Source organism: Deinococcus aquiradiocola, assembly GCF_014646915.1.
GTDB lineage: Bacteria > Deinococcota > Deinococci > Deinococcales > Deinococcaceae > Deinococcus > Deinococcus aquiradiocola.
Genome location: NZ_BMOE01000010.1, coordinates 1 through 55,745, shown reverse-complemented (window position 1 = coordinate 55,745; position 55,745 = coordinate 1). Strand labels below are relative to the sequence as shown.

Here is a 55,745-nt window from a genome sequence, read left to right as displayed (position 1 = left end):
GACACCACCCCCGCCCTGCGCCCCCGCCCCAACCTCGGCCTGACCGTGCTGCGCGTCTCGACCGGCGCGATCTTCCTGATGCACGGCATCCAGAAGTTCTTCACGTACACCCTGCCCGGCACGACCGGCGCCTTCACCCAGATGGGCGTCCCGCTCCCCAGCGTGAGCGCGCCCCTCGTCGCGGCCGTCGAACTGATCGGCGGACTGGCCCTCATCCTGGGCCTCGGCACCCGTATCGCCGCCGCCCTGCTGGCCGTGAACATCCTCGTCGCCATCCTGATCGTGCACCTCAAGGCCGGGTTCTTCTCCCCGAACGGCTTCGAGTTCCCGCTCGCCCTGCTCGCCGCCAGCGTCGCCCTGGCCCTCAGCGGCGGCGGCGCGGCCAGCGTGGACCGCATCCTCAGGCGCCGCTGAGCGGCCGCACACCCCAGGAGTCCCGACATGACCACGACCGGCACTGTCTCCCCCGCCTCCCCCGCCCCGCACCTGCCGGGCGGCCTGAGCGTCGGCCCCGTCACGCTCGGCGTGACCGACCTCGCGCGCAGCACCGCCTTCTACACGCAGGGCCTCGGCCTGCGCGTCCTGCACAGCACGCCTGACCGCGTGACGCTCGGCGTGCCCGCACGACCCCTCCTCACGCTGAACGCCCGCCCCGGACGGCCCGCCCCGCCCAGCAGTCCGGGCCTGTACCACCTCGCGCTGCTGCTCCCCACCCGCGCCGACCTGGGGCGCTTCGTGCGGCACATGGCGGGCCTCGGCGCGCGCCTCGGGCAGGGCGATCACCTCGTCAGCGAGGCGCTGTACCTGAACGACCCGGACGGGCACGGCATCGAGGTGTACCGCGACCGCCCCCGCAGCGAGTGGACGTGGCACGGCACGCAGGTCGAGATGGACTCCAGGCCCGTCGACATCCAGGGCCTGCTGCGCGAGGCCGGACCGGACGCCCCATACGCGGGACTGCCGGACGGGACCGTGATGGGCCACGTGCACCTGCGCGTGACGGACCTCGCCGCCACCGAGGCCTTCTACGCGGGCGTGCTGGGCTTCGACATCGTGAGCCGCTTCTCCGGGCAGGCGCTGTTCGTCTCGGCGGGCGGGTACCACCACCACCTGGGCCTGAACACCTGGCAGAGCCTCGGCGGGACGCGCGCCCCGGCAGGCAGCGCGCAGCTGGAACGCGCCACGCTCGTGCTGCCGGACGCGGCAGACCTGGACGCGCTGGCCGCGCGGCTCGCGGCGGCAGGTGTTTCGCATGAACGGGACGACGCGGGCCTGCACGTGCAGGATCCGGCCGGGAACCCCCTGCTGTTCACACTCGCCTGACCCGCAACGTCCAGGATGAACGCAACGGCCCACCTGCACGGTTAGGCCGTTTCGTTCGTTCTGTTCGCCGTTCACCGGGCCGGTGACAGCCGGACAGGCCTATCCTCCGGGCATGGCGGCCTCCCCTGTCGGCCCCGCGCCTTCCCGGACCACGCCCGGCCGGGCACGGATTCCTCTTTCCGCCCTCTTCCGGGGCTTCCTGCTCGCTAGCCTGAACGCCTTCGGCGGCGGCCTGAACGCGCACCTGCTCAACCTCGTGCGCCGCGAGGGCTGGCTCGCCGATCAGGAATTCGCGGAGTTCAGCACCTTCGCGCAGACGCTGCCCGGCTCGAACAACGGCAACCTCTCCGCGCTGCTCGGGTACCAGCTGCGGGGCGTGCCGGGCGCCGCGGTGGCCCTCACGGCCCTGCTGCTGCCCGGCAGCCTGCTGATGGCGGCCCTGGCGGGCGCGTACTTCGGCGGGAGCCTCGCCACGGACCCGCACGTCAGCGGGGCGCTGCAGGGCGCGGCCGCCGCGGCCCTCGGCATCGGCGCCTCGGCGGGCCTGAATGTCCTGCGCTTCACGCTCACGCACCTGCAGGCGACCGTGGTGGCCGTCCTGACGTGCCTGCTCGCGCTGTTCGTGCCGGGCGGCACCGTGATCGCCCTGGCCGTCCTGCTGCCGCTCGGCGTGCTGTTCGGACGAAGCACGTGAGCAGCGCCGTCACCGTGTTCGTGGAGTTCGTGCGGCTCGGCTTCCTGTCGGTCGGGGCCGTGAACCTCGCCGCGATGGGTCAGGTGGTCGTGGAGAACCACCACTGGCTCACGCACGAGCAGTTCGTGCAGGGCTACGCGCTCGGACAGCTGCTGCCCGGCCCGAACATCCTCAGCATCATCCTGTACGGCCACGCGGCCGCCGGCATGACGGGCGGCATTGCGGCCCTGCTGGGCTTCTTCGTGCCGCCCGCAGGCGCGGTCGTGGCAGCCTACGTGGTCACGCAGCGCGGCTCGCCCGTCCTCGCGCGGCTGTACCGTGCACTGCTGCCCATCGGGGCGGGCCTGCTGCTGGCGGGACTGGCGGTCCTGGCGCGCGGCAGCGTGACGGGACCCGTCACCGCCCTGATCGCCGTGGCGGCCTTCGTGGTCACGCGCGCCACACGCGTGCCGCCCGTCCTGGCGGTCCTGACGGGACTGGCCCTCGGCGCGCTGCTGCTGCACTGATACGTTATCTGATACGGTTTTGAGCTGAACTTTTGGAGTTCAGCCGAGCGGAGCGAGCACCAACAAGTCCGGTGTGGAGGAGGTGGAAGGGATGCCTTTGCTGTTCCCGGCATCCCTGGAATCGGATCAACACCGTGTGAGCCGAACTCCTGGAGTTCAGCCGGGCGGAAGGAGGGAGAGGAAGCGGCGGACGAATCCGGCTCCCTCTCCCTCCTGTGGCGTCCGGCCGGGGTTCGTGGTTACAGCTGGTACTGCTGGGCGAGCGTGGTGTACTCGCTGACCTGCTTGGCCTGCCACGCGGCGTCCTGCCCGAGTTCCTCGGCGAGGATCTCTGCGACGCGTGGGGCGGACTCGCTGCTGGCGCGGGCGTTCAGCAGCAGGGCGCGCAGGCGGCGCGACAGGATGTCCTCCACGGTGCGGGCCTGTTCGAAACGGGCGGCCCAGCGGACTTCGGCCTCGGTGTACGGCAGGTCGGGGTGCAGGGGCGTGCCGGCGCCTTCCAGTTCGCGGATGCGGGCGGCGTCGGTGCCGTACACGCGCCAGTGCTGGTCGAGGGTGTCGGTGGTCCAGCCGTGCAGGTGCAGGGCGGGCGTGACGGTGAGGCGTTCGGGCAGGCCCGCCTGGCGTGCGGCGCGGTTGACGGTGTCTTCGCCCATGCGGCGGTACGTGGTCCACTTGCCGCCCGTGAGGGTGATGAGGCCGCTGTCGGAGATGCGGATGACGTGGTCGCGCGAGAGGGCCTTGGTGTCGGTGCCTTCGGCGGCCTTCACGAGGGGGCGCAGGCCGACGTACACGCTGCGCACGTCGGCGCGGGTGGGGGCGGGGTCCATGTACTGCGCGGCGGTCTTGAGGATGAATTCCACCTCTTCCGGCAGGGGGCGCGGTTCGAGGCTCGCTTCGGGGACGGGCGTGTCGGTGGTGCCGATCACGACGTGGTCGTGCCATGGGACGGCGAACAGGACGCGGCCGTCGTCGGTGCGGGGCACCATGATGGCGCTGTCGCCGGGCAGGAACTTGCGGTCGACCACGACGTGCACGCCCTGGCTGGGCGAGAGCATGTCCTTGGCGGAGGCGTCGTCCATGCGGCGCACGGCGTCCACGAAGACGCCGGTGGCGTTCACGACGACGCGCGCGGAGACGCGGTGCTCCTGGCCGGTTTCGCTGTCGCGGAAGGTGGCGCCGTCGACCTTGCCGGCCGCGTTCTTGTGGAGGGCCGTGACGGGCGCGTGGTTGAGGGTGACGCCGCCGTGGTCCTGCAGGGTGCGCATGAGGGTGATGGCGAGGCGCGAGTCGTCGAACTGCCCGTCGAAGTACAGGATGCCGCCCTTGAGGCCCTGTTTGCGGAGGGTGGGGGTGCGTTTCAGGGCTTCCTGCTTGTTGATGTAGCGGCTGTTCTGGAGGTTGAGTTTCCCGGCGAGCAGGTCGTACATCTTGAGGCCGATGCCGTAGAAGGGGGCGCTCCACCAGGTGTACGCGGCGATCAGGAAGCCGAGGTCGCGGACGAGGTGCGGGGCGTTCTGTTTGAGCAGGCCGCGTTCGTGGAGGGCCTCACGGACGAGGGAGACGTTGCCCTGCGCGAGGTAGCGGACGCCGCCGTGCACGAGTTTGGTGCTGCGGCTGCTGGTGCCTTTGGCGTAGTCGTGCGCTTCGAGGAGCAGGGTGCGGTAGCCGCGGCTGGCCGCTTCGACGGCGGTGCCGAGGCCGCTGGCGCCGCCGCCGATCACGAGGACGTCCCAGGTCTGGGTGTCCTGAATCTGGCGGAGGGTGTCCTGGCGGGTGGGGGTGGTGGGTTGGGTCATGGGGGGCTCCTGTGGGGCGGGTGCCGGGGGTGGGGGGCGGGCGCTGGGGGGTGCTGCAGTCCAGCAACTTGAACACTTGATCATCGCACAAGAACGTTTGTTCATGGGTGACGCGGCACCCCATCCGGCACGCGGTCAGGGCGGCCTTCCGGACGCGTGCATGCCTGCCCACCGGTCGGGGAGCAGGCATGCACAGTCGGCGAGATCGGCGACGGTCAGACCGGACGGCCGGACTCAGGCGTCCTGTTCCCACTCCATGCTGCGCTTCACGGCGCGCTTCCAGGTGTCCATGCGCTTCTTGCGTTCTTCACCACTCATGTTCGGCTCGAAGCGGCGGTCCACCTGCCACTGGCCCTGCAGTTCCGCCTCGTCCTTCCAGAAGCCCACCGCGAGGCCCGCGAGGTACGCCGCGCCGAGCGCCGTGGTTTCCGTGACCTTGGGCCGCACGACCGGCACGCCCAGGATGTCCGCCTGGAACTGCATCAGGGCGTTGTTGTTGCTGCCGCCGCCGTCCACGCGCAGTTCCTGAAGTTTCGCGCCGCTGTCCTGCTGCATGGCTTCCAGCAGTTCCGCACTCTGGAAGGCGATGCTCTCCAGGGCCGCGCGGGCGATGTGGGCGGCGGTCGTGCCGCGCGTCATGCCGACGATGGTGCCGCGCGCGTAGCTGTCCCAGTACGGGGCGCCCAGGCCCACGAAGGCGGGCACGAGGTACACGCCGTCACTGCCGTCCACCGTCGCGGCGAGCGTCTCCACCTCGGCGCTCGTGCGGATGATGCCGAGCCCGTCGCGCAGCCACTGCACCACGGCGCCCGCCACGAACACGCTGCCTTCCAGCGCGTAGGTGCGCTTGCCGTCCAGCTGCCACGCGACGGTCGTCAGGAGCTTGTTCTGGCTGGGGACGGCGTCGTCGCCGGTGTTCAGCAGCATGAAGCACCCGGTGCCGTAGGTGTTCTTGGCCATGCCGGGCGTCAGGCACACCTGACCGAAGGTCGCGGCGTGCTGGTCGCCCGCGATGCCGGCGATCCTGACCTGCGCGCCCAGCAGGCCCGCGGAGGTCTGACCGTACACCTCGGAGCTGTTGCGGACTTCGGGCAGCATGGCGCGCGGCACGCCGAGGATCTCCAGCAGCTCGTCGTCCCACTGGCCGGTGTGGATGTCGTACATCAGGGTGCGGGCGGCGTTGGTGGCGTCCGTGATGTGCAGTTCGCCGCCCGTCAGCTTGTACACCAGCCAGGAGTCCACCGTGCCGAAGGCGAGTTCACCGGCCTCGGCGCGCGCGCGGGCACCCTCGACGTTGTCGAGCAGCCAGCGGACCTTGGTGCCGGAGAAGTACGCGTCGAGCACCAGTCCGGTCTTGCGCTGGAAGATCTCGGCCTTGCCGCTGGCGCGCAGTTCGTCGCAGTACCCGGCGGTGCGGCGGTCCTGCCACACGATGGCGTTGTGGATGGGCTGGCCGGTCTTGCGGTCCCACACGACGGTCGTCTCGCGCTGGTTGGTGATGCCGATGGCGGCGATGTCGCTCGCGCGGATGCCCGCGCCGCTCAGGGCTTCCTGCATCACGCCGCTCTGGGTGCTCCAGATCTCGTTCGCGTCGTGCTCGACCCAGCCGGGGCGCGGGAAGATCTGCCGGAACTCCTTCTGCGCCATGCTGCGGATGCTGCCCGCGTGGTCGAACACGATGGCGCGGCTGCTGGTGGTGCCCTGGTCGAGCGCGAGGATGAACTGGTCGGCGTTGGTCATGGTGACTCCTGTGGGTGGACGCGTCGGTCCGGTGAGGGGCGTGAGGGTGGGGACGTTCGGCACGCCCCGGCCCGTGAGGGCGGGGCGCGAGGGGGTTCAGCGCTGCTGTTCGAGGTTGAAGGCCGGGTCGACGCCCTGCTCGCCCACGGCGGACAGGTGGGCCTTCTGGAGGGTGCGGCCGATCACGAAGTCGTAGATGAAGGCCCCCACGAGGGCGCCCACGATGGGACCGATGACCGGGACGAGCCACACGCCGCTGCCGTCGGTGAGGCCGTTGTTCTTGAAGCCGGCGATGACCGCGAAGAGGCGCGGGCCGAGGTCACGGGCGGGGTTGATGGCGTAGCCGTGCATGCCGCCGAAGCTGATGCCGATGGCCATGACGACGAAGGCCACGGCGAGCGCGCCCCACGCGGCCCCGGCGGGGTTGGCGAGCTTGTCGCCGATGGCGAGGATCAGGCCCATCAGGAGGGCGGTGCCCACCACCTGGTCGATGAAGCCGGGCCAGAAGCCGGGCACGGCCGGGAAGGTGCTGAAGATGCCGGTGGTGTGGTCGAGGGCCGGGTCGAAGCCGAGCCATTTGGCGTGGTACACCGCGAACACGATGGCGGCCCCGAGGAACGCGCCGATGAACTGCGCAGCGATGTAGTGCGGGACCTTGGCCCAGGGGTGGCGGCCGGTCGCGGCAAGGGCGATGGTGACGGCCGGGTTGAGGTGCGCGCCGCTGATGGCGCCGGACATGAAGATGCCCATCAGCACGGCGAAGCCCCAGCCGAGCGTGATGTTGGTGTACCCGCCGTTCACGATCTGTCCCGGAATGACGGGGTCCTTGCTGGCGAAGAGAACCACCATCGCCACGACGCCGCATCCGAAGAGGATGAGGACCATCGTGCCGAGCAGTTCGGCGGCGAATTCCTGCATGGCGCTGAATTTCATGAAGCCTCCTGGATGCCTGTCTCCCGGTGTGGGGCAGGGCGCTGTGGATTGTTGATGAAGCTACTGTTCCACCTGCATGAACAATTGTCAAGCAGCTTTGAACAGGCGTTCATGTTTGTGGTGTGAACGCTCGCCCAACTTTCGGTGAAAGCCGCGTCACACGCGAATCCCCCGCGCCCAGCAACATGAGAGAATGCTGCGAAGGCACTCATCCTGACGCCGGGCTGTATCCTGAACGCCGATGACCGAAGACCAGGGCCTCCAGGCCGTAAAAGTGGCCCGCCTGTACTACGAGCAGGGCCTCACCACCGACGCCATCGCCACCGAACTCGGCCTGTCGCGCCCCAAGGTGTCCAGGCTGCTGTCGTACGCGCGGCGCAGCGGCCTCGTCGAGATCCGCATCCACGACCCCGAAGGGCAGGCACAGGGCCTCGAAGCGCGCCTGCAGGCCATCTACCCCTTCCTGCGCGCCCAAGTGGTCAGCGTGCCGCTCGGCAGCGGCGAGGACGTCTGGCTGGAACGCACCGCCACCGCCGCCGCCAGCCTCCTGAGCAACCTGCTGCAGCCGGGCATGCTGGTGGGCCTCGCGTGGGGCAACACCCTGAACGCCGTCAGTCACGCGCTCGTGCCGCGCACCGTGCCGGACCTGACCTTCGTGCAGCTGAACGGCTCCGCCAACGCCGCCGACTTCGTGAGCGGCTTCGTGACCGACAGCATCCTGCGCTTCGCCCGCAACTACTCCGCCCACGCGCAGCTCTTTCCCGTCCCGACCTTCTTCGACGACCCCGCCACCAAGCAGGCCATGTGGCGCGAGCGCAGCGTCCGGCACGTCCTCGACCTGCAGGCGCGCGCCGACATCCTCGTGTACTCCGTCGGCAGCCACACCGCGCAGACGCCCAGCCACGTGTACAGCGCCGGGTACCTCGCACCCGCCGACCTGAACGCCCTGGCCGCCGAGGGCGCCGTGGGCGACATCGCGACCGTCTTCTACCGCGAGGACGGCAGCCACGAGGGCCTGTCCCTGAACGCCCGCGCGAGCGGCCCGGACCTGCGCCTCGTGCAGCGCGCCCCGGAATCGCTGTGCGTGGTGAGCGGCCTCGGCAAGGTCGCGGCCCTGCGCGCGGCCCTGCGCGGCGGTCTGATGCGCCGCCTGATCGTGGACGAGATCACCGCGCAGGCCGTGCTGAACCTCGAAGCCCAGACCCCCCTCTGAGCAGACACCCCTCTCCGCACGCGCCGCTCTGAGCCGGATTCCTCTCCGGGCGGGAAAGGTCAGGGGAGCAGGCGGGCAAGTGCAGTCAGGGCGTCCGGCGCGAAGCGCTGTCCGGTCGCGTGCGACAGGCGGCGCGCGAGGCGCAGGTCCGGCAGGCGGGCGAGCGGCACGAGGGACGCTCCGGCGCGCGTGGCGGCACCCCCGGCGCGGCCCGTCAGGTCGAGCAGCGCGTGGAAGGGCTGCAGCACGCCGGGCGGGAGCGTCCCGGCCGTCAGGACGATCAGGTCGGCGCGTTCGGCGAGCGTGACGAGGGCCGGGTCGTTGCGGGCCGTGAACTGCGCGCGGAAACCGGCGGGCAGGTCGCGGGCGAGCGCTTCGGCTTCGGGCCTTGACGCGGCGGCCAGCGTGAGGCTGCCCAGGCCCAGGCGCGTGAGGGCCATCCCGGCCCCCAGGTCGCCCGCCTGCCCGACGATCAGGGCGTTCGCGCCGCGCACCGGGTAGCCGCTGTCTTCCAGCGCGTCGAGGAGCGCGTCGGGCAGGGTGTGCGTGGCGTTCGCGCGGCTCGGCTGGCCGTGCTGCCCTCCGGCGAAGGAGAGCGCGTCGGCACTTCCGGCGCGGGTGGCGGCCGTGTCGGGGTGCGCGGCACTCAGGACGCTGCCCTGCTGCGCGGCCGCGACGAGGGCGCCCGGAGCGCCGAGCGCGGCGCAGGCGGCGAGCACGTCCGCGAGCGGTTCGGTCGGGACGGACAGCGCGGTGAGGCCCAGTTCGCGCAGCGCGCGGGCCGTTTCGGGCGGGTAGCCGATCAGGGCAAGCGGCGTGTCGTGCGCGGCGCTCACGCGCTCACGCTCCGCCGGGGCCGCGCGTCACAGGACATCGTCGGCGCTGCCGCGCTTGCGGAGGTTGTTCTGCGTCTTGCGCCAGCGCAGCGCGCGGGCCACGGCGGGCGCGAGCGGGCTGAGCGGCAGTTCGTACGCCGGGTACCAGACCTTGTCGCCGCCGAAGCTCTCCTTCATGCGGACGAGGCCGATGCTGTGCTTGTCCTCGCTGATGGTGCGCGGAATGCCCCAGAAGTCGAAGAGGGTGTACCCGTGCGCTTTGGCGTCCAGCATCGCGCCCCAGTAGAAGGCGGTGGGGGCCTTCACGTCCTTGCGGGCCTCGCCCGTCTCGGTGGGCCGGTCGTCCCTGACGCTGCCTCCGAACAGGTAGTACGTGCCCTGCCCCATCGTCACGAAGAACCCGCCCGCGAGCGCCCTGCCCTCGTGCCGGGCGAGCACCACGTACGCTTCGCCGCCGTGCGCGTTGCCTTCCTTCAGCATGGTCTCGTAGTATGCGCGAGGGAACGCGCCGAGCTTCGCGCGTTCGTTGGTGGCGCTGAAGATCTCCCAGAAGTCGTCGAAGTTCGGGTCGCGCGCGACCGTCACGCCGAACTTCTGCGCGGCGCGCACGTTGCGGCGCGCCATGCTGTGCAGGCCCGAGAACAGCAGATCTTCCGGCTGCGACAGGTCGCTCACGATGGTGTGCTCCGGCTGTTCGGACTCGGTGCGGCGCCACGGGCCGTAGCGGTCCGGGATGTGTTCGGCGCTCATGGGGACGGGCGGTTCGATCTTCAGGAAGGCGTCGCTGGGCCGCGCGGCGCTCCGGACGGCCTGCGCGAAGGCGGGCAACAGGTCCAGGGACGCGAGGGCCGGGCCGCGCGGCGCGTACAGCGTGGTGAAGCCCGGCAGGAGCCGCTTGCGGATGAGCTGCACCGCGCCCACCACGTCGTCGCCCTGCAGGATCAGGTACCGCAGCGGCGTCTGCCCCAGCACCCGGCGGGCCTCGCCGTACCCCCAGCCCTGCAGGGCGCTGGTGACCGGCATGGAGCGCACCACGTCGTCGTAACGGCGGGCGTCCTGGGTGGCGAGGAGGCGCAGGGGCGCGGAACTGGGCGGGCGGGCAGCGGACACGGGCCGGATGATAGCGCACGCACCGGGGCGGCGGGCGCGCCGCAGCGCGTCAGTTGTACTCATTCTCCGCACGCCGGGTACGGTACATTGAGCGGCGTGAGAACATTTTTCCTGACCCTGGCCCTGGTTGCGGGCAGCGCAGCCTTCGCTCAGACCGCCCCGGCCACCCCCACCACCCCGGCGGTCCCGGCGCAGAGCGCGCCCGCCACGGCCACGCCCGCAGCGGCCACCCCGGCACCGGCCGATCCGGCCACGCCGGTCGCCACGGTCGGGGGGAACACCATCACGCTCGGGCAGTTCGACGCGTACTTCCGTCAGCTGGCGGGCCGCAGCGTGAACGCGCAGGGCGTGCCGCTCACGGACGACCTGCTCGTGAACTTCAACCAGTACCGCCCGCAGCTGCTGCAGCAGTTCGCGCGGCAGCAGGCGATCCTGCAGCTGGCGCGCACGGCGGGCTTCAAGGCCGACGCCGCCGAGATCGACAAGAACTTCGCGGACGCCAAGTCGGACTTCGCGACGGACGCGGAATTCAAGGACGCCCTGAACGCCAGCGGGTACGCGGACGCCGACACCTTCCGCGCGACGCTGGAAGACGGCGCGGTGTACAACGCGTACCTGAACAGCATCAAGGCGAAGTTCAAGTTCGGTGACGCGCTCGTCGCGAGCTACTACCAGCTGAACAAGTCGAGCTTCGCGCAGGACGCGCAGGCGTGCGCGAAGCACATCCTGGTCGCCACGCAGCCGGAAGCGCAGGACATCGTGAAGAAGCTCGCGGGCGGCGCGGCCTTCGCGGATCTCGCCAAGGCGAGCAGCAAGGACCCCGGCAGCGCCGGGCAGGGCGGCGACCTCGGCTGCCTCGGGATGGGCGAAACGGTCCCCGCCTTCGACAAGGCGGCTTTCACCGGCCCGCTGAACACCCCGCAGGTCGTGCAGACCGAGTTCGGCTGGCACGTGCTGGTGGTCAGCAGCCGCACCCCGGCGGGCGTGCAGCCGCTCGCGGACGTGTCCGCGAAGATCCGTGACCAGCTGGCGGGCGAGGCGGCACAGAAGTACGTGGACGCGCAGGTCGCCAAGCTGAAGATCGTGACGATGCCGGAAGTGGTGACGGTCGCGCCCGCACCCACGAACGCGGCCCCCGCCGACGCCGCGCCTGCAGGCAAGTAACGACCGAGCAGGTCCGCCCGGCAGCGCGCGGGGCGGTTCAGGGGAGGGGGTCCGGGGAGTCCGGGTCCCCTCCCCTGTTGCGTGCCCTCCTGCCCGGCGGCATCGTCCGGCCGGATCAGGCAGGCGCGGGGGGCGGGGGCGGGCCATGCTCTACACTGCGCGGCGTGGCGCGGCGCGTGAATCCCATTCAGGAACGGCAGCGGCGGACGGCGCTGGAACGCGCGGCGTACCTCGCGATCTTCGAGCAGGGGTACGCGGGCGTGACGCTGGACCGCATCGCGGCGCATGCGGGCGTCAGCAAGGGCACGCTGGTGTACCACTTCGGCACGAAGGAAGGCCTGCTGGCGGCCGTGATGCGCCGCTTCGTGCGGACCATCACGGCCGCCACGCGCCGCGCCCTGCGGCTCGCGCCGACCCCGCACGACCGGCTGCGCGCGTACGCCGAGAACCAGTTCTACACGGTGGAGAGCACGCGGCGCTTCTACACCGTGTACCTGGACTTCCTGGCGGCCAGCACGCGCGACCCCTCGCTGATGACGCTGCAGCGCGCGTACGCCGAGGAGACGCACCGCATGGACGTGGAACTCGTGCGGCTCACGTCGGGCGGCCCGGTGGGGCGCGCGTGGCAGCTGCGGGCGCTGGTGGACGGCCTGAGCGTCCGGTTCCTGAGCGACCCGGACCCGGACCTCGCGCAGTACCGCCAGTGGTGCCTGGAGGGCCTGTACCGCCTGCTGGACCTCGACGCGCCCGCCGCACCTGCAGCCCGGCCGGACTGAGGGAACGGTCCGGCGGGGAGAGTGGCGTCCATCCCCTGCGGGTGGGCCGGGCGAGCATGAACGTCACGTGCAGGGGCGGCTGCCTGCACGACAAACGCCCCTGGGCGGCTGTGTTAGGCTGAATCCCATGAAGAACACGTTTGCCGTGTCCATGACGCTGCTGCTCGCCCTGACGCTGGGCGGCAGCATTCTGGGCTACCGACTGGCCACCCACGAGGAAGAGAAACCCGCCGCGACGGCCAGCACCACGGCCGGCACCACCAGCGAGGGCGGCAGCGCCAGCACCTCCAGCATGAACACCGCCGCCGCGCCCGCCGACGGCACGTCCACCGCGCCCGGCAGCACGACCGCGCAGGGCAGCAGCGCGGACCAGAGCAGCATGAGCGGCGGGGCCGCCAACACCGGGACCGGCAACCAGGCGGGCACGCCCGGCAACACGGACCTGTCCGGCACGAAGTCCAGCAACGCCGCGGACGGTTCGCTGACCGCGTCCGGCCCGAACGCCGCGCAGAAGGGCACGCAGGCGGCAGCCGCCCAGGGCGGCACGCAGGCGGCGGGCGCCACGGCGGGCGGCGACGCCACCAAGGGCAAGGCCGTGTTCGCGTCCGCGAGCTGCGGCGGCTGCCACGGCGCGAACGGCGAGGGTGGCATCGGGCCGAACCTGCACGCGGCGGACGGCCCCAAGAGCTGGACCTCGGAGCAGTTCCTGACGGCGCTGCGCAGCGGTCAGTCCCCGGCGGGCGCCCTCAAGGCCCCCATGCCGCAGTTCAGTGCCGCGCAGGTCAGCGACGCCGACGTGGCGAACGTGTACGCGTACATCAAGACCCTGAACTGACACCACAGCAGAAAGGGCGGGCCGATTCCCCACGGAACGGCCCGCCCTTTCTGCGGCCGCTGCACGGCGCGCTGTCCGGCCCGGCGGGGATGCTGCATGAAGGTTGCGTGGGCGGCAGGCGTGACGGCGCGCCTCATGCCGGACCTGTACATTGAGCGGCATGAACCTGCCCTTCCTGAAGAAGTCCGGGGACGCGCTGCCGCAGGGCGTGAGCCGTCCGACGTGGGTGGTGCTGGACCTCGCCGGGGATTACCCGGCCCTGAATCCCGGCAATCCGCTCGCGGCGCTGCTGAACCGCCAGGAGACGCTGGAGGGCCTCACGGCCCGGCTGGAGCGGCTGGAGCGGGCCGAGTGGCTGCACGGGGTGCTGGTGCGCTTCGGGGCGTACAGCGCGGGGCTCGCCACGTCACGCGCCATCCGGGACGCACTGGCGCGCCTGTCGGAGCACAAGCGCACCGTCGCGTTCGTGAGCAGTCTCGGGATGCCGAACCTGCTCGCCGCGAGCGGCGCGGGCGAGATCGTCTCGCCCGAGTCGGCAGAGGTGAACGTGCTGGGGCTGGGCATGGAGGTCACGTACCTGGGCGCCTTCCTGAAACGGCACGGGGTGACGTTCGAGAACCTGCGCATCCGGGAGTACAAGTCGGCCCTGACGCGCTTCAGTGACGACCAGATGGACCCGCACAACCGCGAGCAGCTCACGCGGCTGCTGGACAGCATGGAGGGCAGCTGGGCGGAGGACCTCGCGGCCGCGCGCGGCCTGAGCGTGGACGCGGTGCGCGGGTGGCTGGATCACCCGGTCAGCTCGGCCACCGCGGCGCTGCAGGCGGGCCTGATCGACCGCGTGGCGTACGAGGACGAACTGGTCGGCCCGGCCACGCGGCCCATGGGTGCCGTGCTGGACCTGCTGAAGCCCGCCGGACGCGCGGGCCGCAGGGCGGGGCGGGTGGCGGTCGTGCCGGTGGTGGGGACCATCATGACGGGCCGCTCGCAGCGCAACCCCCTCCCGATCTTCGGCGGAGTGACGGCCGGGTCCGACACGGTGGTCGCGGCCCTGAAACGCGCCGGGCAGGACGAGCAGACGAAAGCGGTCGTGCTGTACGTGGATTCGGGCGGCGGTTCGGCACTCGCGTCGGACCTGATCTGGCGGGAGGTGAGCGTGCTGGAGGGGCTCGGCAAGCCGGTCGTGGCCGTCATGGGCGGCGTGGCCGCGTCCGGCGGGTACTACGTGCTGGCGGGCGCGCGGCACGTCGTGGCGAGCCCGTACACCATCACGGGCAGCATCGGCGTGGTGAGCGGCAAGCCGGTGCTGGAGGAATTCAACCGCCGTCAGGGCCTCAACCCGGAGGCCGTGACGCGGCACGACGCGGGCCTGATCTACAGCCCGTCGCGGCCCTTCAGTGCCTCGCAGCGGGAACTGATGGAGCGCAGCATCGAGGAAGTGTACGACCGCTTCACGGCGCGGGTCGCGCAGGGGCGCGGACTGACGCAGGAGCGCGTGAACGAACTGGGGCGCGGCCGCATCTGGAGTGGGCAGGACGCCCTGCAGCACGGCCTGGTGGACGAGCTGGGCGACCTGCACACCGGCATCCGGCGCGCCTGCGAGCTGAGCGGCCTGCCGTACGGCGCGCCCACGTGGACGGCCACCCCGAAGGCGCGCGGGCCGCTGCCGGAGTTCGTGCAGGAGGCCGGGCGGGAAGCGGCGGGCCTGACCCTCACGGCGGGCCTGTGGCCGGAGAGCGGCGTGCTGATGCTGCTGGACAGTGACCTGCGCGTGCGCTGACAGACGACAGCGGCACAGGAAGGAGGGCGCCCCCGAACCGGTGGGCGCCCTCCTTCCTGTCCGGCATACCGCGCGCGGCGTCCGTGTGTGATGCTTGTCCGGTGTTGATCCGATTCCAGGGATGCCGGAAACGGCGCCGACATCCCTTCTTGGGCAGAACGGACGCCATACAGGACGCCTGCCCGCTTTCATCTCCTCAACACCGGACTTGTTGGTGCTCGCTTCGCTCGGCTGAACTCCAGGAGTTCAGCTCAAAACCGTATTACATCTCCATGGCGGCGAGGCCGGGGCGTTCGCCCTCGGTGCCGGTGCCTTCGCCCTTGCGGGGGAGGCGGAGGTTCGGCATGGGGAGCGAGGCGAGCAGCGCCAGGAACGCCACGAGGATGCTCACGAGGTAGATGCGGCTGACGGTGGTGGCGAACGCGACCTTGATGGCGCGGCCGACCTTGTCGAGGGTGGTGTTGGTCTGCGTGACCGCCTGGTCCTGCGCGGCGCTCAGGCCCTTCTGCAGTCCGGCGATGACGGCCGTCCGGCCCTGGGGCGTGGCGATGGCCTGTGCGGGGATGGCGTTCAGCTGCGCGGCGAGCTGGGCGGGCACCTGCGGGTTCGTGGCGACGGCTTTCACGGCGGCGACGTTGCCTGTGTTGATGGCGCCCGTCACGCCCGCGAGGAGGCCGTCGAAGCCCTGCTTGATCTGCACGTCGGCCTTGGTCTTGGCGGCGGCCACGTCGAAGGTCGCCTGGCTGCTGCCGCCGCTGCTCTTGCCGGCGCTGCCCATCTTGTCGAGCTGCGCGCGGATGGCGGGGGGCGCGTCGGCCTTGACGGGCGCGAGCTGCTTGCTGATCTGGGTGGGGAGCATCGAGGTGAGGATCGCGCCGAACACGGCCGTCCCGATGACGCTGCCGAACTGCTGGAAGAACTGGCCGCTGCTGGTGGCGACGCCGATCTCCCAGGGTTTCACGGCGTTCTGGATGGCGAGGTTGTAGAGCGGCAGGGCGGGGCCGAGGCCCAGGCCGAGCAGCACCATGTACAGCACCACCTGGAAGTACGGGGTGTCGGCGTTGAGGGTGCTGAGCAGCCCGAAGCCGCCCATCATCAGGCACAGGCCGATCAGGATCATGTTCTTGTAGTAGCCGAGGCGGGAGGCGAGCTGGCCGCTGCCGATGGCGCCCGCGATCAGGCCGAGCGTGAGGGGGATGGTGGCGGTGCCGGCCTTGGTGGCGGACACGCCCTGCACGTTCACGAGGTACAGGCTGAGGAACAGGATCGCGCCGAGGAAGGCCGCGCCGATGAAGAAGCGCGCGAGGACGCCCCAGGCGAAGGTGGGGTTCTTGAAGAGGGTGAGCGGCAGGATGGGGCTCTCGTGGCGGGATTCCTCGAACAGGAAGAGGCCCAGCGCGACGGCGCTCAGCGCGAAGAGGCCCAGCACGACGGTGCTCGTCCAGGCGTACGTGCCGTCCGCGCCGAAGGTGAGCGCGAGGAGCAGCGGGACGCTGAACACGACGATGAGGAGCGCGCCGAGGTAGTCGATCTTGGGTTTCAGGCCGCTGGCGAGGCGCGGCATCTTGCTGAAGATGAACGCCAGCGCGACGAGGCCGATGGGGAGGTTCACGTAGAACACCCAGCGCCAGGAGACGTTGTCGGTCAGGAAGCCGCCCAGGAGCGGTCCGATGACGCTGCTCAGGCCGAACACGGCACCGAAGAGGCCCTGGTACTTGCCGCGCTCGGCGGGCGCGAAGATGTCCGCGATGATCGCGAAGGCGACGCTGGTGAGGGCGGCCGCGCCGAAGCCCTGAATGCCGCGGAACACGACGAGCTGCATCATGCCGCTGCCGAAGAGGTTGTGCAGGAACGCTTCGCCGGACATGCCGCACAGGGCGCTGCCGAGCAGGAACACCACGATGCCGAACAGCAGGACGGGCTTGCGGCCGTAGATGTCGGAGAGCTTGCCGTAGATGGGCACCATGGCAGTGCTGGCGAGCAGGTACGCGGTCGTGACCCAGGAGTACAGGGACAGGCCGTTGAGTTCCTGCGTGATGCGCGGCAGGGCGGTGGACACGATGGTCTGGTCGAGGGCGCTGAGGAACAGGCCGAGCAGCGTCCCGATCAGGATCAGGCGTTTGGTCGGGAAGTCCAGCACGTCGGCGTAGTTGATGCGGCCCTCGGGGGCCTGCTGGGTCTGGGTCATGCGGTGTCCTCCGGGAGGGGGGTGGTGCGTGGGGCGGCGGGGTCGGCGGCGCAGCCGGGCATGGTGACGCCTGCCTGCAGGTCCTGCGCGTACAGTTCCTGCAGGACGGCCTCGATGTTATCGGCGGCGGCCTCGATGATTTCGGCGCTGACGCGGCCGAAGACCATCTGGTACGTCTCGTTGAAGCGGCGGTCCATGCCGTTCAGGACCGCTTCGCCGTCGGCGGTGAGGGCGAGGAGTTTGGCGCGGCGGTCTTCGGGGTTCTCGCGGCGTTCGGCGTACCCGCGCTGCACGATCCGGTCCGTGAGATGGCTGGCGGCGGGGAGGCTCAGGCCGGTGAGTTCGGCGAGACGGCCGACGCTGACGGGCGAGTGGGCGCGCAGCTGGTGCAGGGCCGTCATCTGGCTGAACGTCAGGTCGTCTCCCTGCAGCTGTTCCTGCATGGCTTTCATGACCTGTCCGGAGACGTAGCGGTGCAGGCGTTTCATCTGCTGGCCGAGGCGCTGGCCGGGCGGCTGGGGCGGGTCTGTCGCTGGGGCGGGTGGGTGCGTGGTGGCCTCCTTCACGGTTGCAAGCATGAAACTATTTCACGTACCAAACAGTAAAGTACCTCACAACTGTTGCATGCACGAAGCGAACAGCCCACCTGACAGGCCCCGGAACCAAAAAAAGCGCCCCGAAGGGCGCTCATGTCGGGGAAGAACCTCAGTCCTTCTTGGCTTCGTTGGCGTGGTGGTCCGCCTCGGCGTTGTGCGCCTCGGCCTTCGCGCGGTCTTCCAGGGCCTTGGCCTTGTCGGCGGCGTTCTCGGCGGGGTTGTTCCCGACGTGACTGGCGACCTCGTGCCCGGCGGCACGCAGGCGGTCGGCACCCTCGTTGATCTTGGCCTTGGCGGCGTCCAGCAGGTTTCCGGCTTTGTCTTCGCTCATGTGTTGCCTCCAGTGATGAATTCCCAACGGGTAGCCCCAGCATGCCAAGCCCCGCCGGAAGACGCATGTGGACAATCTCAGCCCACCTTCACGTGCCAGGGGCACATGAAGAAGCGGTCAAGACGCAACGGGGCGTGCCGCACCCGGTAACACCCCGGCGCTGCACGCGGTGCACCGAAATTGCGTGCCCTGTACGCTAAAGTGACCCTGCTATGGACAACCACATCAAAGTACCCCAGGGCGAGAAGATCACCATGCAGGGCGACGTGCTGAACGTTCCCAACAACCCCATCGTTCCCTTCGTGGAAGGCGACGGGACCGGCCCCGACATCTGGAAGGCGTCGGTGCGGGTGCTGGACGCCGCCGTCGAGAAGGCCTACGGCGGGCAGCGCAAGATCTCCTGGATGGAGGTCTACGCGGGCGAGAAGGCCACCCAGGTGTACGGCGAGAACGAGTGGCTGCCGCAAGGCACCCTCGACGCCTTCGACGAGTACCTCGTCGGCATCAAGGGCCCGCTGACCACCCCGGTCGGCGGCGGCATCCGCAGCATCAACGTCGCGCTCCGCCAGGAACTCGACCTGTACGCCTGCGTGCGCCCCGTGCAGTACTTCCCCGGCGTGCCCAGCCCCGTCAAGAACCCCGAGCAGGTCGACATGACCATCTTCCGCGAGAACACCGAGGACATCTACGCCGGCATCGAGTACATGGCCGGCACCGAGGGCGCGCAGAAGATGCGTGACTTCCTGGTGAACGAGATGGGCGTCACCAAGATCCGCTTCCCGGACAGCAGCAGCTTCGGCGTGAAGCCCGTGTCGCGTGAGGGCACCGAACGCCTCGTGCGCGCCGCCATCCAGTACGCCCTCGACAACGGCCGCAAGAGCGTCACGCTGGTCCACAAGGGCAACATCATGAAGTTCACGGAAGGCGGCTTCCGCGACTGGGGCTACGACCTCGCCAAACGCGAGTTCGGCGGCGTCGAGATCGACGGCGGGCCCTGGCTGCAGCTGCCCGGCGGCATCGTCATCAAGGACGTGATCGCCGACGCGTTCCTGCAGCAGATCATCCTGCGTCCCGCCGAGTACGACGTGATCGCCACCCTGAACCTCAACGGCGACTACATCAGCGACGCGCTGGCCGCGCAGGTGGGCGGCATCGGCATCGCGCCCGGCGCGAACATCAACTACGTGACGGGCCACGCCATCTTCGAGGCGACGCACGGCACCGCGCCCAAGTACGCGGGCAAGGACGTCATCAACCCCAGCAGCGTGATCCTGTCCGGCGAGATGCTGCTGCGTCACCTCGGCTGGACCGAGGCCGCCGACCTGATCATCGCCAGCATCGGCAAGACCATCGGCCAGAAGGTCGTCACGTACGACTTCGCGCGCCTGATGGACAACCCCACCCAGGTCGGCACGACCGCCTTCGGCGACGCGCTCATCGCGAACATGTGATCTGCCCGTCCGGCCCGCCCGTCCCCTGAGACGGCCGGGTCGGGCGCGGTCATCGGGCGGTCCGGACAGTGGTCCGGGCCGCCCCTGTCGTTGCCGTGGCGGGCCGGGCGGAGCTTCCCGGGCCGGGTGGGCGGGCATGCTACGCTGGCGTTCATGACGCGGTTACTCGTGGCCCTGCTGGGTGTGGTGCTCCTGGCGATCCTGGCGCTGGCGGCCGTGTGGCTGCTGGGGCAGGTGCTGGGCGGCCTGGGCGCGTTCGTGGTGGCTGCGGCGTCGGTCCTGGCGGGCCTGCTGAAGTTCCTGCTGCTGGCGGGCGTGCTGTGCGGCGCGGTGTACTTCGTGACGAGCAGCTGGCGCAGACCCTGAGGGCCTGGAGACCCGGACTCCGGCTCAGCGGCCGGGGAGTCGCGTGACGCGCACCTGCGCCCCGCCGCCCTGCAGGTCGTCCTCGCACCATGCCACGTACACGGACCCGTCGCCCGCCACGGTCACGGACGCGCCCTGGGCGTCCCCGCCCGCGCTGAGCGCTCCGGCGTGCACGGCGGGCGTGCCGAGCAGCACCCAGCGGCCCGTCTGCCCGTCTCCCGCAGGGCGGGCCGCGTCCGGCTGCCAGCGGCGCGCGTACACGGCGTGCCGGTGATCTGCCGTCTCCTCGGACCACGCGACGACCGGCTGACCGTCCGCGTCCAGCGCGAGCGACGCGCGTTCCGCCAGGCGGCGCGGGTCGTGGTTGAGCGGCCCGCCGAGCGCCTGCCAGCCACGCCCCGTCCAGCGTTTCACGAACAGGGTGTCCACGCCGGAACGGTCCTCCTGCCACGCCACGACCGGCTGCCCGTCCGGCGCGAGCCTCAGCTGCGGCGCGAACGTGTACGTGTGCGGGCGCACGTTGAGCGGCCCACCCAGCGGGAGCCACGCGCCGCCCCGCCGCACCGACACGTACACGTCCGACTCGGCGACCGTGCCTTCCAGCCACGCGACGAGCACGTCGCCGTCCGCGCGGCGCGCCACGCTCGGAAAGAACGCGGTGCGGCGCAGGCTGCGGTTGGCAGGCTCGCTGCTCGTGAAGCCCTCGCCGTTCCACGTCAGGAGCTGCACCACGCTCCCCTCCGCGCCCGGGTAGTAGATGTTCGTCCACGCGATGATGGGCGTACCGTCCGGGCCGGGCGTGAAGGCCCGCGAGCGACCCGCGTCCGACAGGTTGCGCCGCACCGCGAACAGTCCGGGGGCGCGCCAGCCCGCGTCCGTCAGGCGGCTCACGAGGTACGAGTCTACGTGCGCCGTGCCGGAATCCTCGGCCCAGCCGACGCTGGGCGTGCCGTCCGGCCCGACCGTCAGGCTCAGCTGCGTGGCGTTGTGCCGTACGTCCTCGTTCAGCGGACCGCCGACACTCGCCCACGCGCCGCCCTCCAGCCTGCGCACGAACACCGTCTGGCCCTGCCCGGCGACACTTTCGGTCCAGGCGAGCACGGGTCTCCCCTGCCCGTCCGTGCCGAGCGCCGTGAGGCGAGCGCTGCCGCCCGCGCGGTTCAGGCCGGGCGCGGCGGCAGACAGCAGTGCAGGCAGCAGGCCCCCGGCAAGCAGGAGCGGCACGAGCAGCGGATGGGCGCGCATCCCCCGATTATGAACCGCCGGGCCACCGCCCGCGCTGACCGTGTGACGTGAGGCGCGGCGCGCGGGCGGCCCGGTGCGGTAAGGTGCGTGGGTGGAACGCACCGCCGAATATGTCGTGTTTGACCTGGAAACCACGGGCCTCAGCCCGGACCGTGACGCCATCGTGGAGATCGGCGCGATGCGCGTGCGGAACGGTGCGGTGCAGGCACAGGAGGTCTTCCAGACGCTGGTGAAACCGCAGGACGCGGCCGGGCAGACCATGTCCATCCCGTGGTACACGCAGAAGGTGCACGGCATCAGCGACCGCATGGTGATGGACGCCCCGACCCTGCCGGAGGTGCTGCCCGCCTTCCTGGAGTTCGTGGGGAGCGCGCCGGTCGTGGCGCACAACGTCGCCTTCGACAGCGGGTTCGTGCGGGCGGGCGCCGCGCGGCACGGGCTGCTGTGGCGGCCCGTGCGGGAGCTGTGCACGGTGCAGCTGTCGCGCCGCGCCTTCCCGCGCGAGAAGGGTCACAAGCTGGACGCGGTCGCGGCCCGGCTGGGCCTGACCTTCGAGGAAGGCGGACGGCACCGCAGTCTGGGCGACGTGCGCGTGACGGCCGAGGCGTTCCTGCGCCTCATGGAACGCCTGGAACTCGCCGCGCGCAGCTGAAGACCCCCGCAGGTCTCAGGGCACCGAGCAGAGGAATGAAGAGTGGCCGTCCCGGTGCATCCTGGGGCGGCCTTCTCTGGTGGCGTGTGCGTCCGTCTTACTTTTTGGCGGGTTTGCTGCCGGTCTTGCCGCCTGCTTTGGTGCGGGCGCGGGACGTGCCGAGCGACTGGCCTTTCTTGAAGCTGGCCTGCATCTTCTCGCGGGTCTGGGCGGCCATGGTCTTGAAGTCCACCAGTCCGGCTTCGATGGCCTCGACGCTGGGCTTGATGCGTCCGCCCTTCCGGCTGGCGGCGAGTTCGCGGTTGATGGTGTCGAACCACGCTTCGAAGGCGGGCGTCAGTTCGAAGAGCATTTCCTTGACTTCGCGGCTGTAGCTTTCGCCGCCGCCGCGCCGGTTGAACGTTTTGGGCAGCTGGAAGCGTTCGGGCATGTACGCGCCTTCGAAGTGGCCCTCGCGGACGGCGTTGCGGAAGAGTTTGACGAAGGTATCGCTGCGTTGGGGATTGGTCAGGTACGTGACCTGTTCACTGAGTTTGCGGTAAGCCATAATGTTCCCTCCTGAAAGGTATGACTTGTATTGTTCGCGCGATATGTGCGTTTGTCAATAACGAGGCTCCCTTTAAGGACTGGCGGTTCTTGGATGAAATCTGTAAGAAGTGGTCCACAGTCACCACAGCTGCAAGTGAATTCACGACCTGGAAAAGATGTGAACATGAGGCGCAGAGTCGCACCGACACACTGAATTCCAGCCTCAACTCCTTTCGTTTCCCCTCAGTGCAAAGCATCCGGACACGGAAAGAACCGAAGGATACGAAGGCCCACAATTCCATGACATCCACAGAGAGAACAGACAGTATACACGCAGGAACACCAGAGAACACCAGCATGCTCTCCGGCAGTCAGGAATGACCGGGAGGAGCATGCTGTCCGGACTGCAGCCAAAAGAAATGCCACACGGTGCCCTGACCGGAACCTCGGCAGGCGCGCCGCGTCAGGAGACGCCGCGTGTCGGGGAGGTGCAGGGCGTCAGGCGCCGGGTCTGCGGCAGGTGCGGCGCGTGAGTGAGGGTCCGGCGACGGCGGTGCACATGCCCGTCACCACATCCGGTCAGGTGAGACCCTGGCCCGCCAGGAACGGCGCGAGCGTCTCCGCGTTCACGTGCCAGTCGTCCTGATCCTCGCCGGGTTCGCGGGTCGCCTCACCGGCCTGCGCCATGCGGTTCAGTTCGGCCTCAACGCGCTGCGACACGCGCCGCAGCGGCATGGCCTGCACGTCCGGCACGCCGCGCCACGTCAGGAACGCGCGGTGGAAGGCGGGGAGGGCGTCGAGCCCGGTCCGGGATTCCAGGTCCCGCCAGGACAGGGCAGCGTCGTTCGGGGTGCTCATCTCCCCCATTGTGCGCGGTGGGCGCGCGGCCCGCCAGTCCCGCCAGGACCGGGGGAGCGGATGGCGGGTGGCGCGGCGCTGGGACACGCGGCCCGGCCCGCACCTCCTACACTGGAGGCATGAAAGCCCTGACGGCCCTGCTGCTGGCGCTCGCTGCCGTGATGGGCGGCGTGCTGGCGTACCGCTCCTACGCTCCGGCGGCGCTGCACGGCACGGCGCTCGATACCCCGCATCCTGTCGGTTCGGTGCCGCTCCTGCGGGATGACGGGCGCGTGGCGGACCTGCGCGATTCGGGCGGGCGGCTGCGGCTGGTGTTCTTCGGGTACACGAAGTGCCCGGACGTGTGCCCCATCACGCTGGGCGTCCTGGCGCGCGCGTGGGACGCGCTGACGCCCGCGCAGCAGGCGAAGCTGCAGGTGCAGATGGTGAGCGTGGACCCGGCGTTCGACCGGCCCGCCGTGCTGAGGCGGTACCTGAACGCGTTCAGTCCGGCGTTCCAGGGGTTCACGGGCCGCGAGGGGCGCGGGATGGACGACGTGCGCGTGGCGGAGCAGGCGCTGTACGTGTACGCCGCGCCGGGCGAGAAGCCCGGCACCCTGATTCACGGGGACGGCGTGGCGCTCGTGGACCGCGACGGGCGGTTCGTGCGGGTGTACGACAACGCGGCCGTGACGGGCGGAGACCTCGCGGCGGACCTGCCGAGGCTGCTGCGCGACTGAAGCCGGGGCGCGGCAGGCCGGGAGTGCTCCTGGCATCAGAGCGCTTCCCATTTTTTCGCAAATAGCATAAAATAGGGTCATGTCAGCGCCCGAGTCCGCCCACCCCGACACCGCACTGCGCCCCAAGACCCTGGCCGAATACGTCGGTCAGGTGCGGCTCAAGGAGAAGCTCGGCGTGTACCTGCAGGCCGCGCGCGGCCGCAAGGAGGCGCTCGACCACACCCTGCTCTTCGGACCTCCCGGCCTCGGCAAGACCACGCTGGCACACATCATCGCGCACGAACTCGGCGTGAACGTCCGCGTGACGAGCGGCCCCGCCATCGAGAAGCCCGGCGACCTCGCCGCCATCCTCACCAACAGCCTGGAGGAGGGCGACGTGCTGTTCATCGACGAGATCCACCGCCTGGGCCGCGTGGCCGAGGAGCACCTGTACCCCGCCATGGAGGACTTCAAGCTCGACATCGTGCTGGGTCAGGGACCGGCGGCCCGCACCATCGAACTGCCGCTGCCGCGCTTCACGCTGGTGGGCGCCACCACCCGCCCCGGCCTGATCACGGCCCCCATGCGCAGCCGCTTCGGGATCATCGAGCACCTGGAGTACTACACGCCCGAGGAGATCGCGCAGAACCTCCTGCGCGACGCGCGCCTGCTGGGTTTCGGGCTCGACCCGGACGCGGCGCTGGAGATCGGCGGGCGCTCGCGCGGCACCATGCGCATCGCCAAGCGCCTGCTGCGCCGCGTGCGTGACTACGCGGACGTGGCGGGCGAGACGCTGATCGGGATGGAGCGCGCACACACCGCACTCGACAAGCTCGGGCTGGACACGGCGGGCCTCGACGACCGCGACAAGAAGTACCTCGAGACGCTCATTCACCGCTTCGCGGGCGGCCCGGTCGGCGTGGACACCCTGGCGACCGCCATCAGCGAGGACGCCTTGACGCTGGAGGACGTGTACGAGCCGTACCTGATCCAGCTGGGCTTCATCAAGCGCACGCCGCGCGGCCGGGTCGCCACCGCGCACGCCTACGACCACCTGGGGCTGCCCGTATCGGACGACGGCCGCCTCGGCTTCTTCAACTGATCCCGGACCGGGCGGAATGCGGAGCCGCCACCCGGCCGCGCGCCCACACGTCCAGTCTGGAGGAGACGAAAGCGGGCAGGTGTCCCCTCCTGCGGAGCTGTGCCAGTCTCCTGCGGAGCTGGACCAGTCACGGGCGCCGATGTGTCCAGGAAGGGACGCCGGTACATGCCCCGGCGTCCCTGTCATCGGAGCGACACCGGAAGACGCCCGGCCTTCACCAGCACTGAACACAATGCACAAAAATGTGCGCCCGCTCCCATGCTCTACACTTGACCGGCTATGGCCAGGGTCTCCCGTTACTACGATGTGAAGCGCGACGAACACGACCGGCGGTACCTCGAGGTCAACGTCACGGGCTTCTCGCTGCTGCACATCCCGCTGCTGAACAAATCCACCGGCTTCAGTGCCGAGGAACGCAAGCTGCTGGGCCTCCAGGGCCTCGTGCCGCCCCACCAGAGCACCCTGGAGGAGCAGAAGGAACGCACGTACCGCCGCTACCTGCAGCAGTCGAGCGACCTGGAGCGGCACGTGTACCTGCGTTCGCTGCAGGACCGCAACGAGGTGCTGTTCTACGCGATGCTGGAAGATCACCTGGAGGAGATGCTTCCCATCCTGTACACGCCGACGGTGGGTGAGGCCGTCAAGGCGTTCAGTGACCTGTACCGTTACCCGCGCGGCCTGGTGGTCAGCACGGGCGACCTCGAAACGCTGGACGAGTCGCTCGACAACCTGCCGCTGGACGACGTGCGCATGATCGTGGCGACGGATTCCAGCGCAATCCTGGGCATCGGGGATCAGGGGTTCGGCGGCATGGCGATCAGCATCGGCAAGCTCAGCCTGTACACGGCGGCGGGCGGGGTCGGGCCGGACAAGACCCTGCCGGTGGAGCTGGACGTCGGCACGAACCGGCAGGACCTGCTGGACGACCCGCTGTACCTGGGCGTGCACCACACGCGCCTGACGGGCGAGGCGTACGACGAGTTCCTCGACCGGTTCGTGGAGGGCGTGCAGGCGCGGTACCCGAAGGCGATCATCCAGTGGGAGGACTTCGCGAAGGGCGCGGCGTTCCGGGTGCTGGAACGCTACCGGCGCGTCGTGCCGAGCTTCAACGACGACATTCAGGGCACGGGCGCCATGGCGCTCGCGGGCCTGCTGAGTGCCGCGCGCATGAAGGGCGAACGCTTCGAGGATCAGGTGTTCGTGGTGGTCGGTGCGGGCGCGGGCGGGATCGGCGTGGCGGGCGCGATCCGGCAGGGCCTGATCGGCGCGGGCCTCAGCCTGCAGGACGCGGCGCGGCGCGTGTACGTCGTGGACCGTCAGGGGCTGCTGGTACAGGGGCAGCCGGAACTGGAGGATCACCAGCGGAGCTTCGCGCGGCCCGCGTCGGAACTCGCGGACTGGACCTTCGAGGGCAGCGTCCCGAACCTGCAGGACACCGTCCGGAACGCCCGCGCGACCGCGCTGCTGGGCCTGTCCGGCGTGAGCGGGCTGTTCTCGCAGGCGGTGATCGAGGCGGTCGCGGCGAACACGGCGCGTCCCGTGATCTTCCCGCTCAGCAACCCGACCAGCAACGTGGAAGCGCTGCCGGAAGAGATCGTGCGCTGGACGGGCGGGCAGGCCATCGTGGCGTCCGGCAGTCCTTTCGCGGACGTGCCGCACCGCACGCACGACGGGATCGACGCGGTCGTGCCGGTCGGGCAGGGCAACAACGTCTTCATCTTCCCGGGCCTGGGGTTCGGGGCGATCATCAGCCGGGCGCGCGAGATCACGGACGGCATGGTGATGGAGGCCGCGCGCACGCTGGCGGACCACACCGACGTGTCGGGCGGCCGCGTGTACCCGCACATCCAGGACCTGCGCGAGGTGAGCATCCAGATCGCGGTACGGGTGGCGCGGCAGGCGATCACGGAAGGCGTGGCCGCCGAGCGGCGCGTGCGCGTCATGACGGACGAGCAGCTGATGGCCTTCGTGCGCCGCCGGTACTGGGTGCCGAAGTACCTGCCGTACCGCAGGGCGGCGGCGCTGCTGCCCGAGAACCGCCGCTGACCAACCGCCGCTGACCCGGCGTCAGACGGGCGGGCGCGGGATGGGGGCAACGTGCGGGTGATGATGGCCTGACGCGCGCTTCCTACACTGCCCGCATGACTGCCTCCCGCCTGACCGCCGAGGGAACGCGTTTCGCCGTGTACGTCTGCCCGCCCGCCGACAGCGCCCTGTACCGGCTGGGCAGCGAGGTGCTCGGCTACGACGTGCGCGCCCGGCAGGTGCGGCCACTCCCGGCGGACGTGCGGCCCGAATGGCAGGCGCTGGCCGGACCGTACGGCTTTCACCTGACGCTGGTGGAGGGCTTCTGGTGCGCGGCGGCGTCCCTGCCCGCCATCGAGGCGGAAGTGCGGGCCGCCGCCGCGTGCCTGTCCCCGGCGGCGGACGTGAGCCTGCACGCGGGCCGCATGGAGTACCGGTCCGGGACGGGCATCGGCCTGATGTTCGGGCCGTCCCCGCACCTGCTGGTGCTGCACACGCTGCTGCTCGCCCGGCTCGCGCCGTTCGTGACGGACTCGCCGTTCGAGGTGCGCCTGCGCCGAGACCCCGCCCTGTACCCGGCCGGGTGGCAGCGGCAACGGCTGGCGCTGCTGCGCACGCCGCGCGGCCTGGACACCTTCGAACCGCACTACACCCTGGTGGACCCCTGCCTGGGCAGCGCGCAGGAACGCGAGGCGCTCGGGCAGCGGCTGTCGCGGGACTTCGCGGCGTTCCTGACGACCCCCATGCCGGTGGAGTCGGTCAGCCTGTTCGTGAAACCGGACGGGGAGGAACGCTGGCAGGTCCGGGCGGACATCCCACTGCCCGCCGTGCGGCGGGAACTGCAGCGCACCTGATCCGGTTCTGAGCGCGACTTCAGGATGTCATCCGGTTTTTATCCGATTCCAGGGATGCCGGAAGCAGCACCGACATCCCTTCTTGGGCAGAACGGACGCCCTGCAGGACGCCTGCCCGCTTCCATCTCCTCAAAACCGTACTTGTTGGCACTCGCTTCGCTCGGCTGAACTCTACAAGTTCAGCTCAAAACCGTATCAGCCGGGCGGAACGCGAAGCCGCTGCCCGGCCGCGAGGACCAGAACGTACGGTGTTGTTCCGATTCCAGAGCCGCCGGGAACACCGCCCACATCCCTTCCGTCTCCTCAGCACCGGATGACCCGGCTGGCGTCCGGGGGCCGCGCCGCCCGTGCGGCCGGACCTGCCCGCCTGTCACCCGGACCGGACCCGCAGGAGGCCGGGATGAAGGGGTCGTGTGCGTCCACGTGGGCGCGTCCTGCACTACACTGTTCGGCAATGACCCACCTGTCTCGTACCCTGCCCATCAAGCGGGCGGCCCACGTGTACCTCGTTCAAGACGGCATGCTGCTGCTGGTGGCCGAACGGATGGATGACGGCAGCATCTTCTACGGCCTGCCGGGCGGCAAGGCGGGCGCGGGCGAGAGCCTCGCGGACGCGGCGGTCCGGCAGGTGCGGCTGGAGACGGGCCTGATCGTGACGGACCTGAACTTCGTGTCGCTGCTGGAAGGCGAGATGCTGACCGGCACCAAGAACGAGTGCTACGCGAACTTCGGGCGCTTCACCGCGAACTTCCGGGGTGAACTGAACCCCACCGACCCGGAAGTGGTCGGCACGAAGTGGGTGCCGTTCGCGGACGTGCTGAGCCTCGTGCGGTACGGCCCGCCGCCGGAGGTGGAGGAACGCAACCCGCTCATCTGGGTGCCGACCCGTGACTTCCTGCGCGGTGAAGCGCGCACGTACTACCCGATCTGAGGTCCGGGTGCGTCCGGCGGCCTGGAGGGGACGGGGGTGGCGCGCGCCGCTCGCGGCGGTGCTGCTGTGCCTGCCGGGCATGGTGCGGGCGCAGGGGCAGGCCGCGCCTGTCACGGTCCCGGCCGGGTTCACCCTGCCGGAGGGCGCGGGGGACCGCATCTACCCGCAGCTGGGCGACGCGGGCCTGGATGTCCTGCACTACGACCTGAGCCTCACGTCCGACCCGCGCGTGGACGAGCTGAGCGGGCGCGCCGTGCTGACCGTGACGGCCCTGCGGGAGCTCGCGCAGGTGAACCTGGATTTCGAGGGGCTGACCGTGACGGGCGCGAAGATAGACGGCACGCCCGCCCGGCACGCGCAGGTGGGCACGAAACTGCTGCTGCGTCCCGCGCGTCCCGTCCCGGCGGGCGCGACCTTCACGGTGACGGTCGCGTACCGTGGCACGCCGCCCCTGCACCTCGACCCGGCGGACGGGCTGCGGCTCGGGTGGATCACGCAGGCGGGCGGGAGTTACGTGCTGTCCGAGCCGGACGGGTCGCACACGTTCTTCCCGTGCAACGACGTGCCTGCCGACGGCGCGACGTACAGCGTGCATCTGGACGTGCCGGAAGGGTTCGTGGGCGTGGCGGGGGGCGTGCCGGGCGACCCCGTGACGGCGGGCGGCCGCACGCGCGCGTCGTTCGAGCTGCCGTTCGAGATTCCCACGTACGCGATGACGGTGCACGTGGGGCGGCTGCAGGTCGTGCCCCGGCCGGGCTTCGCGGGCGTGACGGTGCGCGACGTGTTCCCGCGGGACGTGGACGACGCGGTGCGGTCGTCGTTCGGAAGTCCGGCGCGGATGCTGGAGGTCCTGAGCGGCTGGTTCGGGCCGTTCCCGTACCCGCTGTACGGCGTGGCGGTCGTGAACGACCCGCAGATCCCGGCGCTGGAGACGGCGACGCTCAGCACCTTCCCTGCGCGCGCGCAGGGGGAGCGGGTCGCGGCGCACGAGATGGCGCACCAGTGGTTCGGGGACAGCGTGCGGCTGGCGGACTGGTCGGACGTGTGGCTGAACGAGGGCTTCGCGACGTACGCTGAGCAACTCTATCTCGAGGCGCAGGGCGAAGATCCGGGCGCGCTGCCTGCCCGCTGGTACAGTTCGCTCCGCAACGCGCCCGCGCGGGGCCTCGTGGCGCGGAGCGCGCCGCAGCTCTTCGACACGAGCAGTTACCTGCGCGGCGCGCTGGCCCTGCACGCCCTGCGGGGAGCGGTGGGGGACGGGGTGTTCCGGGAGGTGCTGCGGACGTACGTGACGCGCTTCACGGGGCGGGCCGTCCGGACGGCGGACCTGCTGGACGTCGTGCGGGACGTGGCCGGGCAGGCGGGGACGGACGCCGTGACGCCGTGGGTGGTGGGGCCGGACCTCCCCCCCCTGCCCCCCGCTTCCTAAAGGGCCTCTCATACGGACCGTGAGCGGCGTCACGCTCCTTCTGTCAGCATGAACCCATGTGGCCTTTTGGAAAGTCGACGGTTGACCGCATCAAGGATGCGTTCAAAGCTCAAGCCCTGCTGGCCCCCCTCAACCTGGATGTCCGGGTGGAGAACGGCACGGCCTTCGTGACCGGTCAGGTCCCCAACGACAAGTACGGCGGGCTGGTACGGGTCGTGGCAGGCGGCATCGACGGCGTGAAGAACGTCGACGTGAGCGGCCTCGTGCCGCAGCAGACCGCCCCGGCGGCTGCCCCTGCGCCTGCCGCCCCGACCGCGAGCGTCGAGACGGGCACGCCCGTGCAGGCGAGCGCCCCCACCTCCGGGTCGTACGACGACGCGCAGGGCGACGACATCGTGCAGAAGGCGATGGAGGAGCACAGCCGCATCGCCAAGGGCGTCTGGAACGCCATCAAGGCGAACGGCGAACTGAAGGACGACCCCATCGACGTGCTGCAGAGCGGCAGCAGCATCATCCTGCAGGGCGCGGTGGACAGCGAGCACGAACTGCACCTCGCCGCGCAGCTCGCGCGCAGCGTGGACGGCGTGCAGGCCGTGGACGCCAGCGGACTGAAGGTCACGGGCGGCGCGAAGGAACTCACCAAGGAGAAGGACGCGGGCGGCGACACCGTGTACACCGTCAAGGCGGGCGACAACCTGAGCACCATCGCGCAGAAGTACTTCGGTGACGCCAGCAAGTACCGCGACATCGCGCACTACAACAACATCTCCAACCCCGACCTGATTCAGGTGGGCCAGAAGATCCGCATCCCCGGCTGAACGCCGCAGGCGCGCAGAGCGGCCGCTCCCGGGTGGGGCGGCCGCTCGCCTGTCGTCCAGCCGGACGTGGGCTACCCTGAACGCATGACCGCGACCCGCCGTCCCCTGGGCGACTACCCGTACACGCACGCCCTGCAGACCCGCTGGAGCGACAACGACGTGTACGGGCACGTCAACAACGTCACGTACTACGCGTACTTCGACACGGCCGTGAACGCGTTCCTGATCCGCGAGGGCCCGCTGGACCCGGAGCGCGGCGACGTGATCGGGCTGGTGGTCGAGACGGGCTGTCAGTACTTCTCGTCCCTGAGTTTCCCCGACGCGCTGACGGTCGGCGTGGCGGTGGAGCGCCTGGGGAACAGCAGCGTCCGCTACCGGCTCGGGGTGTTCCGGGCGGGGCAGGACGAGCCGTGCGCGCAGGGGCACTTCGTGCACGTGTATGTGGACCGCGGCACGCGCCGCCCCGTGCCGCTCCCGGGCCCGCTGCGCGCGGCGCTCGCGTCCCTGCAGGTGGAGCCTTCCACCTGATCCGGGTTCCGTCCGCCCGCACACGGTCCTCCCGGTATGCTGTGACATGCCCCAGACCGTGACGGATGACCGGCTCGTCTCCCTGCTCGCGCAGGAAGAGGCGCGTTTCGTGGACCTGCACCCCCGCTCCGCCGCACTCGCCCGCGAGGCGCGCACGCACCTGCTGTCGGGCGTGCCGATGGCATGGATGACGCGCTGGCCGGGACCGTTCCCGCTGTTCCTGCAGGAGGCGAGCGGCGCGCACTTCCGGGACGTGGACGGCCTCTCGTACCTGGACCTGTGCCTGGGCGACACGGGCGCCATGACCGGGCACGCGCTCCCGCAGGTGGCGGAGGCGCTGCACGCGCAGGCGCTGCGCGGCATCACGACCATGCTCCCCAGCCCGGACGCGGCGTGGGTGGCGGGCGAACTCGCGCGGCGCTTCGGGCTGCCGAAATGGCAGCTGGCCATGACGGCCACCGACGCGAACCGGTTCGTGATCCGTCTCGCGCGGCAGCTGAGCGGGAAACGCAGGATTCTGGTGTTCGACTACTGTTACCACGGGACGGTGGAGGAAGCACTCGTGATGCAGGGCGAGCACGGCGAGGTCCTCCCCCGTCCCGGCAATCTCGGGTGGGGCGCGCACCCGTCCGAGCTGAGCCGCGTCGCACAGTTCAACGACCTGAGGGGCGTGGAGGACGCCCTGCGGCACGGGGACGTGGCGGCCGTCCTGACGGAACCGGCCCTGACGAACATCGGGATCGTGCTGCCGGACGAGGGCTTCCTGGCAGGACTGCGGGACCTGTGCGACCGCTACGGCGCGTTCCTGATCCTGGACGAGACGCACACCATCTGCGCCGGGCCGGGCGGCGCGACGCGCGAGTGGGGCCTGCAGCCGGACTTCTTCGTGATCGGCAAACCGCTCGGGGGCGGCATGCCGACCGCCGCGTACGGCATGACGGACGACATCGCCGGGCGGCTCGCGCCGTTCCTGACGGGAGTGGACGTGGACGTGAGCGGCATCGGCGGGACGCTCACCGGAAGTGCGCTGGCGCTCGCCGCCATGCGCGCCACACTGTCCAGCGCCCTGCGCGACGAGGACTTCGCACGGGCCGTCCCGCTGGCGCGCGCGTGGGCGGACGGCGTGCAGGGCGTGATCGACCGGCATGGCCTGCCGTGGACGGTGCAGGTGCTCGGCTGCCGCGCCGAGTACTGGTTCTGCCCCGCCCCCCGCAACGGGCGCGAGGCGGCCGCCGCGGGTCAGCCGCTGCTGGACGCGTACCTGCACCTGTTCCTGCTGAACCGGGGCGTCCTGATGACGCCGTTCCACAACATGGCACTCCTCAGTCCGCACCACACGCAGGCGGACGTGGACCGGCACACGGAAGTGTTCGCACAGGCGGTCGCGTCCCTGCTGGCCTGAGGCGGTACAGGTTCAGGCAGGCCACGTTCAGGCGGGCAGCCAGGGCGGGTACTGCGTCAGCAGCCAGCCGAACGCGCAGGCATGCAGCAGCGCGGGCCACGCGCGCCGCCACACGGGCACACCCCGCCGGGAGGGTGAGGCCCGCAGGGCCGTCACGGTCAGCAGCGCGTACGAGGCCAGCACCAGCAGGGCCGCCAGCAGCACCAGCGCCGCCGCGAGCGCCGGGGTACGCTCCGCCAGGCCCGTCACGCTGACGTGCATGGTGACGGCCCACGCCGCCCACCAGTCCAGCAGCGTCAACGCCAGCGTCAGCAGGTGCCGGTCCGCGCGGCCCAGCAGCGACTGCCCGCTGCCGGGCAGCAGCACGTTCAGCAGCACCACCGCCCACACCGGCACGCGACGAATGCGCGGCGACGGGGGCGACCCTGCTGGCGCGCCCTCACGCGCCTCGTCCTGCCCGGTCGTCTTCGCGCCGCTCACGCGGCCAGTGTACCCGCCGCGCCGCACGGGATTGACCCGGCTGCGGGAAGGCCGGAGCTGACACCGGCATTCATTTCGTCTCCCCCGAACGGTTTTCCCGGTCCTCGCGGCCGGGCGGCAGCTTCAGGTTCCGCCCGGCTGAACTCCAGGCGTTCAGCCCGGTCTGGTCCCATAAGGCAGGAGGCCCACCGTGACAGGTGGGCCTCCTGAAGGACAGGGTCGCGGGTTACACCGAGATCTCGGCGTAGCGGGCGTTCTCCTGGATGAACAGTTTGCGCGGGCCGACCTCGACGCCCATCAGGGCATCGAAGACATTGTTGGCGTCGATGAGATCCTCGATGCCGACGTGCTTCAGCACGCGCTTCTCGGGGTCCATGGTCGTCTCCCACAGCTGCTCGGCGTTCATCTCGCCGAGTCCCTTGAAGCGCTGGATCTCGTACTTCTTGCCTTCGCGGTTGGCGCGCGCGACGTGAATCTTGAGCTGTTCCTCGTCGTACAGGTACACGCCTTTCTTCTCGCGGCCCACCATGATGCGGTACAGGGGCGGCTGCGCGATGTACAGGTGGCCCTGCTCGACCACGGGACGCATGTAGCGGTAGAAGAACGTGAGGAGGAGCGTGGTGATGTGGCCGCCGTCCATGTCGGCGTCCGTCATGATCACGATCTTGTGGTAGCGGAGGTTGGAGAGGTCGAAGTGCATGTTGTCGCCGGTGCCTTCGACGCCCGCCCCGATCGCGCCGATCAGGCTGCGGATCTCGGCGTTCTTGAGGATCTTGTTCAGTTCGGCCTTCTCGACGTTCAGGATCTTGCCGCGCAGCGGGAGGATCGCCTGGAAGCGGCGTTCGCGGCCGCCCTTGGCGCTGCCGCCTGCGGAGTTCCCTTCCACGATGAACAGTTCGCTCTCGGAGGGGTCCTGCGACGAGCAGTCGGCGAGCTTGCCGGGCAGGTCGTCGTTCTCGAGGGGGTTGCTGCGGCGGATGATGTCGCGCGCCTTGCGGGCGGCCTCGCGGGCGCGGGCGGCCTCGGCGGCCTTCTCGACGATGATCTTGCCGACCTTGGGGTTCTCTTCGAGGAATTCGGCGAACTTCTCGCCGACCACGGCGTTCACGGCCGTCTGCGCCTCGCTGTTGAGCAGCTTGACTTTGGCCTGCGATTCGAACTGCGGTTCGCCGAGCTTGACGCTCACGACGCAGTAGATGCCTTCGAGCAGGTCCTCGCCGCTGGGGACGGGGTTGCCGGCCTTGATCATGTTCTTGTTCTGCGCGTACTTGTTGAGGATGCGGGTGTACGCGGTCTTGAAGCCGGTCAGGGGCGTGCCGCCGTCGCGGGTGCGGATCATGTTGGCGTACGTGAGGATGTTGTCGGCGCTGTACGTGTTGGCGTGAATGAAGCTGACTTCGACGTCCACGCCGCTGTGGCTGCCGCGCATGGTGATCGGCTGGTCGTACAGCAGTTTGGTGTCGTCCGTGACGAGGGCGCGCGCGAAGTTGGCGATGCCGCCCTGCTCGTGGAACACCTCGCGGCGCACCTCGCCGCCGTGCAGTTCCTTGCGTTCGTCGGTCAGGATGATCTTCAGGCCGGTCAGGTAGCTCAGTTCGCGCAGGCGGCGGCGGATGCGGTCGTAGTCGAACTGGTTGGCGAACTCGGTGAAGACGGTGGCGTCCGGCAGGAAGCTGACGCGCGTGGCCCAGGTCACGTCGGCAGGCGTGGGGCCGGTCACTTCGAGCGGCACGGTAAGGTCGCCGCGCTCGAAGCGGATGTGGTGCAGTTCGCCGCCCTTGTTGACGGTCACGTCGAGGTACGTGGAGAGGGCGTTCACGACGCTGCTGCCCACGCCGTGCAGGCCGCCGGCGACCTTGTAGGCGCCGCCGCCGAACTTGCCGCCCGCGTGCAGTTCGGTGAAGATCACCTCGATGGCGGGGCGTCCTTCGCTCGCCATCATGTCGACGGGAATGCCGCGTCCGTCGTCGGTGATGGTGGCGGCGCCGCCCTCGTGCATGGTGACGGTCACTTCGTGCGCGAAGCCGCCGAGGCCCTCGTCGATGGCGTTGTCGATGATCTCGGTCATGAGCTGGTGGTAGCCGTCGATGCCGGTGCCGCCCTGCACGTACATGCCGGGGCGTTTACGGACCGCTTCGAGGCCCTTCAGGACGCTGATGCTGCTGGCGTTGTACTCGCCCTGGACGGTGGTGCCCTGGGTGTCGGGTTCGCTGGCGGTGGGGGTCAGGGTATCTGCTGGTTGGGTCACGTTGCTCCTTGCTGCGGGGGGTCGTCCGGTGGGCCGGGGCGGGGGGTGCCCGTCCGTGGTCCGTGCGCCGATGGGTGGTGCCGGACGACCCTCTTGATTCGTAAAAAATGGGCGCTGGGTGCGCTCACCTGCAATGCTTGAGTATATCACCCGGCTCAGAACGGGTCAAGATAAATATGCTTCGTGCGTAATCGGGGAGGCCGGTTCTACGTTGCCCGAGCCACGCCTCACACGCACTTCCGGCCGGTCCCTGCACCCCCGCCACCCCTCACGGTAGGCTGAGTCATGGCATTCCTCCTCTGGCTTCACAACTGGCAGGTGGCGACCCCCTTCGCCCTCGTGATCCCCACCCCGCTCGCCATCGCCGCACTCGTGCTCTTCGTGTGGAGCATCGGCCCCGCCATCCGCCTGAGGGTGGGCCGCCCCATGATCTGGTGGCTGCGCCTCACCTGGGTGCTGACGCTGCTGCCCGCCGTCACCGGCGTCATCCTCGCGCTGGGCGGCCACAAGGTCGCCAGTGCCGTCGCCGCCGCCGGAGAAGCCACCACGAAGTACGGCTACGCGCCCGACCCCAAACGCAACTTCGAGCACTGGATGTACGCGGGCCTCACCGTCATCAGCCTGTACATCATCGAGGTGATCATCCAGAGCAAACTCGTCAGCCCCAAGGTCGGCCTGCGCCTGCTGCCACTGGTGACGTTCTTCATGTGGGGCTGCACCTTCATGATCTACCGCGTCGCCGTGCTGCCCGGCAGCCCCTCCTGACACAGCCCGCCCCGCACGGCGACCCGGCCGGCGGGCCGCCGCGTCACCGCCTGCCCTGAATCCGGGTCAGTTGAGGTCCTCGCCGGGCGTGCCGGTCACCAGCGTGCCGGTCACCAGCGTGGCGAGCACCTGCACGAGCGCGGGGCTGTCCTCGGGGCTCACGCCCTCGCGCTCCGCGAGGTACGCGGCCGTCCACGCCGCGAAGTACCACATGGCGAGCGCGCCCGCGTACCCGCTCGACCCTTCCGGGAACGGCACGAGCGTCACCTCGTCGATCCGCGTCTCCAGCACCTCGCGGCACAGGGACATCTCGTGATCCTCGTCGCCCAGGATCAGCGCGAGGCGACCGTCGCCGCGCTCGTGCCGCGCCTCGAACGCGCCCGTCACGGTGTACAGCGGTTCGTGCTCCACCGGCACGCTCAGCACCTTGCCGATCCGGGCGAGCAGGCCCTGCCACACCTCGATCAGCGCGCCCTCCCCCACCGGCGCGAGCAGCAGCGGCGCGCGGCCCCACAGACTCCACGCGAGCTCACGCGCGGGATTGCCTTCCTCGATCTCCGGCACGCAGCGGTCCCGCAGGGCCGTGATGAGCGCCTCGGCCTGCCGGGCCTCGTCCGCGTGGCCGGTCGCGTACGCCACGTACTGCGCGAGGTGGTACGTGCCGAGCACGCCGCCCGGCGCGAGGTACCCGAGGCGGTCGAGGTCGAAGCGGCGGCCCTCGCCCTGCCCGGCACGCACCACGTTCACGCCGCTCACCTCGGCCAGCGCGGCGAAGTCGTCGGCCGCCGCCTGCGTCTCGGGGCTGTTCAGGACAAGCTGCGTGCCGCTGCGCGTCAGGGTGGCCTGCGCGAAGTCCTCGCAAAGGCGCGCGGCGAGACTGGCCTCGCCCAGGCCGAGGAGCCCGAAGGGGCCTTCCAGCGTACGGTCCGGCCCCTGGTAACTGCCGGGAAGGTGGGTCAACTGAGTGAAGATGCTCATTGCCCCAGGCTGACACGGGCACCCGCGAGCGATTGTGAGAAGGTCTGGGGCGAGGCGAGTGCAGGCGGTGCGGCACCTGACGCGAAACGGGCGTGCGGGGAGACGCGAAACGCGCGCCAGAACGCGACTTTTCACACCTTACGCTTTCTTCATGTGAGCGTTTTTGGGCGTGCTAGACTTCCCCGCGTGCCAAGTCGCCCGTCCGTGTCGTTCACTCTCCGTGGCCGCGCGCCGCACCCCGCGGCCAGGCCGTCCAGCACCGGGCCATACAGCACGACCCCGCCTCTGGGGGCAGGGTCGTGGAGTTCATCTGGTGCGCCCGACAGGACTTGAACCTGTGGCCTTTAGCTTCGGAGGCTAACGCTCTATCCAACTGAGCTACGAGCGCAAAGCTCAGGTAACCTAGCACGCAAATTGGAGGAATTCAAGTGAATAAGAAGCTCGCCACTCGCGTCCTGCTAGGGCTTTTCGCCCTCGCGGTCGTCGCAGGACTGCTGTTCAACTTCCTGCCCGCACTCAGCAACCTGAACAGCGGCAATCAGGGCACCACCGCCCTGAAGGTCAACGACGTGACCGTCACCACGCAGCAGCTGGAGAGCGTCCGCACGCAGAACCCGGTGCTCGGTCAGGCCACCACCGGCGTGCTCGGTGACGACTTCAAGACGCTGATCGTGGACCAGCAGATCAACCAGGCGGTCCTGAAGGAAGCGGCCAAGGACCAGAAGATCGAGCGTTCCGCCGTGAACGAACAGGTCACCAAGACCCGCCAGGGCAACAACCTGACGGACAACAAGGCCTGGACGGACGCGCTTCGCACGGCGGGCTTCAGCGACTCCTCGTACCGCGAGTACGTCCGCAGCTCGCTCGCCATCCAGGCGAAAGCGAAGGCCATACAGGACGCCGCGCCGAAACCCACGGACGCGCAGCTGCAGCTGTACTACCAGCTGAACCCGCAGGCCTTCCAGAACGACGCTCGTATCGTGGGCCGCGAGATCGTGGTCGCCACCAAGGCCAGGGCCGACGCGCTGCTCGCGCAGCTCAAGGGTGGCAGCGACTTCGCGGCCCTCGCCACCGCGAACAGCCTCGAGAACAAGGAACGCGGCGGGGCGCTCGGCCCGGTCGAGAACGGCGCGCCGCGCGCCGTCGCGCAGGTGGCGCTGCCCACCGAGGTCGGCGCGGCCGCCTTCGCGCTCACGAAGGGCGGCCTCACGGACGTCGTCACGAGCGGCGGGAAGTTCTACATCGTCAAGGTCGAGAAGTACCTCCCGGCCGCCACCAAGAGCTTCGCGGAAGCGAAGAGCGCCGTGACGGACGCCGTCACCACCGAACTGAAGAACCAGGCGCTCGAACAGTGGATCGACGGCCTGAAGCGCGCCGCCAAAGTCGAAGTGGTCGACAGCACCTGGAAGTACAGCAACCCCACCGTGGCCGTCGTGGACGGCACCAAGATCCCCTACGCCGAGGTGGTGTCCGGCGTGGTCGGCAACCAGCAGTTCAGTGCGCTGCTGCAGCAGGCGCCCGCCGATCAGGCCGCGCCGCTCGTGAACAGCTACCTGAAGCCCGGCATCGTGCAGCAGCTCATCAGCCAGTACGCCGCGCCCGTCATCGTGAAGCAGCAGAACCTCGCGCTGGTCGGCAGCCGCGCCGAACTGCTGTCCGGCCTGACCGCGTACGGCGCGAAGGACGTCAAGGTGACGGACGCCGACGTGGCCGCGTACTACGCCGCGAACCAGAAGCAGTTCCAGACGAACGCCAAGGCGACCGTCACCGAGGCCGTCTTCAAGGACAAGCAGCAGGCGCTCGCGTTCCGTCAGGACTTCAGGAGCGGCGATTTCACGGCGCTGGCCAGCAAGGCGGGCGCGACCGTGTCCGAGCGCGGCGACGTGACCGAGGGCGACAAGAAGCTCAGCGACCCGCTCGACAAGGCCGTGTTCGCCGAGGGTCGCCTGCAGGCGGCCGGTGAGGGCAGCCTGAGCGACGTGGTGGACAACGGCGGCAAGTTCTCGCTGGCATACGTGACGGACCTCGTGAAGGCCAGCGTCAAGCCGCTCGACGAGGTGCGCTCCACCATCAGCGACACGCTGCTCACGCAGAAGAAGCAGGAGGCGTCGAACGCGTACCTGAAGGCGCAGCTGAAGACCGTCAAGACGCAGGACCTGCTGACGCAGGTGCTGGCCGACCAGACGAAGCGTGTCGCGGCCGAGAAACCCGCCGCCACGCCCAGCACGCCCGGCACGTCCACCACACCCGGCACCACCCCGAACAGCACCACCCCCGACACCAAGACGCCCAGCACGCCCGGCAACAAGTAAACCCGGTCACGCCCCCAGCCGGGGGCGACCGGAACGAGCGCGGCCCGCACCGAATTCGGTGCGGGCCGCGCTCATTCCATCTGGTGATGACCGTTCCCAGCTGTGTACTTGCTGCTCCGCTCGGCTGAATTCCTGGAGTTCAGCCCGAAACCGTGTTACTCGGTGACGCCTCGGCGCTGCGGGGCGGGGGCGGTGTCGGTGCGGGGCGGCGGGGCGGGGACCGGTTCGATCAGGCCCGCCTGCCGGAAAGGGTACAGCAGCGCGAGGACCTGCCGGGCGCCCAGGTCGCTCTGCTGCACCATGTCGCGCACGCTCATGCGGCCCACCAGCATCAGGGCGCGGTACTGGTAGCGGTTGACCGGCTGCTGTTCCGTCCAGCGGGGCGTGAAGCGCAGCCACTGCGTCCAGTCGGGGAAGGCCTCCAGCAGGGGTTTCCAGGTGGACTCGTCGACGAGCAGCTGTCTCAGGACGGCGTCCCGGCCTGCCGTGAGGTTGCGTTCGGTGGCAGTCTGTCCGGCCTCGAACAGCAGTTCACCGCTCTGCACGCAGCCGAGGACGGTGAGCGCCTCGGGACCCTGGCGGTTCAGGGCGCGGGCGTACACGAGTTCGCCCTGGTCGAGCCACAGGTCGCCGTCCACCTGTCCCTGGATGCGGAGGTGGCCGGTGCGGCCGCCGTTGAGGAGCATCTGGAGCATGGCCGGGAACGCAAATTCGGTGAGGTCGCCGCGCAGCATACCGTGAATGGTAGCGCACGCCGCCCCCTCCCCTCACCGGGAGTGGTGGGGGGGGTGGCCGCGCTGGGCATTCGGGTAGGGTGCTGGCAAGTGCAGGCCGCCCGGTGATTCCCGGGCGGCCTGCCTGTGCCTGCGGTGCTGGGGGTCAGCTGATGCTGCTGCGCCAGCGCCACTCGGAGGCGCGCTTCATGACGTGGGCGAGGCCGCCCGTCATGGCGAGCTTCTGGTTCCAGGGGAGTTTCATCCAGCCGACGGCCATCAGGCCGCCGAGCGACACGAACTCGCCGAGGGTGTTGGGTTCGTAGGGCTTGAGTTCCTCGCCGGTCGCGAGGCGGATGAGGTTCTTGCCGGTCAGGCGGCCCTGCTGGCCCGCGTGCTGCGCGGTGGTGGGGACGGGCTTGCCGTCCTGGTTGAGGCCCAGGCCCATGTCGCCGACCACGAAGACCTCAGGGTACTCAGGGACGCGCAGGGTGGCGTCCACCACGATGCGGTTGCCGGGGCCCTTCTGGAGGCGTTCGCCCTTGACGATGTCGCGCGCCTGAATGCCGCCCGTCCAGATGATCTTGCCGGCCTGCAGTTCGCGGCTCTGGCCGTCGGCGGTCTGCACGGTGACGGTGCTCTCGGTGGCCTGCGTGATGCGGTGCCCGATGAGCGTCTGGATGCCGTAGCTGTCGAGGGTCGCCTGGGCCTTGCCGCGCAGGGCGTCGTCGAGGACGGGGAGGATCTTGGGGCCGGCCTCGACGAGGTAGATGGAGAAGGGCGGCAGGCCGCGCTCCTTGCTGAGCAGTTCGTTGCGCTGCGCGAGTTCCGTCACGAGTTCCACGCCCGTGAGGCCCGCACCGCCGACCACGATGTCGCGGCTGCCGGTGTACGCGGCGTCGAAGGCGCGGTTGACGAAGGCGAAGATCTCGTCGGCGTCCTTGAGTTCCTTGAGTTCGGTGGCGTTCTCGGCGAGGCCGGGGATGCGGTAGAAGTTCGTGACGGAGCCGAGGCCCACCACGAGGGTGTCGTACGTGAAGGTCTTGCCTTCCTTGGTGGTGACTTCCTTCTTGTCGAGGTCGACGGCTTCGACGGTCAGGTTCTCCATCTGGACGCCGGTGCCCTTGAGGAGCGGCGCGAGGGGCAGCGTGACCTTGGTGTTGTGCGCGGCGGCCTCGTGCAGGCGGGTCTCGAAGGTGTGGTAGGGGTTGCGTTCCAGCATGGTGACGTCGAGGCCGGGGGTGGGCTTGAGTTTGGTGGCAACAGCAAGGCCGGCATAACCAGCACCGAGGATCAGGGTTTTCATGGCAATTCTCCTAGACGGGTCGACGGGCGTGTGTAGGCTTCGAGGTCCGGACGACGGTGTGAAGGCTTTCACAAGTGAGCGCTTGGGCACGGCAGACCGCGAAACTCCACTCCGGATCACCCGGAGCCGCACGACTTCTGAACCCAGTGTACACAAGACACCAATACCCTGTGCAGTAGCCCGGACTGCAAATCCCTCAAGTCCTGCTGGTGAATGCCCGGCACCCGGCCGCTACTGGCTGCTGGACCTCACGACCAGCCTCGGCTCGAAGCGGCGCGCGCGCGGCGGCCCCTCGTGCCCCGACAGGCGCGTCAGCAGCAGCTGCGCCGCCTCGTACCCCATCGCCTCGACCGGCTGGTGCAGCGTCGTCAGGCCCCGCCCCTGCGCCCACGGCTGATCGTCGAAGCCGATCACGCGCAGGTCCCGGCCCAGCTGCAGGCCACGCGCCTGCGCCTCGTCCAGCAGCGCGCCCGCCAGCAGGTCCGCCGACGCGAACACCGTCGCGGGCAGCACCGCCTCGTCGAGGAGCTGCACCGCCACCATCCGGGCGTTCAGGGAGTCGAAGCTGCTCGTGTACTCGCCGCGCACCGTCTGCCCCGCCTGCTCGACCGCCTCCATGAAGCCGCTGCGGCGGTCGTCGAAGACGCGCGTGGTGAACAGCTGATCGAGTTCCGTCTCCACCCACACCGCGTACAGCTGCCCGCCCAGCTGCGAGGCGTACTCGCCCGCCACGCGCCCGCCCAGGACGTTGTCCATGTACGCGCAGTCCACACCCTCCGCGAACGCGTCCACCAGCACGGTCGGGCCGCTGTACGGCCGGATGTTCGTGCCCTGCTGGAACATCTGCGTCAGGTTGTACGTCGCCATCACCAGTCCGTCCGCCTGGTACGCCAGCGTGTGACTCCCCAGGTACCGTTCGAGCCGGGACCGGTCCAGCAGCGGGAAGATCGCCACGTCGTACCGCGCCTCCTGGAAGGCGTGCTCCAGGCCGTCCAGCAGGCGCACGTAGAACTCGGTGGTGACGACGGGCAGCAGCACGCTGATGGTGTACGACTTGCCGCCCGCGATGCGGCGGGCGTGCGGGTTGGGCGTGTAGTTCAGTTCGGCGATGGCGCCCAGCACCGACTCGCGGGTACTGGCGCGCACGGCCGCGTGGTTGTTCAGGACACGGGAGACCGTACCGACACCTACGCCCGCCCGCCGGGCGACATCCTGGATGGTCGGCTTGTGCATTCACAGACAGTGTAATACAAGACGCCCGCCACGCATCCGCGCCCCCCTGCCGACCTTCCCCGTCCGGGCAGATGCAGGGGCCGCTCCGGCAGGCATGGGCTAGACTGCGGACCTATGGCACAGAGCGGGTCCGACCCCACCCCCAACGAGGCGGTCATGAACGGGTACCGCCTGGTGCGCGGCCTGGGGCGCGGCAACACGTCCCGCGTGTACCTGGCGGAAAAGACCGGCGTGGACGGGCCCGGCACGGTCCGCGCCGTGCGGGCCGGAACGCGCGTCGCCCTGAAGCTCCCGCTGCCGGACACCCTGGCGGACCAGGCGGCCGCCGAACGCTTCGCGAACGAGGTGCGCCTCACGCTGCAGTTCCGGCACCCGCACCTCGTGCAGGGCCTGGAGGGCACGCCGTTCGGGCCGGACAGTCACCTCGCCATGCACCACTACCCGGACGGAACGCTCGCCCGTTACCTCGCGTCCGAGACGCTGTCCCTGACGGCCGCGCTGCAGATCCTGGCGGACGTGGCGTCCGGCATGGCGTACCTGCACGCCTCCGACGCGGTGCATCAGGACGTCAAGACGCAGAACGTGTACCTGGAAGGCACCGGCCTGCCCGGCGTGTACCGCGCGGCGCTGGGGGACTTCGGGAGCACGTACTTCCAGGCGCAGGGAGGTCAGGTGTCCGGCAGCCCCTTCTACATGGCGCCCGAGGTGTACCAGGGCGAGATGACCGGCCCGCCCAGCGACGTGTACAGCTTCGGGGTGCTCGCGTACGAACTGCTGACCGGCGAGCGCCCGCACCGCGCCGAGACGTACGAGGCGCTGATGATGTCGCACCTGATGCACTTCCCGGCCCCGCTGAACGTGGAGGGCCTCCCGAAGAACCTCGCGCGGCTGCTCGACATGGCACTCGCGAAACGCCCCGCCGACCGGCCGGACAGCGTCCAGCTGCGCCGGGGCCTGCTGCACAGCCTCGGCCAGCCGGACGACCAGGGCGCACTGAATGAAGGAACGGACGCGCCTGCCGCGCCCGTCACGCCGGTCACACGCGCCAGCGTCGGACGGCACGGACCGGCGGCGCCCGCCGCACCCACCCCATCGCCCGCCCCCGCCCGCCCCGCGCAGGAGCCCGAGAAGCGCAGCTGGAACCCCTTCAAGCGCCGCAAGTGACGCAGGCCGCGGCCACCCGCCTCCCGGCACGGCTCAGGGGAGCGTGACGCCTGCCGCGCGCAGCATGGCCTGCAGGCCGCCCTCGAAGCCGTCCACCCTCCCCCACTCCGGCAGGAACGCCTGGGTGGCCGTCACGTCGTTCGGGACGACCAGCACGCGCAGTCCGGCCGCGGCGGCCGCCGTCGCGCCGTTCAGGGAGTCCTCGACGGCCAGGCAGCGGTCCTGACGCAGGCCGAGCCGCTCGCAGGCCAGCAGGTACAGTTCCGGGTCCGGCTTGACGCGCGCCACGTCGTCCCGCGTCGCCATCACCTCGAACACGCCCTCCAGGCCGTGATGCGCGAGCCACGGGTCCACCCAGCTGTGCGAGCTGCTCGTGCACAGCGCGAGCCGCAGCCCCGCCCGGCGCGCCTGCACGAACACGTCGCGCACGCCTGCCCGCACGTCCGTTCCCCGGATGTCGTCGTGCAGGTCGGCGAGCAGTTCGGCGTGCACCTCCTCGCGGCGGGCCTGCACGTCGTCCGGCAGGCCCAGCCACGGGTCGAAGGCGTCCCAGGTGCCGACCCCCGTCTGCCAGTCACGCAGGTCCAGCGTCCGGCCGTGCCGACGGTACAGGCCCTCCCAGCGTCGGAATTCCAGCGTCTCGGTGTCCAGGATGGTGCCGTCGAAATCGAAGATCAGGGCGTCGAGCATGCGGGCAGTGTAGAGCGCGCGCGTCAGGGAACGGAACGCGCCACGTGACGGGAACGCGTGCCGCACGCACTCGCCCGCCCCCCGCGCGGATGCTCTAGCCTGAAGGCATGGCTGCTCCTGACCTGACCGTGATCCTGGCCCGCACCCTGACGCTCGACCCCGACCGCCCGGAGGTGCAGGCGGTGCTGGTCGGGGCGGGACGCGTCCTCGCCACCGGCACGCGCGAGGAGGTGCGCGCCCTCGCACCGGGCGCCCGCGTTCTCGACCACCGCGACCTGACGCTCACGCCGGGCCTCGCGGACGCGCACATTCACCTGGTGGGGTACGGGTTCTCGCTGTCGCAGCTGCCGCTGCACGGCGTGAGCAGCGTCGCGCAGGTGCAGCGGCTCGTGCAGGAGCGGGCCGCCGCGCTCCCCGAGGGCAGCTGGGTGCAGGGCGGCGGGTTCCTGCTCAGCGAGCTGGGCCTGACCGACTTCCCGCCGGGCGGCCTGCTGGACGACGCCGCGCCGCGCCACCCGGTGCTGCTGTACTCGCGGGACCTGCACCTCGCCTGGGCGAACGCGGAAGCGCTGCGGCGCGCGAACATCCACGCGGGCACGCCCGACCCGGACGGCGGGCAGATCGTGCGCGGTCCGGACGGCACGCCGACCGGCATCCTGCTGGAGAACGCCTGCGACCTGCTGACGGCCGTGCTGCCCGCCCCGACGGACGCGCAGACACTGGACGCGGCGCGGGCGGGCGCGCAGGACCTCGCGGCGCGCGGGTACGTGTCGGCACACACCATGGCCTTCGAGGGGCCGGAAGCGCCGCGCGCCCTGGCGGCCCTCGCGGCACGCGGCGAGCTGCCGCTGCGCGTGTGGGCGTGCCTGCCGCACGACCGGCTGCACCTCGCGCGGGACCTGGGCGTGGGGCCCGGCTCGGGCGGGATGTTCGAGTTCGGAGGCGTGAAGTTCTTCGCGGACGGCGCGCTGGGCAGCCGGACCGCGTGGCTGCACCGGCCGGGCTTCGCGGACGGCAGCGGGACCGGCATCGCGCTCGACTCGCCGGACGTGATCCGCGAGCGGGGCCGTGCGGCGCTCGACCTGGGCTTCGTACCGGTCACGCACGCCATCGGGGACCGCGCGAACACCGAGGTCCTGAACGCCTACGACGACCTGCGCGACCTCGCGGCCCGGCGCGGCCTGCGCCTGCGGGTGGAGCACGCGCAGCACCTGCGCCCCGAGGACGTGCCGCGCTTCGCGGGCCTGACGGTGAGCGCGCAGCCGATCCACCTGCAGGCGGACGGCAGCATGATCCGCGCGCTGCTCCCGCACCTGGAAGGCGCGAGTTACGCGTTCCGGTCACTGCAGGCCGCGGGCGCGCTGCTGGCCTTCGGGTCGGACGCGCCGGTCGCGCCGCCGGACGTGCAGGCGGGCTTCCGGGCGGCCATGACGCGCCTGTCGGACGACGGCCTGCCGCTCGCGCCGCACGAGGCGCTGGACGTGCAGGACGTGCTGCGCGCCTTCACGCGCGGCCCGGCCCTCGCGGCAGGCTGGCACGACGAAGGGATCGTCGCGCCGGGCGCGCGGGCGGCCTTCACGCTCTGGGACGAGCTGGGCGGCACCTGCACCGCCCTCATTCCCTGAAACGCCACCTCTGAGGCGCGTCCTCAGGGCAGCGGGAACAGGCGTGGCTGGAGCGGTTCCGTCCGGGTGTCCGGCACGTGTCCCGTCACGCTGAGGCCCACCAGCCGCACGCGGCGGCCCGCCAGGAGCTGCGGTGTGAGCAGCGCCGCGCCGAGCGCCTCGAACTGCGCGGCGTCCGGCGCGGGGGGTGCGCCGCCCGTGCGGCGCGTGACGACGCTGTGGTCCGCGAACTTCAGTTTCAGCACGACGCTGCGCCCGGCGTACCCGGCGCGTGCGGCCCGCACGGCCAGCGCCGCCGCCAGTGCGGGCAGCGCGGCGCGCACCTCCGACAGGGTGCGCAGGTCCGTCTCGAAGGTGCGTTCCACGCCCACCGACTTGCGTTCCCGGTCGGGCGCGACGGGCCGCTCGTCCACCCCGCGACTCACGCGGTGGTAGTGCTCGCCGTGCGCGCCGAACCACGCGCGCAGGTCCGCGAGCGTCTGGGCGCGCAGGTCCGCGCCCGTCCGGATGCCGTGCTCCGCCATACGGCGCGCCGTCGCCGGACCCACCCCGTGAAAGGCGGCGATGGGCAGCGCGTCGATCACGGCCTGCGCCTCCTCGGGCCGGATCACGGTCAGCCCGTCCGGTTTGTGCAGGTCCGACGCGACCTTGGCGAGGAATTTCGTGTGGCTCACGCCCGCGCTCGCCGTGAGGCCCGTCTCGCGCAGGATGTCGGCCTTCACGGCTCGCGCGATCAGCGTGCCGGAGCGTGGACCCTCGCGCGGGTCGGTCACGTCCAGGTACGCCTCGTCCAGCGAAAGCGGCTCGACGAGGTCCGTGTAGCGCGCGAACACCGCCCGGATGCGCTCCGACACCTGCCGGTACACGTCCATGCGCGGCGGGACGAGGATCAGGTGCGGGCAGCGGGCCTGCGCCATGCGGGTCGGCATGGCGCTCCGCACCCCATAGGTGCGGGCCTCGTAACTGGCGGTGAGGACCACGCCGCGCCGGCTGTCGTGCGCGACGGCGACCGGCAGGCCGCGCAGTTCGGGCCGGTCACGGACCTCCACCGACGCGTAGAAGGCGTCCATATCCACGTGCACGATGCGCCGCACCACGCCACGCCCGTCCGGGGCGGCAGGCGTGGTGGGGGCGGCGCTCATGCCGTCCATGATCGCGCGCCCGTGCGGGCGTCAGCCGCCGTCCGGGGCGGAACCCTCGCGGGGGGCCAGGGTCCAGTCGCTCACCTGCCAGCCGTCCTCGCCGCGGGACAGGTTGACGGTCAGGGTGCGGCGCTCACTGGCGACGTACTCGTCCTTCTGGTCGGCGGCCACGGTCCCGGCGTCCACCGTGGCGAGCACGCGGGCCGAACTGCCGGTGTCTTCCGGCATCCACACGGCGTCCACCGTGAAGGCGCCCAGGCGCTCCAGCGGGAGGTCCTGCGGGCCGCCAACCCGCCAGCGTTCCGCGCGGGCGAGCGCGACCTGCACGCGGCGCTGCGCCTCGGCCCGCTGCGTGGCCGTGCGCGGCGTGCCGGAGTACGTGGCGGCCACGTGCCCGGCCAGGGACGACAGGTCCGCCATGAGGCGCGTCGCGACGACGAGCGCGTCGTCCTGCCGGTCCACGGCCGACGTGGCGTTCACGCGCCACACGCGGTACGTGACGCTGCCGCTGCGGGCGTCCCGGAGTACGGCGTCGTCCCGGCCGTCCGCGCGGCGCACCGTGAAGACCGGCAGGACGTTCGGAACGGACCCGTCCCCATAATCCGAGGTGAACGGAATGCGCAGCAGGGCCGGTCCTGCCGTGATGCCCGCACCCTGGGGCCGGTACAGGCGCAGGGAGGCGCTGCCCTGCTCGTCCTGCACGAGCGCGAGGTACTCGGTGGTCAGGGGCGCGCTGAACGCGCCGCCCACGCCGATCCGGTCCTGACCTGCGGGCAGGCCCGCCCGGACGGGCCAGTCCTGCAGTCCGAAATCGGAGAGGTTCTGCCGGATGTCCGGCGCGTAGTTCGACAGCCACGCCCGGTACGTGTCCGGCAGGCCCTGCAGGTACGTGTCGGCCTGCCCGGCGCGGCCGAACACGAGCAGCGTCGCGTAATCGTTGAGCGCCTCGCCAGGCGCGATGTCCGTGCCGCGCCGCGTGCGGCCCAGCGCGACGCCGGGAAAGGCGCGGGTGTTGTCCACGTAGTGGCCCTGCAGGTACGAGTACACGCGCGGCAGGGCCGGACTGCCCGCGAAGCTCAGGTCGTACGCGTACGCGAACCGCCAGTCGAGCCCCAGCAGTTCCAGCGGGCCGCGCCCGTCCAGCTGACGCGGCACGAGTTCCGGCGTGTCGGCGCTGAACACCGACATCAGCTGCCGGGGCGGGCGCGTCAGCGCGTACAGGGTGTGCGTGCTGCAGCAGTGCGCGCCGCCGCTGTACCCCATCAGCATGAGTTCGGGCACGCCGTCGCCCGTCACGTCGCGGCAGAACTGCACCTCGACCGCCGTGTCCTGCACGGACGCGACCACCCGGTCCCCCTGCAGGACCGCCGCACGGTCCGGCGGGTCGTCGAAGCCGTTCTGCGCGAGGCGGACCGTGTACGCGCCGCAGGTGCGGGTGGTGACCTTCATGGGCGGCGCGGCGGTCTGCGCGTGCGCGGTGTTGCCGGGCAGCAGGGCGAGTGCGGCCAGCAGCGGAAGGGGCAGCAGGTGCAGGGCGGGGAACGTTCGGGTCATGTCGCCTCCAGGAGGAAGGGAAAACGGGGGACCGGGGCAGGACGCACAGCTGCCCCGAGTATACGGAGCGCCCCGCACCGCGCCCTCCCCGCGCGGCCCGCCGCGGCCCACCTGAGGGTCAGCTCAACGTTTCCAGGCCCGCCGCTGAGATTCCTGAGCGTCTTTTACCGTAATCTCATGGACATGAACTTCCTGCTCGCCTTCATTCCGGTCAGCCTGCTGCTGGAATACGTGCTGCACGCCCCGCCACTGTGGGTGTTCGCGGCCGCCACCATCGCCATCATCCCGCTCGCCGACTGGCTGCGCAAGGCGACGGAACAGGTCGCGGCCCGCGCCGGGCAGACCATCGGTGGCCTGCTGAACGTCACGTTCGGGAACCTCGCGGAACTCATCATCGCGATCTTCGTGCTGCTCGGCGGGAACGTCACGGTCGTCAAGGCGCAGATCACCGGCAGCATCATCGGCAACGCCCTGCTCGGGCTGGGCCTCGCCATCCTCATCGGCAGTTTCGGCCGCGCCCGGCAGAAGTTCAGCGGCGCGAACGCCGGGCAGCTGAACTCCATGCTGTTCCTCGTGGTGGTGGCCCTGCTGCTGCCTGCCCTGTTCGACCTGACCGAACGCCTCCCCGGCTTCGAGGCGGGCAGCGCCGCCGCGCGCGACAACCTTGACGAGGCACTCAGCCTGGGCGTCGCCATCGTCCTGATCCTCGTGTACGCCCTGAACCTCGTGTACACCCTCGTGACGCACAAGGACGTGTTCGCGCTGGAGGACGAACCGCACGAGGGCGAACTGTGGCCCGTCTGGAAGGCCGCCAGCGTCCTCGTGGGCGCCACGGCCCTCATCGCGCTGGAGTCCGAGATGCTGTCCGGCGCGCTGGAAGCGAGCAGCGCAGCGCTGGGCCTCAGCCCCTTCTTCCTGGGGATCATCGTGCTGGCCGTCGTCGGCAACTTCGCGGAGTACATCGCGGGCAGTTACTTCGCGCGGCAGGGCAAGATCGGCCTCGCCATCAACATCGCGGTCGGCGCGACCATCCAGGTGGCCCTCTTCACGGCGCCGCTCCTCGTGATCATCTCGTACGTGATCGGCAAACCCATGAACCTCGTGTTCGGCAGTCCGCTGGAACTCGTCGCGATCGTGGCCGTGGCCCTCATCGTGACGACCGTGACGAAGGACGGCGAGGCCACGTGGTTCGAGGGCGTGCTGCTGATCGCGGTGTACCTGCTGCTCGCCCTGAGTTTCTTCTTCGTGACGCCCCGCCAGGAGACGCGCCTCCCCACCCCGCCGCCCGCCCTGACGGCCACGCCCCTGCACGCGCCCACCGCCACCTGAGCGCCCGGGCCTCAGGCGCAGGTGCCCGGCCCCGGGTGTACGGTGAAGCACACCCCCGCAGGAGGACCGCATGACCACCCAGCCGACCGGACACGCCCGCCCCGCCCTGTCCACGCCCCCCACCGCCCGCTGGCAGGCCACGCCCGCCCAGAACCTCGTCACGCTGCTGCTGGGCTTCTGGCTCATGACGGGCATCTTCGTGGACGGCTGGGCGCACAACCACCTCGGAGAACGCCTGGAGACGTTCTTCACGCCGTGGCACGCCGTGTTCTACAGCGGCTTCCTCGCCGTGGCCGTGTGGACCGCGTGGCTCGGACGGCTCGGCCTGCGGCGCGGGCACCGGGGCGTGCAGGTGTTCCCGGACGGGTACGGGCTCGGCGCGGCAGGCGTCGTCGTGTTCGCGCTCGGCGGGCTGGGCGACATGACATGGCACACCCTGTTCGGCATCGAGGTCGGCATCGACGCCCTCCTGTCGCCCACGCACCTGCTGCTGTTCCTCGGCGCGCAACTGCTGGTCGTGTCGCCCCTCGTGTCGTGCTGGCGCCACGCGGGCGGCCGCACCATGCCGGGCGCCCGCGTGTGGCCCGCCGTGCTCAGCGCGACGGCGGCCCTGTCGTTCACGTCGTTCATGCACATGTACGCGTGGACGCTCGTGAACCTCCCCGCCGCCAGCAGCTTCGACGGCGCGCGGTCCTTCGTGGCGTCCACCCTCCTCACGTCCCTGATCCTCACGGCGCCCGTCCTGCTGCTCCTGCTGCGCTGGGACCTGCCGTTCGGGACCGTCACCCTGATGTTCACGGTGAACACCGTCCTCATGCGCGGCATGACGGTCGGCCTGACCGAAGACGCCGCCCCCCTCCTCGTGATGCTCGGCGCGGGCCTGACCGCCGACGTGCTGCTGCGCGCCCTGCGCCCCTCCCCCACCCGCAGGGCCGCGTACCGCACGTTCGCGGCCCTGCTGCCCCTCGCGGTCTGGGTGCCGTACCTCGCGCTCACCGCTGCCGACCGCGGCGCGAGCCTGGAACTCTGGACGGGCGCGTGCGTCATGGCCGCGCTCGGCGGCCTCGCCCTCAGCACCCTCACCGTTCCGCCCGCACTGCCCGGCACGCAGCCCGCAGAGCCCTGACCAGCGTGCCGGGCACGCGGAACTCGGAGCAGAACCGGATCAGTTCCCGCCGTCCGGCGCGATGCTGTCCTCCAGCACCTTGGACGGTGCGAGGACCGTGCCGCCGCACGCCATCAGGCCCGCCCAGGCGTCCGGCGTCCAGCACGTGCCGCTCGGGCCGGTCACGTCCGTGCCGGGCGCCAGGAACTGACGGGTCGCACCGGGGCTCTGCGCGGACACCAGCGTCTCGCCTGTCGGATCGGTCCAGAACACGCCGCTCGCCTCACGCGTCGCGCGCAGCACGGGCGGCCGGTTGAACGTCAGGCGGTGATCCACGCCCCACGCCTCCTGACGGACGACCAGCGTCCGGCACGACGCTTCCGCGCACTGCGTTCGGGGATCGCCCGTGTCGAAGGTCAGGCCTTGCAGGCTCAGGCCCAGCGCCAGCCGCTCGGCACTCACCCGCCACGGTTCGTACCCCTCGTTCGGGTGCAGCAGCAGGGCGCGCGTGCCGGTCGTGAGGAGCTGGCCGTCCGGGCCGAGCGTGGACCGGGCCAGGCGGTCCTGCGGCGGGCAGCTGCTGATGGGGACGGTCGTGTCGCCACGCACGACGGCCACGCCGTTCCCGAAATCTCCCATGAAGTGCAGGTCGGCCTTCAGCACGCCGCGCCGCGTGAACGCCACATCCACCGAATGGAAGCGCGTGCAGGCCCGCCCCACGCCGGACGTCCCGAAATGCTGCGTGAAGGTCCAGCGGTCCTCGCCCGACTGCACGGTGTACGTCTTGAAACCCGCGTGCGGTTCCGTCATGCCGTGCCGCGCCGCCACATACCCATACAGCGGCGTGACCCCGGCAGGCGGCTGGCTGCCATGCTCGTGCCCGAAGGTGCACCAGTACACCGGGTCGATCTGCGGGTGCCACGTCGGGTACGTCTTCCCGTCCGGGCCGGTCGCGCGGTACGCGTCGTGCACCCACCCGGGGCAAGGTGCGTTCGGGGCGGGCAGCGTCCGGCCCGGCGGGACGCGCGGGGCGGGCGACGGCATTCCGCCCGCCTCGGCCAGCAGCAGCCAGGGAGAGCGGCCGGGTCCGGACTGCGGGTCGGCACTGGCGTCCACGCGCAACCACCCGGCGGGCACGTCCCGCACGTACGTCAGGTACGCCTCCCCGTCCAGCACGACGGGCGTCCCGACCTTCCAGTCACGCGCCCAGCGGGGCGGGCGCGCGGTCCGCACGATCACGGCGGCCCGCGCCGGACGGTTCAGCCGGACCTCCAGCACGGAGGAGCGGCCCGGCGCACCCGCCGTGAGCGGCTGCTCGTCGCGCAGCACGTCCCAGCCCTCGTACCCGCGCAGGGTGGAGGCCCTGGGCGTGTACCGCAGGCGGTCGTACACCGGCTGCGTGAAATTCGGGACGCGGCTCTGCACGGCGTAACTGCCGACCAGCGCGGCAGACGACACGGACGTGCCCTGCGGCACACTGACCGGCACGGGCGGCGCGGGCCGCTGAGCGCAGGTGGACATCAGGGCCAGGAGGCCCAGCGACAGTTGTTTCATGCACGACTCCCACACACTCGACTCTCGGGCGGGCCGGAACGCAGTACGGCAGGGCCGGGACAACGTTCCGGCGACGGGCGGACCGTCTCTACAGGAGGACGCGGGAGAAGAACGGGCACGTCGGGACGACGGCGAGACTCCCCCAGTGTACGGGCCGACATGACAGCAGCGTGCGCCAGGTATCGCGCCCGGCAGCCAGGAATGAAAAAACTCCCTCTGAGAGGGAGTTAGTGTGGTAGACTCGAGGAGATTTGAACTCCTGACCCCTACAGTGTCAATGTAGTGCTCTACCCCTGAGCTACGAGTCTGTACCGGGAACGGGTGGGCTTTCCGCCGGGCGGGCCGCGTGGGCTGCGCTCTCAGCGGCATGGATAGTAGCACGCGTTCCGGGCACTGTCAAAACCCCCCTCCCGCGAGGCGGACCTTCACTACACTGGCGGCATGACTGTGAGTGCTGCCCGCCCCGTGATCCTCGACGGAGACCCCGGCCACGACGACGCCGTGAACATCCTGCTGGCGCACGCCTCGCCTGAACTGGAGGTGCTGGGCGTGACGACCACGTTCGGGAACGTGGGGCTGGAGCGCACCACCCGCAACGCGCTCACGACGCTGGAACTCGTCGGTGCGGGCACGCCGGTGTACGCGGGCGCGGACCGGCCGCTGCTCGTGCCGCGCCTGAGTGCCGAGAGCGTGCACGGGCAGTCCGGGCTGGACGGGCCGCTGCTGCCCTCCCCCACCCGGCAGGCGGAAGACCTGCACGCGGCGCTCTTCATGATCGCTGCGGTGCGGGCGCGGCCGGGCGAGGTGACGCTCCTGCCGACCGGGCCGCTCACGAACGTGGCGCTCGCGTTCCGGCTCGCGCCGGACATCGTGCCGCTCGTGCGGGAGGTCGTGTGGATGGGCGGCAGCGTGGACGTCGGCAACTGGACGCCCGCCGCCGAGTTCAACGCGCTGTGCGACCCGCACGCCGCGCAGATCGTCTTTTCGAGCGGCGTGCCCGTCACGATGTTCGGCCTGAACGCCACGCATCAGGCGGTCGCGACGCCGGAACGCATCGCGCCGATCCGTGCCCTGTCGCGGCGCGAGGGGGCGAGCGCGGTCGGTGAGGTGGTGGCGGGCCTGCTGGAGTTCTTCGCGGAGCACCACCGGGACCGGTACGGCTGGAACGGCGGCCCGCTGCACGACCCGCTGACGAGCGCGTACCTGATCGCGCCGCACCTGTTCGGCACGCAGGCCATGTGGGTGGACGTGGACACGAGCGGCGGCCCCAGCACCGGCCGCACGAACTGCGACGTGTGGAACCTCTCCGGGCACGCCCCGAACGCGAACGTCGCCATGACGGTGGACGCGGACGGCTTCTACGCCCTGCTGACCGAACGGCTGGGACGGCTGTAGATGCACGCGCCCAAGATCAGCACCTTCGACCTGACGGCCATGACGCACGTCATCACGGGCCTAAACACGTACCCCGTCGCGCGGGCCGAACGCACCGCGCACGGCCTGCACGTCCAGCGGCCCATGCCGGGCCACCCGACCCTGGCCGCGCAGGAGGTGCACGTCCTGCCGGACCTGGACCTCGTGGTGACGCACTTCACGCCCCGGCCCGGACACCCGCCGCACTCGCGCGCGTACCTCGACATGGCGAGCGTGCAGGCGGCAGGGACCGTCTGGACCGTGCGCGACCTGTACCTCGACGTGATCGTCCAGCCGGACGGCGTACCGGTGCTGGTGGACGAGGACGAGTACGCGGAGGCCGTGCTGGAAGGCCACCTGACACCCGAAGAGCAGCGGCGCGCCCTGCGGAGTGCGGCCCGCGTGGTGAACGGCCTGTTCACCTACGGCAACGACCTGGAGGCGTGGCTGACGAGCCTCGACGTTCATCTGGAGTGGTGGAACGCCCGAGACTCTACACTTCCCCGGTGACCAGTCTGCCCCTCCTGACCCAGCTTTCCGGCACCTTCATCAACGTGGCCGCCGTGCTGCTCGGCTCCGGGGCGGGCCTGCTGCTGGGTGGGCGACTGCCGGAACGCACGCAGCGGACGCTGCTGCAGACCCTGAGTCTCGTGACGCTGTACATCGGGCTCGGCATGGCGTCGTCGCTCGGGCGGGTGGCGGGCGGGCACGTGCCGGGCGTGATCCTGGCGCTGGTGGCGCTCGCGGCGGGCGCGGTGCTGGGTGAGGCGCTGCGGGTGGAGGACCGGCTGTCCGGGCTGGGGGACGTGCTCCGCAGGCGGTTCCGGGGGGGCGGGCGGTTCACGGAGGGATTCGTGGCGGCGAGCCTGCTGTTCTGCATCGGGCCGCTCACGGTGGTGGGCGGCATTCAGAACGGCCTGACGGGGGACAGCAGCAGTTTCGTGCTCAAGAGCGTGCTGGACGGCATCTCGGCGCTGGCACTGGCGGGCGTGTACGGGATCGGGGTGGGGTTCAGTGCCGTGACGGTCCTGGTCGTGCAGGGCGGCATCGCGCTCGCGTCGGGCGGACTGGCGGGCGTGCTGCTGCACGGCGCGGACCCGGCCGTGCTGAACGGCAACCCGTACGTGCTGCTCGTGACGGGCGCGGGCGGCCTGACGATCCTGGGCATCTCGGTGAACCTGATGCTGGCGGGCCTGGGCATGGAGGACCGCCGCGTGCGGGTGGGGAGCCTGCTGCCTGCCCTGCTGCTCGCGCCGCTCGCCCTGTGGCTGGCGACCCGAATCGCGTGACGCGCACGGGCGCGGCCCCCGGCACAGGCACGGTCGTGGGGTCATGGTAATGAGGCGTTGTAGCGGTGGATGAAGAGCCACACGAGCATCTCCAGATGGGCCTGCTTGCGGCTGAACGACAGGCTTTTCCGGAC

At 70.6% G+C, this 55,745-nt stretch carries 51 protein-coding genes and 2 tRNA genes (1 of these 53 running past the window's edge); 30 read left to right on the top strand and 23 right to left on the bottom strand.

All coding sequences use genetic code 11. From position 1 onward, the window contains the following. From IEY33_RS13765 to IEY33_RS13750, 4 genes are all read left to right on the top strand, one after another. Positions 1-414, top strand: partial view of a DoxX family protein gene (locus IEY33_RS13765; RefSeq protein ID WP_188963863.1) — the 3' portion only. It extends 18 nt beyond the left edge of the window; only the last 414 of its 432 coding nucleotides appear in the window; its start codon lies beyond the left edge, outside the window; the stop codon is at positions 412-414. A gap of 27 nt (positions 415-441) precedes the next feature. After that, positions 442-1,323 (top strand): VOC family protein, encoded by an 882-nt coding sequence (locus tag IEY33_RS13760; protein ID WP_188963862.1) that lies wholly within the window; start codon positions 442-444, stop codon positions 1,321-1,323. A 112-nt stretch (positions 1,324-1,435) separates the two neighbouring features. Beyond that, the gene (locus tag IEY33_RS13755; protein ID WP_188963861.1) at positions 1,436-2,017 is read left to right on the top strand and encodes a chromate transporter; all 582 of its coding nucleotides are present in this window, start codon (positions 1,436-1,438) and stop codon (positions 2,015-2,017) included. Continuing rightward, a complete protein-coding gene (locus IEY33_RS13750) occupies positions 2,014-2,523 on the top strand; it encodes a chromate transporter (protein WP_188963860.1) in 510 nt (169 codons plus the stop codon). Before IEY33_RS13755 ends, IEY33_RS13750 begins: the two co-directional genes overlap by 4 nt. 239 nt (positions 2,524-2,762) lie before the next feature. Here the strand turns inward: IEY33_RS13750 and IEY33_RS13745 are convergent, their stop codons facing one another. The 3 genes from IEY33_RS13745 to IEY33_RS13735 form a co-directional block, all read right to left on the bottom strand. Further along, the gene (locus IEY33_RS13745) at positions 2,763-4,322 is read right to left on the bottom strand and encodes a glycerol-3-phosphate dehydrogenase/oxidase (RefSeq protein WP_188963859.1); all 1,560 of its coding nucleotides are present in this window, start codon (positions 4,320-4,322) and stop codon (positions 2,763-2,765) included. A gap of 234 nt (positions 4,323-4,556) precedes the next feature. Continuing rightward, positions 4,557-6,062: a glycerol kinase GlpK gene (gene glpK / locus IEY33_RS13740; protein ID WP_188963858.1), complete on the bottom strand. Its 1,506-nt coding sequence runs from the start codon at positions 6,060-6,062 to the stop codon at positions 4,557-4,559. A gap of 96 nt (positions 6,063-6,158) precedes the next feature. Further along, complete coding sequence (locus IEY33_RS13735) at positions 6,159-6,995, bottom strand: MIP/aquaporin family protein (protein WP_188963857.1); 837 nt, start codon at positions 6,993-6,995, stop codon at positions 6,159-6,161. A 241-nt stretch (positions 6,996-7,236) separates the two neighbouring features. Between IEY33_RS13735 and IEY33_RS13730 the strand changes: the two genes are divergently transcribed. Continuing rightward, a complete protein-coding gene (locus IEY33_RS13730) occupies positions 7,237-8,208 on the top strand; it encodes a sugar-binding transcriptional regulator (RefSeq protein ID WP_188963856.1) in 972 nt (323 codons plus the stop codon). A 59-nt stretch (positions 8,209-8,267) separates the two neighbouring features. On the opposite strand, the gene IEY33_RS13725 is transcribed toward IEY33_RS13730, so the two are convergent. Both IEY33_RS13725 and IEY33_RS13720 read right to left on the bottom strand, forming a co-directional pair. Beyond that, a complete protein-coding gene (locus IEY33_RS13725; protein WP_188963855.1) occupies positions 8,268-9,044 on the bottom strand; it encodes a shikimate dehydrogenase in 777 nt (258 codons plus the stop codon). Between the two features lie 27 nt (positions 9,045-9,071). Next, a complete protein-coding gene (locus tag IEY33_RS13720) occupies positions 9,072-10,067 on the bottom strand; it encodes a lipid II:glycine glycyltransferase FemX (RefSeq protein ID WP_229671027.1) in 996 nt (331 codons plus the stop codon). Positions 10,068-10,250: 183 nt separating this feature from the next. Here IEY33_RS13720 and IEY33_RS13715 point away from each other — a divergent pair, with 183 nt between their 5' ends. The 4 genes from IEY33_RS13715 (at position 10,251) to IEY33_RS13700 (ending at position 14,709) form a co-directional block, all read left to right on the top strand. Continuing rightward, the gene (locus tag IEY33_RS13715; protein ID WP_188963853.1) at positions 10,251-11,318 is read left to right on the top strand and encodes a peptidylprolyl isomerase; all 1,068 of its coding nucleotides are present in this window, start codon (positions 10,251-10,253) and stop codon (positions 11,316-11,318) included. Between the two features lie 164 nt (positions 11,319-11,482). Further along, entirely contained in the window at positions 11,483-12,094 is a 612-nt protein-coding gene (locus tag IEY33_RS13710; RefSeq protein ID WP_188963929.1) for a TetR/AcrR family transcriptional regulator, read from the top strand. A 127-nt stretch (positions 12,095-12,221) separates the two neighbouring features. Beyond that, on the top strand, positions 12,222-12,929 hold the full coding sequence (locus IEY33_RS13705) for a cytochrome c (protein WP_188963852.1): 708 nt from the start codon (positions 12,222-12,224) through the stop codon (positions 12,927-12,929). 160 nt (positions 12,930-13,089) lie between these two features. Further along, positions 13,090-14,709 (top strand): S49 family peptidase, encoded by a 1,620-nt coding sequence (locus tag IEY33_RS13700; RefSeq protein ID WP_188963851.1) that lies wholly within the window; start codon positions 13,090-13,092, stop codon positions 14,707-14,709. A gap of 262 nt (positions 14,710-14,971) precedes the next feature. Here the strand turns inward: IEY33_RS13700 and IEY33_RS13695 are convergent, their stop codons facing one another. The 3 genes from IEY33_RS13695 to IEY33_RS13685 form a co-directional block, all read right to left on the bottom strand. After that, on the bottom strand, positions 14,972-16,897 hold the full coding sequence (locus IEY33_RS13695) for an MDR family MFS transporter (RefSeq protein WP_188963850.1): 1,926 nt from the start codon (positions 16,895-16,897) through the stop codon (positions 14,972-14,974). Continuing rightward, the gene (locus IEY33_RS13690; RefSeq protein WP_188963849.1) at positions 16,894-17,475 is read right to left on the bottom strand and encodes a MarR family winged helix-turn-helix transcriptional regulator; all 582 of its coding nucleotides are present in this window, start codon (positions 17,473-17,475) and stop codon (positions 16,894-16,896) included. The genes IEY33_RS13695 and IEY33_RS13690 overlap by 4 nt, the downstream gene beginning before the upstream one ends. A 127-nt stretch (positions 17,476-17,602) precedes the next feature. Further along, positions 17,603-17,824: a hypothetical protein gene (locus tag IEY33_RS13685; RefSeq protein WP_188963848.1), complete on the bottom strand. Its 222-nt coding sequence runs from the start codon at positions 17,822-17,824 to the stop codon at positions 17,603-17,605. Between the two features lie 212 nt (positions 17,825-18,036). Here IEY33_RS13685 and icd point away from each other — a divergent pair, with 212 nt between their 5' ends. Both icd and IEY33_RS13675 read left to right on the top strand, forming a co-directional pair. Then, a complete protein-coding gene (icd, locus tag IEY33_RS13680; protein ID WP_188963847.1) occupies positions 18,037-19,275 on the top strand; it encodes an NADP-dependent isocitrate dehydrogenase in 1,239 nt (412 codons plus the stop codon). A 153-nt stretch (positions 19,276-19,428) separates the two neighbouring features. Further along, positions 19,429-19,641, top strand: a complete 213-nt coding sequence (locus IEY33_RS13675) for a hypothetical protein (RefSeq protein WP_188963846.1) — start codon at positions 19,429-19,431, stop codon at positions 19,639-19,641. Positions 19,642-19,665: 24 nt separating this feature from the next. Here IEY33_RS13675 and IEY33_RS13670 read toward each other — a convergent pair whose 3' ends face one another. Then, complete coding sequence (locus IEY33_RS13670; RefSeq protein ID WP_188963845.1) at positions 19,666-20,886, bottom strand: hypothetical protein; 1,221 nt, start codon at positions 20,884-20,886, stop codon at positions 19,666-19,668. A 115-nt stretch (positions 20,887-21,001) separates the two neighbouring features. On the opposite strand from IEY33_RS13670, the gene IEY33_RS13665 reads away from it, so the two are divergent. Further along, on the top strand, positions 21,002-21,538 hold the full coding sequence (locus IEY33_RS13665; RefSeq protein WP_306415617.1) for a 3'-5' exonuclease: 537 nt from the start codon (positions 21,002-21,004) through the stop codon (positions 21,536-21,538). 97 nt (positions 21,539-21,635) lie between these two features. Here IEY33_RS13665 and IEY33_RS13660 read toward each other — a convergent pair whose 3' ends face one another. After that, positions 21,636-22,085 (bottom strand): hypothetical protein, encoded by a 450-nt coding sequence (locus IEY33_RS13660; protein ID WP_188963843.1) that lies wholly within the window; start codon positions 22,083-22,085, stop codon positions 21,636-21,638. A 560-nt stretch (positions 22,086-22,645) separates the two neighbouring features. Continuing rightward, a complete protein-coding gene (locus tag IEY33_RS13655) occupies positions 22,646-22,924 on the bottom strand; it encodes a hypothetical protein (RefSeq protein ID WP_188963842.1) in 279 nt (92 codons plus the stop codon). Between the two features lie 119 nt (positions 22,925-23,043). Between IEY33_RS13655 and IEY33_RS13650 the strand changes: the two genes are divergently transcribed. The 9 genes from IEY33_RS13650 (at position 23,044) to IEY33_RS13610 (ending at position 32,711) form a co-directional block, all read left to right on the top strand. After that, on the top strand, positions 23,044-23,643 hold the full coding sequence (locus IEY33_RS13650; RefSeq protein ID WP_188963841.1) for an SCO family protein: 600 nt from the start codon (positions 23,044-23,046) through the stop codon (positions 23,641-23,643). Between the two features lie 79 nt (positions 23,644-23,722). Further along, positions 23,723-24,724: a Holliday junction branch migration DNA helicase RuvB gene (gene ruvB, locus IEY33_RS13645; protein ID WP_188963840.1), complete on the top strand. Its 1,002-nt coding sequence runs from the start codon at positions 23,723-23,725 to the stop codon at positions 24,722-24,724. A 279-nt stretch (positions 24,725-25,003) separates the two neighbouring features. Then, positions 25,004-26,770 carry an NAD-dependent malic enzyme gene (locus IEY33_RS13640; RefSeq protein ID WP_188963839.1) on the top strand — a complete coding sequence of 589 codons (1,767 nt, stop codon included), beginning with the start codon at positions 25,004-25,006 and terminating at the stop codon, positions 26,768-26,770. Positions 26,771-26,865: 95 nt separating this feature from the next. Beyond that, positions 26,866-27,603, top strand: a complete 738-nt coding sequence (locus IEY33_RS13635) for a DUF1045 domain-containing protein (RefSeq protein WP_188963838.1) — start codon at positions 26,866-26,868, stop codon at positions 27,601-27,603. Between the two features lie 454 nt (positions 27,604-28,057). After that, positions 28,058-28,534 carry an NUDIX domain-containing protein gene (locus IEY33_RS13630; protein ID WP_188963837.1) on the top strand — a complete coding sequence of 159 codons (477 nt, stop codon included), beginning with the start codon at positions 28,058-28,060 and terminating at the stop codon, positions 28,532-28,534. Positions 28,535-28,541: 7 nt separating this feature from the next. Beyond that, positions 28,542-29,963, top strand: coding sequence for a M1 family metallopeptidase (locus IEY33_RS13625; protein ID WP_229671018.1), 1,422 nt, complete (start codon positions 28,542-28,544; stop codon positions 29,961-29,963). Positions 29,964-30,019: 56 nt separating this feature from the next. Continuing rightward, positions 30,020-30,781 (top strand): BON domain-containing protein, encoded by a 762-nt coding sequence (locus IEY33_RS13620; RefSeq protein ID WP_188963836.1) that lies wholly within the window; start codon positions 30,020-30,022, stop codon positions 30,779-30,781. Between the two features lie 84 nt (positions 30,782-30,865). Continuing rightward, on the top strand, positions 30,866-31,309 hold the full coding sequence (locus IEY33_RS13615) for an acyl-CoA thioesterase (RefSeq protein ID WP_188963835.1): 444 nt from the start codon (positions 30,866-30,868) through the stop codon (positions 31,307-31,309). Positions 31,310-31,355: 46 nt separating this feature from the next. Then, positions 31,356-32,711, top strand: coding sequence for a transaminase (locus IEY33_RS13610; protein WP_188963834.1), 1,356 nt, complete (start codon positions 31,356-31,358; stop codon positions 32,709-32,711). Positions 32,712-32,738: 27 nt separating this feature from the next. Here IEY33_RS13610 and IEY33_RS13605 read toward each other — a convergent pair whose 3' ends face one another. Both IEY33_RS13605 and IEY33_RS13600 read right to left on the bottom strand, forming a co-directional pair. Then, entirely contained in the window at positions 32,739-33,191 is a 453-nt protein-coding gene (locus IEY33_RS13605; RefSeq protein WP_188963833.1) for a hypothetical protein, read from the bottom strand. Between the two features lie 226 nt (positions 33,192-33,417). Then, positions 33,418-35,418 (bottom strand): DNA gyrase subunit B, encoded by a 2,001-nt coding sequence (locus IEY33_RS13600; RefSeq protein WP_188963927.1) that lies wholly within the window; start codon positions 35,416-35,418, stop codon positions 33,418-33,420. 306 nt (positions 35,419-35,724) lie between these two features. Between IEY33_RS13600 and IEY33_RS13595 the strand changes: the two genes are divergently transcribed. Next, positions 35,725-36,204: a hypothetical protein gene (locus tag IEY33_RS13595; protein WP_188963832.1), complete on the top strand. Its 480-nt coding sequence runs from the start codon at positions 35,725-35,727 to the stop codon at positions 36,202-36,204. A gap of 66 nt (positions 36,205-36,270) precedes the next feature. Here the strand turns inward: IEY33_RS13595 and IEY33_RS13590 are convergent, their stop codons facing one another. Continuing rightward, on the bottom strand, positions 36,271-37,182 hold the full coding sequence (locus tag IEY33_RS13590; RefSeq protein WP_188963831.1) for an SIS domain-containing protein: 912 nt from the start codon (positions 37,180-37,182) through the stop codon (positions 36,271-36,273). A gap of 311 nt (positions 37,183-37,493) precedes the next feature. Beyond that, a tRNA-Arg gene (locus tag IEY33_RS13585) sits at positions 37,494-37,570 on the bottom strand. A gap of 40 nt (positions 37,571-37,610) precedes the next feature. On the opposite strand from IEY33_RS13585, the gene IEY33_RS13580 reads away from it, so the two are divergent. Further along, complete coding sequence (locus IEY33_RS13580) at positions 37,611-39,494, top strand: peptidylprolyl isomerase (RefSeq protein ID WP_188963830.1); 1,884 nt, start codon at positions 37,611-37,613, stop codon at positions 39,492-39,494. A gap of 155 nt (positions 39,495-39,649) precedes the next feature. Here IEY33_RS13580 and IEY33_RS13575 read toward each other — a convergent pair whose 3' ends face one another. The 3 genes from IEY33_RS13575 to IEY33_RS13565 form a co-directional block, all read right to left on the bottom strand. Further along, positions 39,650-40,228 carry a DUF4388 domain-containing protein gene (locus tag IEY33_RS13575; RefSeq protein WP_188963829.1) on the bottom strand — a complete coding sequence of 193 codons (579 nt, stop codon included), beginning with the start codon at positions 40,226-40,228 and terminating at the stop codon, positions 39,650-39,652. A gap of 145 nt (positions 40,229-40,373) precedes the next feature. Beyond that, a complete protein-coding gene (locus IEY33_RS13570; protein ID WP_188963828.1) occupies positions 40,374-41,513 on the bottom strand; it encodes an NAD(P)/FAD-dependent oxidoreductase in 1,140 nt (379 codons plus the stop codon). Between the two features lie 231 nt (positions 41,514-41,744). Next, complete coding sequence (locus IEY33_RS13565) at positions 41,745-42,746, bottom strand: LacI family DNA-binding transcriptional regulator (RefSeq protein WP_188963827.1); 1,002 nt, start codon at positions 42,744-42,746, stop codon at positions 41,745-41,747. Positions 42,747-42,860: 114 nt separating this feature from the next. Between IEY33_RS13565 and IEY33_RS13560 the strand changes: the two genes are divergently transcribed. Beyond that, positions 42,861-43,910, top strand: coding sequence for a serine/threonine-protein kinase (locus tag IEY33_RS13560; RefSeq protein ID WP_188963826.1), 1,050 nt, complete (start codon positions 42,861-42,863; stop codon positions 43,908-43,910). A gap of 33 nt (positions 43,911-43,943) precedes the next feature. Here IEY33_RS13560 and IEY33_RS13555 read toward each other — a convergent pair whose 3' ends face one another. Further along, a complete protein-coding gene (locus IEY33_RS13555) occupies positions 43,944-44,600 on the bottom strand; it encodes an HAD family hydrolase (RefSeq protein WP_188963825.1) in 657 nt (218 codons plus the stop codon). A 107-nt stretch (positions 44,601-44,707) separates the two neighbouring features. Here IEY33_RS13555 and IEY33_RS13550 point away from each other — a divergent pair, with 107 nt between their 5' ends. After that, positions 44,708-46,225, top strand: coding sequence for an amidohydrolase (locus tag IEY33_RS13550; protein ID WP_188963824.1), 1,518 nt, complete (start codon positions 44,708-44,710; stop codon positions 46,223-46,225). Between the two features lie 23 nt (positions 46,226-46,248). On the opposite strand, the gene dinB is transcribed toward IEY33_RS13550, so the two are convergent. Together dinB and IEY33_RS13540 are read right to left on the bottom strand one after the other, a co-directional pair. After that, a complete protein-coding gene (dinB, locus tag IEY33_RS13545; RefSeq protein ID WP_188963823.1) occupies positions 46,249-47,367 on the bottom strand; it encodes a DNA polymerase IV in 1,119 nt (372 codons plus the stop codon). A gap of 30 nt (positions 47,368-47,397) precedes the next feature. Beyond that, positions 47,398-48,921 carry a hypothetical protein gene (locus IEY33_RS13540; protein ID WP_188963822.1) on the bottom strand — a complete coding sequence of 508 codons (1,524 nt, stop codon included), beginning with the start codon at positions 48,919-48,921 and terminating at the stop codon, positions 47,398-47,400. A gap of 177 nt (positions 48,922-49,098) precedes the next feature. Between IEY33_RS13540 and cax the strand changes: the two genes are divergently transcribed. Both cax and IEY33_RS13530 read left to right on the top strand, forming a co-directional pair. Beyond that, positions 49,099-50,250 (top strand): calcium/proton exchanger, encoded by a 1,152-nt coding sequence (gene cax / locus IEY33_RS13535; protein WP_188963821.1) that lies wholly within the window; start codon positions 49,099-49,101, stop codon positions 50,248-50,250. 70 nt (positions 50,251-50,320) lie between these two features. Continuing rightward, positions 50,321-51,376, top strand: a complete 1,056-nt coding sequence (locus IEY33_RS13530) for a hypothetical protein (RefSeq protein WP_188963820.1) — start codon at positions 50,321-50,323, stop codon at positions 51,374-51,376. A gap of 39 nt (positions 51,377-51,415) precedes the next feature. Here the strand turns inward: IEY33_RS13530 and IEY33_RS13525 are convergent, their stop codons facing one another. Beyond that, entirely contained in the window at positions 51,416-52,909 is a 1,494-nt protein-coding gene (locus IEY33_RS13525; RefSeq protein WP_188963819.1) for a hypothetical protein, read from the bottom strand. A gap of 233 nt (positions 52,910-53,142) precedes the next feature. Then, positions 53,143-53,217 (bottom strand) — tRNA-Val (locus IEY33_RS13520). 133 nt (positions 53,218-53,350) lie between these two features. Here IEY33_RS13520 and IEY33_RS13515 point away from each other — a divergent pair. The 3 genes from IEY33_RS13515 to IEY33_RS13505 are packed head-to-tail and all read left to right on the top strand — an operon-like array spanning position 53,351 to position 55,611. After that, positions 53,351-54,304, top strand: coding sequence for a nucleoside hydrolase (locus IEY33_RS13515; RefSeq protein ID WP_188963818.1), 954 nt, complete (start codon positions 53,351-53,353; stop codon positions 54,302-54,304). After that, positions 54,305-54,832, top strand: a complete 528-nt coding sequence (locus tag IEY33_RS13510; RefSeq protein ID WP_188963817.1) for a DUF402 domain-containing protein — start codon at positions 54,305-54,307, stop codon at positions 54,830-54,832. A 5-nt stretch (positions 54,833-54,837) separates the two neighbouring features. After that, on the top strand, positions 54,838-55,611 hold the full coding sequence (locus IEY33_RS13505) for a DUF554 family protein (RefSeq protein ID WP_188963926.1): 774 nt from the start codon (positions 54,838-54,840) through the stop codon (positions 55,609-55,611). The last annotated feature ends 134 nt before the right edge of the window (positions 55,612-55,745 follow it).

Excerpts from the sequence above, each read along its gene's own strand:
- IEY33_RS13760 (WP_188963862.1), top strand. The coding sequence starts at position 442 with ATGACCACGACCGGCACTGTCTCCCCCGCCTCCCCCGCCCCGCACCTG.
- IEY33_RS13755 (WP_188963861.1), top strand. The coding sequence starts at position 1,436 with ATGGCGGCCTCCCCTGTCGGCCCCGCGCCTTCCCGGACCACGCCCGGC.
- IEY33_RS13745 (WP_188963859.1), bottom strand. The coding sequence starts at position 4,322 with ATGACCCAACCCACCACCCCCACCCGCCAGGACACCCTCCGCCAGATT.
- glpK (WP_188963858.1), bottom strand. The coding sequence starts at position 6,062 with ATGACCAACGCCGACCAGTTCATCCTCGCGCTCGACCAGGGCACCACC.
- IEY33_RS13735 (WP_188963857.1), bottom strand. The coding sequence starts at position 6,995 with ATGAAATTCAGCGCCATGCAGGAATTCGCCGCCGAACTGCTCGGCACG.
- IEY33_RS13730 (WP_188963856.1), top strand. The coding sequence starts at position 7,237 with ATGACCGAAGACCAGGGCCTCCAGGCCGTAAAAGTGGCCCGCCTGTAC.
- IEY33_RS13720 (WP_229671027.1), bottom strand. The coding sequence starts at position 10,067 with ATGCCGGTCACCAGCGCCCTGCAGGGCTGGGGGTACGGCGAGGCCCGC.
- IEY33_RS13705 (WP_188963852.1), top strand. The coding sequence starts at position 12,222 with ATGAAGAACACGTTTGCCGTGTCCATGACGCTGCTGCTCGCCCTGACG.
- IEY33_RS13700 (WP_188963851.1), top strand. The coding sequence starts at position 13,090 with ATGAACCTGCCCTTCCTGAAGAAGTCCGGGGACGCGCTGCCGCAGGGC.
- IEY33_RS13695 (WP_188963850.1), bottom strand. The coding sequence starts at position 16,897 with ATGACCCAGACCCAGCAGGCCCCCGAGGGCCGCATCAACTACGCCGAC.
- IEY33_RS13690 (WP_188963849.1), bottom strand. The coding sequence starts at position 17,475 with ATGCTTGCAACCGTGAAGGAGGCCACCACGCACCCACCCGCCCCAGCG.
- IEY33_RS13685 (WP_188963848.1), bottom strand. The coding sequence starts at position 17,824 with ATGAGCGAAGACAAAGCCGGAAACCTGCTGGACGCCGCCAAGGCCAAG.
- icd (WP_188963847.1), top strand. The coding sequence starts at position 18,037 with ATGGACAACCACATCAAAGTACCCCAGGGCGAGAAGATCACCATGCAG.
- IEY33_RS13675 (WP_188963846.1), top strand. The coding sequence starts at position 19,429 with ATGACGCGGTTACTCGTGGCCCTGCTGGGTGTGGTGCTCCTGGCGATC.
- IEY33_RS13670 (WP_188963845.1), bottom strand. The coding sequence starts at position 20,886 with ATGCGCGCCCATCCGCTGCTCGTGCCGCTCCTGCTTGCCGGGGGCCTG.
- IEY33_RS13660 (WP_188963843.1), bottom strand. The coding sequence starts at position 22,085 with ATGGCTTACCGCAAACTCAGTGAACAGGTCACGTACCTGACCAATCCC.
- IEY33_RS13655 (WP_188963842.1), bottom strand. The coding sequence starts at position 22,924 with ATGAGCACCCCGAACGACGCTGCCCTGTCCTGGCGGGACCTGGAATCC.
- IEY33_RS13650 (WP_188963841.1), top strand. The coding sequence starts at position 23,044 with ATGAAAGCCCTGACGGCCCTGCTGCTGGCGCTCGCTGCCGTGATGGGC.
- ruvB (WP_188963840.1), top strand. The coding sequence starts at position 23,723 with ATGTCAGCGCCCGAGTCCGCCCACCCCGACACCGCACTGCGCCCCAAG.
- IEY33_RS13640 (WP_188963839.1), top strand. The coding sequence starts at position 25,004 with ATGGCCAGGGTCTCCCGTTACTACGATGTGAAGCGCGACGAACACGAC.
- IEY33_RS13635 (WP_188963838.1), top strand. The coding sequence starts at position 26,866 with ATGACTGCCTCCCGCCTGACCGCCGAGGGAACGCGTTTCGCCGTGTAC.
- IEY33_RS13630 (WP_188963837.1), top strand. The coding sequence starts at position 28,058 with ATGACCCACCTGTCTCGTACCCTGCCCATCAAGCGGGCGGCCCACGTG.
- IEY33_RS13620 (WP_188963836.1), top strand. The coding sequence starts at position 30,020 with ATGTGGCCTTTTGGAAAGTCGACGGTTGACCGCATCAAGGATGCGTTC.
- IEY33_RS13615 (WP_188963835.1), top strand. The coding sequence starts at position 30,866 with ATGACCGCGACCCGCCGTCCCCTGGGCGACTACCCGTACACGCACGCC.
- IEY33_RS13610 (WP_188963834.1), top strand. The coding sequence starts at position 31,356 with ATGCCCCAGACCGTGACGGATGACCGGCTCGTCTCCCTGCTCGCGCAG.
- IEY33_RS13595 (WP_188963832.1), top strand. The coding sequence starts at position 35,725 with ATGGCATTCCTCCTCTGGCTTCACAACTGGCAGGTGGCGACCCCCTTC.
- IEY33_RS13590 (WP_188963831.1), bottom strand. The coding sequence starts at position 37,182 with ATGAGCATCTTCACTCAGTTGACCCACCTTCCCGGCAGTTACCAGGGG.
- IEY33_RS13575 (WP_188963829.1), bottom strand. The coding sequence starts at position 40,228 with ATGCTGCGCGGCGACCTCACCGAATTTGCGTTCCCGGCCATGCTCCAG.
- IEY33_RS13570 (WP_188963828.1), bottom strand. The coding sequence starts at position 41,513 with ATGAAAACCCTGATCCTCGGTGCTGGTTATGCCGGCCTTGCTGTTGCC.
- IEY33_RS13565 (WP_188963827.1), bottom strand. The coding sequence starts at position 42,746 with ATGCACAAGCCGACCATCCAGGATGTCGCCCGGCGGGCGGGCGTAGGT.
- IEY33_RS13560 (WP_188963826.1), top strand. The coding sequence starts at position 42,861 with ATGGCACAGAGCGGGTCCGACCCCACCCCCAACGAGGCGGTCATGAAC.
- IEY33_RS13555 (WP_188963825.1), bottom strand. The coding sequence starts at position 44,600 with ATGCTCGACGCCCTGATCTTCGATTTCGACGGCACCATCCTGGACACC.
- IEY33_RS13550 (WP_188963824.1), top strand. The coding sequence starts at position 44,708 with ATGGCTGCTCCTGACCTGACCGTGATCCTGGCCCGCACCCTGACGCTC.
- dinB (WP_188963823.1), bottom strand. The coding sequence starts at position 47,367 with ATGAGCGCCGCCCCCACCACGCCTGCCGCCCCGGACGGGCGTGGCGTG.
- IEY33_RS13540 (WP_188963822.1), bottom strand. The coding sequence starts at position 48,921 with ATGACCCGAACGTTCCCCGCCCTGCACCTGCTGCCCCTTCCGCTGCTG.
- cax (WP_188963821.1), top strand. The coding sequence starts at position 49,099 with ATGGACATGAACTTCCTGCTCGCCTTCATTCCGGTCAGCCTGCTGCTG.
- IEY33_RS13530 (WP_188963820.1), top strand. The coding sequence starts at position 50,321 with ATGACCACCCAGCCGACCGGACACGCCCGCCCCGCCCTGTCCACGCCC.
- IEY33_RS13525 (WP_188963819.1), bottom strand. The coding sequence starts at position 52,909 with ATGAAACAACTGTCGCTGGGCCTCCTGGCCCTGATGTCCACCTGCGCT.
- IEY33_RS13515 (WP_188963818.1), top strand. The coding sequence starts at position 53,351 with ATGACTGTGAGTGCTGCCCGCCCCGTGATCCTCGACGGAGACCCCGGC.
- IEY33_RS13510 (WP_188963817.1), top strand. The coding sequence starts at position 54,305 with ATGCACGCGCCCAAGATCAGCACCTTCGACCTGACGGCCATGACGCAC.